Origin of the sequence: Candidatus Dedyshia acidiphila (genome assembly GCF_051025295.1) — a bacterium.
In the GTDB taxonomy this organism is placed as follows: Bacteria; Acidobacteriota; Terriglobia; order Terriglobales; family Acidobacteriaceae; genus KBS-83.
The window spans coordinates 57,672-115,342 of record NZ_JBMGJV010000006.1; the positions used below are offsets into that span (position 1 = coordinate 57,672).

Annotated in this window: 47 protein-coding genes (2 of these 47 cut by a window edge); 29 read left to right on the forward strand and 18 right to left on the reverse strand. The window is 65.7% G+C overall.

Annotated elements, in window-relative coordinates:
* Nucleotides 1-286 carry the 5' portion of an NHL domain-containing protein gene (locus tag AC5IJH_RS04195; RefSeq protein WP_491901547.1) on the reverse strand. 2,699 nt of this gene lie to the left of the window's left edge, so the window shows 286 of its 2,985 coding nt (coding positions 1-286); its start codon is at nucleotides 284-286; its stop codon lies beyond the left edge, outside the window.
* Between the two features lie 307 nt (nucleotides 287-593).
* Here AC5IJH_RS04195 and aceE point away from each other — a divergent pair, with 307 nt between their 5' ends.
* The 22 genes from aceE to AC5IJH_RS04305 all read left to right on the forward strand — a co-directional run bounded on the left by aceE (nucleotide 594) and on the right by AC5IJH_RS04305 (nucleotide 33,928).
* On the forward strand, nucleotides 594-3,263 hold the full coding sequence (gene aceE, locus AC5IJH_RS04200; protein ID WP_491901548.1) for a pyruvate dehydrogenase (acetyl-transferring), homodimeric type: 2,670 nt from the start codon (nucleotides 594-596) through the stop codon (nucleotides 3,261-3,263).
* A gap of 587 nt (nucleotides 3,264-3,850) precedes the next feature.
* Nucleotides 3,851-5,011: an HlyD family secretion protein gene (locus tag AC5IJH_RS04205; RefSeq protein WP_491901549.1), complete on the forward strand. Its 1,161-nt coding sequence runs from the start codon at nucleotides 3,851-3,853 to the stop codon at nucleotides 5,009-5,011.
* A 145-nt stretch (nucleotides 5,012-5,156) separates the two neighbouring features.
* The gene (locus tag AC5IJH_RS04210; protein ID WP_491901550.1) at nucleotides 5,157-5,882 is read left to right on the forward strand and encodes an ABC transporter ATP-binding protein; all 726 of its coding nucleotides are present in this window, start codon (nucleotides 5,157-5,159) and stop codon (nucleotides 5,880-5,882) included.
* 162 nt (nucleotides 5,883-6,044) lie between these two features.
* A complete protein-coding gene (locus AC5IJH_RS04215) occupies nucleotides 6,045-8,510 on the forward strand; it encodes an ABC transporter permease (RefSeq protein WP_491901551.1) in 2,466 nt (821 codons plus the stop codon).
* A 25-nt stretch (nucleotides 8,511-8,535) separates the two neighbouring features.
* A complete protein-coding gene (locus AC5IJH_RS04220; protein WP_491901552.1) occupies nucleotides 8,536-11,082 on the forward strand; it encodes an ABC transporter permease in 2,547 nt (848 codons plus the stop codon).
* Between the two features lie 4 nt (nucleotides 11,083-11,086).
* Entirely contained in the window at nucleotides 11,087-13,525 is a 2,439-nt protein-coding gene (locus AC5IJH_RS04225; protein ID WP_491901553.1) for an ADOP family duplicated permease, read from the forward strand.
* A 5-nt stretch (nucleotides 13,526-13,530) separates the two neighbouring features.
* Nucleotides 13,531-16,074 (forward strand): ABC transporter permease, encoded by a 2,544-nt coding sequence (locus tag AC5IJH_RS04230; protein WP_491901554.1) that lies wholly within the window; start codon nucleotides 13,531-13,533, stop codon nucleotides 16,072-16,074.
* Nucleotides 16,075-16,084: 10 nt separating this feature from the next.
* A complete protein-coding gene (locus AC5IJH_RS04235) occupies nucleotides 16,085-18,562 on the forward strand; it encodes an ADOP family duplicated permease (protein WP_491901555.1) in 2,478 nt (825 codons plus the stop codon).
* A 9-nt stretch (nucleotides 18,563-18,571) separates the two neighbouring features.
* Entirely contained in the window at nucleotides 18,572-19,282 is a 711-nt protein-coding gene (locus AC5IJH_RS04240) for an ABC transporter ATP-binding protein (protein WP_491901556.1), read from the forward strand.
* On the forward strand, nucleotides 19,279-21,201 hold the full coding sequence (locus tag AC5IJH_RS04245) for a TolC family protein (protein ID WP_491901557.1): 1,923 nt from the start codon (nucleotides 19,279-19,281) through the stop codon (nucleotides 21,199-21,201). The genes AC5IJH_RS04240 and AC5IJH_RS04245 overlap by 4 nt, the downstream gene beginning before the upstream one ends.
* 8 nt (nucleotides 21,202-21,209) lie before the next feature.
* Entirely contained in the window at nucleotides 21,210-22,631 is a 1,422-nt protein-coding gene (locus tag AC5IJH_RS04250) for a sigma-54-dependent transcriptional regulator (RefSeq protein ID WP_491901611.1), read from the forward strand.
* Nucleotides 22,632-22,810: 179 nt separating this feature from the next.
* Nucleotides 22,811-24,664 carry a PQQ-dependent dehydrogenase, methanol/ethanol family gene (locus AC5IJH_RS04255; RefSeq protein ID WP_491901558.1) on the forward strand — a complete coding sequence of 618 codons (1,854 nt, stop codon included), beginning with the start codon at nucleotides 22,811-22,813 and terminating at the stop codon, nucleotides 24,662-24,664.
* Complete coding sequence (locus AC5IJH_RS04260) at nucleotides 24,645-25,541, forward strand: quinoprotein dehydrogenase-associated putative ABC transporter substrate-binding protein (RefSeq protein WP_491901559.1); 897 nt, start codon at nucleotides 24,645-24,647, stop codon at nucleotides 25,539-25,541. The genes AC5IJH_RS04255 and AC5IJH_RS04260 overlap by 20 nt, the downstream gene beginning before the upstream one ends.
* A complete protein-coding gene (locus AC5IJH_RS04265; RefSeq protein ID WP_491901560.1) occupies nucleotides 25,538-26,101 on the forward strand; it encodes a c-type cytochrome in 564 nt (187 codons plus the stop codon). Before AC5IJH_RS04260 ends, AC5IJH_RS04265 begins: the two co-directional genes overlap by 4 nt.
* Nucleotides 26,102-26,124: 23 nt before the next feature.
* Nucleotides 26,125-27,159, forward strand: coding sequence for a cytochrome c oxidase subunit II (gene coxB, locus AC5IJH_RS04270; RefSeq protein WP_491901561.1), 1,035 nt, complete (start codon nucleotides 26,125-26,127; stop codon nucleotides 27,157-27,159).
* Complete coding sequence (ctaD, locus tag AC5IJH_RS04275; RefSeq protein WP_491901562.1) at nucleotides 27,156-29,096, forward strand: cytochrome c oxidase subunit I; 1,941 nt, start codon at nucleotides 27,156-27,158, stop codon at nucleotides 29,094-29,096. The genes coxB and ctaD overlap by 4 nt, the downstream gene beginning before the upstream one ends.
* Complete coding sequence (locus AC5IJH_RS04280) at nucleotides 29,084-29,728, forward strand: cytochrome c oxidase subunit 3 (protein ID WP_491901563.1); 645 nt, start codon at nucleotides 29,084-29,086, stop codon at nucleotides 29,726-29,728. The genes ctaD and AC5IJH_RS04280 overlap by 13 nt, the downstream gene beginning before the upstream one ends.
* Entirely contained in the window at nucleotides 29,721-30,110 is a 390-nt protein-coding gene (locus AC5IJH_RS04285; protein WP_491901564.1) for a hypothetical protein, read from the forward strand. The genes AC5IJH_RS04280 and AC5IJH_RS04285 overlap by 8 nt, the downstream gene beginning before the upstream one ends.
* A gap of 3 nt (nucleotides 30,111-30,113) precedes the next feature.
* Nucleotides 30,114-31,025 (forward strand): cytochrome c oxidase assembly protein, encoded by a 912-nt coding sequence (locus AC5IJH_RS04290; protein ID WP_491901565.1) that lies wholly within the window; start codon nucleotides 30,114-30,116, stop codon nucleotides 31,023-31,025.
* Complete coding sequence (locus AC5IJH_RS04295) at nucleotides 31,022-31,405, forward strand: c-type cytochrome (protein WP_491901566.1); 384 nt, start codon at nucleotides 31,022-31,024, stop codon at nucleotides 31,403-31,405. The genes AC5IJH_RS04290 and AC5IJH_RS04295 overlap by 4 nt, the downstream gene beginning before the upstream one ends.
* A 9-nt stretch (nucleotides 31,406-31,414) precedes the next feature.
* A complete protein-coding gene (locus tag AC5IJH_RS04300; protein ID WP_491901567.1) occupies nucleotides 31,415-32,290 on the forward strand; it encodes a hypothetical protein in 876 nt (291 codons plus the stop codon).
* 72 nt (nucleotides 32,291-32,362) lie between these two features.
* Complete coding sequence (locus AC5IJH_RS04305; protein WP_491901568.1) at nucleotides 32,363-33,928, forward strand: sensor histidine kinase; 1,566 nt, start codon at nucleotides 32,363-32,365, stop codon at nucleotides 33,926-33,928.
* A gap of 30 nt (nucleotides 33,929-33,958) precedes the next feature.
* Here the strand turns inward: AC5IJH_RS04305 and AC5IJH_RS04310 are convergent, their stop codons facing one another.
* From AC5IJH_RS04310 to AC5IJH_RS04325, 4 genes are read right to left on the reverse strand one after another with little or no spacing between them, the layout of a single operon-like run.
* On the reverse strand, nucleotides 33,959-35,029 hold the full coding sequence (locus tag AC5IJH_RS04310; protein ID WP_491901612.1) for an alpha/beta fold hydrolase: 1,071 nt from the start codon (nucleotides 35,027-35,029) through the stop codon (nucleotides 33,959-33,961).
* Nucleotides 35,030-35,056: 27 nt separating this feature from the next.
* The gene (locus AC5IJH_RS04315; RefSeq protein ID WP_491901569.1) at nucleotides 35,057-35,515 is read right to left on the reverse strand and encodes an NUDIX hydrolase; all 459 of its coding nucleotides are present in this window, start codon (nucleotides 35,513-35,515) and stop codon (nucleotides 35,057-35,059) included.
* Between the two features lie 5 nt (nucleotides 35,516-35,520).
* The gene (locus AC5IJH_RS04320; protein ID WP_491901570.1) at nucleotides 35,521-36,168 is read right to left on the reverse strand and encodes a nitroreductase family protein; all 648 of its coding nucleotides are present in this window, start codon (nucleotides 36,166-36,168) and stop codon (nucleotides 35,521-35,523) included.
* Nucleotides 36,169-36,225: 57 nt separating this feature from the next.
* On the reverse strand, nucleotides 36,226-37,230 hold the full coding sequence (locus tag AC5IJH_RS04325) for a hypothetical protein (RefSeq protein WP_491901571.1): 1,005 nt from the start codon (nucleotides 37,228-37,230) through the stop codon (nucleotides 36,226-36,228).
* Nucleotides 37,231-37,350: 120 nt separating this feature from the next.
* Here AC5IJH_RS04325 and AC5IJH_RS04330 point away from each other — a divergent pair, with 120 nt between their 5' ends.
* Nucleotides 37,351-38,151, forward strand: a complete 801-nt coding sequence (locus AC5IJH_RS04330) for a hypothetical protein (RefSeq protein WP_491901572.1) — start codon at nucleotides 37,351-37,353, stop codon at nucleotides 38,149-38,151.
* 71 nt (nucleotides 38,152-38,222) lie between these two features.
* Here AC5IJH_RS04330 and AC5IJH_RS04335 read toward each other — a convergent pair whose 3' ends face one another.
* Nucleotides 38,223-38,552: a hypothetical protein gene (locus tag AC5IJH_RS04335; protein WP_491901573.1), complete on the reverse strand. Its 330-nt coding sequence runs from the start codon at nucleotides 38,550-38,552 to the stop codon at nucleotides 38,223-38,225.
* Between the two features lie 170 nt (nucleotides 38,553-38,722).
* Here AC5IJH_RS04335 and uvrA point away from each other — a divergent pair, with 170 nt between their 5' ends.
* From uvrA to pyrE, 3 genes are all read left to right on the forward strand, one after another.
* Nucleotides 38,723-41,593 carry an excinuclease ABC subunit UvrA gene (gene uvrA / locus AC5IJH_RS04340; RefSeq protein ID WP_491901574.1) on the forward strand — a complete coding sequence of 957 codons (2,871 nt, stop codon included), beginning with the start codon at nucleotides 38,723-38,725 and terminating at the stop codon, nucleotides 41,591-41,593.
* Nucleotides 41,594-41,673: 80 nt separating this feature from the next.
* Complete coding sequence (locus AC5IJH_RS04345) at nucleotides 41,674-42,720, forward strand: CPBP family intramembrane glutamic endopeptidase (RefSeq protein ID WP_491901575.1); 1,047 nt, start codon at nucleotides 41,674-41,676, stop codon at nucleotides 42,718-42,720.
* Nucleotides 42,717-43,328 (forward strand): orotate phosphoribosyltransferase, encoded by a 612-nt coding sequence (gene pyrE / locus AC5IJH_RS04350; protein ID WP_491901576.1) that lies wholly within the window; start codon nucleotides 42,717-42,719, stop codon nucleotides 43,326-43,328. Before AC5IJH_RS04345 ends, pyrE begins: the two co-directional genes overlap by 4 nt.
* Nucleotides 43,329-43,402: 74 nt before the next feature.
* Here the strand turns inward: pyrE and AC5IJH_RS04355 are convergent, their stop codons facing one another.
* Both AC5IJH_RS04355 and purB read right to left on the reverse strand, forming a co-directional pair.
* Nucleotides 43,403-43,996, reverse strand: a complete 594-nt coding sequence (locus tag AC5IJH_RS04355; RefSeq protein WP_491901577.1) for a UbiX family flavin prenyltransferase — start codon at nucleotides 43,994-43,996, stop codon at nucleotides 43,403-43,405.
* Complete coding sequence (gene purB / locus AC5IJH_RS04360; RefSeq protein ID WP_491901578.1) at nucleotides 43,993-45,330, reverse strand: adenylosuccinate lyase; 1,338 nt, start codon at nucleotides 45,328-45,330, stop codon at nucleotides 43,993-43,995. Before purB ends, AC5IJH_RS04355 begins: the two co-directional genes overlap by 4 nt.
* Nucleotides 45,331-45,428: 98 nt before the next feature.
* Between purB and AC5IJH_RS04365 the strand changes: the two genes are divergently transcribed.
* Nucleotides 45,429-45,701, forward strand: coding sequence for a putative signal transducing protein (locus tag AC5IJH_RS04365; RefSeq protein WP_491901579.1), 273 nt, complete (start codon nucleotides 45,429-45,431; stop codon nucleotides 45,699-45,701).
* Between the two features lie 4 nt (nucleotides 45,702-45,705).
* On the opposite strand, the gene AC5IJH_RS04370 is transcribed toward AC5IJH_RS04365, so the two are convergent.
* The 5 genes from AC5IJH_RS04370 to AC5IJH_RS04390 form a co-directional block, all read right to left on the reverse strand.
* On the reverse strand, nucleotides 45,706-45,960 hold the full coding sequence (locus AC5IJH_RS04370; protein WP_491901580.1) for a glutaredoxin family protein: 255 nt from the start codon (nucleotides 45,958-45,960) through the stop codon (nucleotides 45,706-45,708).
* Nucleotides 45,961-45,968: 8 nt separating this feature from the next.
* Nucleotides 45,969-46,436, reverse strand: a complete 468-nt coding sequence (tadA, locus tag AC5IJH_RS04375) for a tRNA adenosine(34) deaminase TadA (RefSeq protein WP_491901581.1) — start codon at nucleotides 46,434-46,436, stop codon at nucleotides 45,969-45,971.
* A gap of 23 nt (nucleotides 46,437-46,459) precedes the next feature.
* A complete protein-coding gene (locus AC5IJH_RS04380; protein ID WP_491901613.1) occupies nucleotides 46,460-47,497 on the reverse strand; it encodes an agmatine deiminase family protein in 1,038 nt (345 codons plus the stop codon).
* A 50-nt stretch (nucleotides 47,498-47,547) separates the two neighbouring features.
* Complete coding sequence (locus AC5IJH_RS04385; RefSeq protein WP_491901582.1) at nucleotides 47,548-48,471, reverse strand: carbon-nitrogen hydrolase; 924 nt, start codon at nucleotides 48,469-48,471, stop codon at nucleotides 47,548-47,550.
* 85 nt (nucleotides 48,472-48,556) lie between these two features.
* Nucleotides 48,557-49,102, reverse strand: coding sequence for a pyruvoyl-dependent arginine decarboxylase (locus tag AC5IJH_RS04390; protein ID WP_491901614.1), 546 nt, complete (start codon nucleotides 49,100-49,102; stop codon nucleotides 48,557-48,559).
* A gap of 135 nt (nucleotides 49,103-49,237) precedes the next feature.
* Between AC5IJH_RS04390 and AC5IJH_RS04395 the strand changes: the two genes are divergently transcribed.
* The gene (locus tag AC5IJH_RS04395) at nucleotides 49,238-50,374 is read left to right on the forward strand and encodes a CgeB family protein (RefSeq protein WP_491901583.1); all 1,137 of its coding nucleotides are present in this window, start codon (nucleotides 49,238-49,240) and stop codon (nucleotides 50,372-50,374) included.
* Nucleotides 50,375-50,400: 26 nt separating this feature from the next.
* Here AC5IJH_RS04395 and AC5IJH_RS04400 read toward each other — a convergent pair whose 3' ends face one another.
* From AC5IJH_RS04400 to AC5IJH_RS04420, 5 genes are all read right to left on the reverse strand, one after another.
* On the reverse strand, nucleotides 50,401-51,267 hold the full coding sequence (locus tag AC5IJH_RS04400; protein ID WP_491901584.1) for an SCO family protein: 867 nt from the start codon (nucleotides 51,265-51,267) through the stop codon (nucleotides 50,401-50,403).
* Between the two features lie 70 nt (nucleotides 51,268-51,337).
* Nucleotides 51,338-52,501 carry an epoxide hydrolase family protein gene (locus AC5IJH_RS04405; protein ID WP_491901585.1) on the reverse strand — a complete coding sequence of 388 codons (1,164 nt, stop codon included), beginning with the start codon at nucleotides 52,499-52,501 and terminating at the stop codon, nucleotides 51,338-51,340.
* Nucleotides 52,502-52,577: 76 nt separating this feature from the next.
* Nucleotides 52,578-55,133, reverse strand: a complete 2,556-nt coding sequence (locus tag AC5IJH_RS04410) for an ABC transporter permease (RefSeq protein WP_491901586.1) — start codon at nucleotides 55,131-55,133, stop codon at nucleotides 52,578-52,580.
* An 81-nt stretch (nucleotides 55,134-55,214) separates the two neighbouring features.
* Nucleotides 55,215-56,336, reverse strand: coding sequence for a Gfo/Idh/MocA family protein (locus AC5IJH_RS04415; protein WP_491901587.1), 1,122 nt, complete (start codon nucleotides 56,334-56,336; stop codon nucleotides 55,215-55,217).
* Between the two features lie 68 nt (nucleotides 56,337-56,404).
* Complete coding sequence (locus AC5IJH_RS04420) at nucleotides 56,405-56,683, reverse strand: hypothetical protein (RefSeq protein WP_491901588.1); 279 nt, start codon at nucleotides 56,681-56,683, stop codon at nucleotides 56,405-56,407.
* A gap of 131 nt (nucleotides 56,684-56,814) precedes the next feature.
* Here AC5IJH_RS04420 and AC5IJH_RS04425 point away from each other — a divergent pair, with 131 nt between their 5' ends.
* Nucleotides 56,815-57,671: the 5' portion of an NADP-dependent isocitrate dehydrogenase gene (locus AC5IJH_RS04425; protein WP_491901589.1), read on the forward strand. Its footprint extends 538 nt past the window's final position; only the first 857 of its 1,395 coding nucleotides appear in the window; the start codon lies at nucleotides 56,815-56,817; the stop codon falls past the right edge of the window.

Sequence of the window (57,671 nt, forward strand, 5' to 3'; positions counted from 1 at the left end):
GTCCGGCGGCCATCGGTACCCCTGCGTACACGGACGCGTTGCCGGCAGGATCGATCCTCAACACCACGTTGAAGCCAATCGCGGTGGTGTACAGGTTCCCGGAAGCATCCATCACGACTGCGCCGCCGGCGCCGATCCCCACAGTTGTCGCATTTGCGGCGGACTGAAAGGGCACTGCGCCGGCAATGGTTTCGATGATGCCAGTCGGTTGCTGTGCGACAGCGTGAGAGAGGGTGAGTAGACAGGTGCAGACGAACAGGACGGACGTGTGGAGCAGTCGACGCATGGAGCGGGCCTCAGGAACTGAACAGCATCGGCCCCGGGGGTGGGCACGGTCAGAACAGACTAGCAACCAGAGATGCAGAAATCGCATCCCGCGCTCGTCAAAGTTCGGGATTGATCCACTTTTCGAGCACAAATTGGAACTGACGAAATGGAGCATGCGGGAACTCTGGCCACCTCCCGGGCGCCCAAAGCAGATGTGGCTCGCGAGAGCGGTGTCGCGCCATCGCGACGCTATACTGAGAGGTGGCGCGGGCAAGCAGGCGCACCCCAGAGCACCATCCAATTTCCGCAGGCGAGTGATTTCATCAATGAGCACACAGCAGGCAGTGCCGGCGCAGGCAGACCTTACCCAGGAAGTGGCCGAGTGGATTGAGGCGTTTGACGACGTCGTCGTCGCCGAGGGAGCCGAGCACGGCGCGGCTCTGCTGACCGCTCTGCGCCAGCGGGCGCGCGAGGCCGGCATCAACACCCCCGGCGAACTGGTCACCCCCTACCACAACACCATCCCCAAGCACGAGGAAGTGCCGTACCCCGGCGATCGCGACCTGGAGAAGCGCCTTGAAGCGCTCATCCGCTGGAACGCCATGGCGATGGTGCATCGCCAGAACAAGAAGGACGCCGGCATCGGCGGCCACATCTCGACCTACTCGTCGCTCGCGACGCTGCTTGAGGTCGGCTTCCACCACTTCTTCCACGCCTCCTACGGCGACCAGCCGGGCGACTTCATCTACTTCCAGGGCCACGCCTCCCCCGGCGTCTACGCGCGCGCCTATCTCGAAGGCCGATTCGACGACGAGACCCTGCTGAACTTCCGCCATGAGCTGCGCGACAAGCCCGGCCTCTCCTCCTATCCGCACCCGTGGCTGATGCCGAACTTCTGGCGCTTTCCGACCGTATCGATGGGCATCGGCCCGCTGAATGCGCTCTACCAGGCGCGCTTCATGCGCTATCTCGAAAACCGTTCACTCATCCAGCCGACCGACCGCAAGGTCTGGGCCTTCATCGGCGACGGCGAAACGGATGAGGTCGACACCCTCGGCGCCATCTCGATGGCCACCCGCGAGAAGCTCGACAACCTGATCTTCGTCGTCAACTGCAACCTGCAGCGGCTCGACGGCCCGGTGCGCGGCAACAAGCGCATCATCGATGAGCTCGAAGGCATCTTCCGCGGCGCCGGCTGGAACGTCATCAAGGTCGTCTGGGGCTCGGACTGGGACAAGCTCTTCGAGCGCGACCACACCGGCCTCTTGCTCAAGCGCATGGAAGAATGCGTCGACGGCGACTTCCAGGCCTTCAAGGCCAAGGGCGGCGCGTATCTGCGGCAGGAGTTCTTTGGCAAGTATCCGGAACTGTTGCAATTGGTCAGCGACATGTCGGACGACGAGCTGGGTGCGCTCCATCGCGGCGGACACGACCCGCTGAAGATCTACAACGCCTACAAGCGCGCGGTCGAGCACAAGGGTGGCCCCACCGTCATCCTCGCGAAGACGGTCAAGGGCTACGGCTTCGGCAGCACGCAGGCGCGCAACGCCAGCCACCAGGAGAAAAAGCTGACCGACGACGCGCTCGCCGCGTTCGTCAAGCACTTCGACATCCCGGTGCCCGAAGAGGCAGCCAAGGACGCAGTCCCGTACCGCCCCGGCAAGGACGCGCCGGAGATCGCTTACCTGCTCGAACGGCGGAACGCGCTGGGCGGCTTCTTGCCCAAGCGTGAGACGCCGAAGCTCGACTTCACCGCGCCCGGTCTCGACACCTTCGCGGAGTGGACGGCGGGCTCGAAAACCCGCGCTGTCTCGACCACCATGGGCTTCGTCAGCATCCTGCGCCACCTGATGAAGGACGATCGCATCGGCAAGCTGATCGTGCCGATCGTCCCCGACGAGGGCCGCACCTTCGGTCTCGAGTCAGCCATCCGTCAGGTCGGCATCTACGCGAGCGAGGGCCAGAAGTACAAGCCGCACGACGTCGACATGCTGCTCTACTACCGCGAGGAGAAGGACGGTCAGATCCTCGAAGAGGGCATCACGGAAGCGGGCTCGATGGCCTCGTTCACAGCCGCGGGTACGGCGTACTCGAACTACCGCGTCCCGACGATTCCGTTCTACATGTACTACTCGATGTTCGGCTTCCAGCGCGTCGGCGACATGGCTTGGGCCTTCGCGGACTCGCGCGGCAAGGGCTTCCTGATGGGCGGCACCGCCGGACGCACCACCATGCTCGGCGAGGGACTGCAGCACCAGGACGGGCACTCCATCGTGCTCGCCTCCACGGTCCCCACCTGCGCCACCTACGACCCGGCGTTCGTCTACGAGCTCGCCGTCATCCTGCAGGACGGCATGCGCCGCATGTACCAGGAGGGTGAAGACCTCTTCTACTACGTCACCATGTACAACGAGGACTACCCGATGCCGGAGATGCCGGCCGGCGTCGAGAAGGGCATCCTCCGCGGCATCTATCGCTTCCGCTCGGCGGAGACGGGCAAGCCTGTCGCGCAGCTCTTCGGCAGCGGTCCCATCCTCAACGAGGTGCTGCGCGCACAACAGATCCTCAGCGACAAGTACAGCGTCCCCGTCGACGTCTGGAGCGTGACCAGCTACAACGAACTGCGCCGCGATGCGCTCGCCGTTGAGCGCTGGAATCGCCTGCACCCCGCCCAGCCTGCCCGCACGCCCTACATCCTCGAAGCACTCGGGGACGCCAAGGGTCCGATCATCGCCGCGACCGACTACATGAAGGTCGTGCCCGATCAGCTCGCGCCCTGGTTGCTCGACCGGCTCCTCTCGCTCGGTACCGACGGCTTCGGCCGCAGCGACAATCGCGAGCACCTGCGCCGGCACTTCGAGGTCAGCGCGGAATCGATCGCAGCTGCAACGCTCTCCCGCCTCGCGCGCGAGGGCAAGTACGACGCTGCCCGCGCCGAGCAGGCCATCCGCGAACTCGGCATCGACCCCGAGCGCGGCGACCCTGCCCGCGCCTGACACTCGCGCAGTCAGCCACACGCACAAAGGCCGGAGCATCCGCTCCGGCCTTTGTCATTTCTTTGCTGACCTTATCTAGATCTACGTCCAGCACCTAAGCTCCGCAGGCGTCTGGACAGATTTGCTGGCGCCTAAGCTTCGCAGGCGTCCAGAATTGCAGCCAGCCGCGCATCCACCGGTACCATGCCCGTGGTTCTCTGCTTGCCCGTCTGGGCCGCAGTGATCTTGCGCCCGCTGCGCGGGGACAGGGGAGGGGCCGACATCCTCGGCAGGGTGGTGCGCATGTCTCTCGGGTATGGGGCCGGGCTGTTCATCTCTACCTCCTGGGTGGGCTCGTAACGATTGCGGGTGCGTCGCGCCCACGTCCGTTTGTGTCCAATGCGTTCGTATTGTGGGCCACACCGGAACCGTCGGCCATCACTCGTTGGTCGTAGCACCTCGTTTGCCAACACGCAGCCCCGGCTGGTGTCCGGAAGCGGACACTCGCGTCTCTGGCCGAACAACCATGTCCGCGCCCCCTCTTTCACATCTGCCGGTAACCTTTGCCGATGCTGTGACTTAGAGGAATGGCCGCAATGGATCACGGCATGCATACTATGTCTGCGATGGACATTGCCAGGCCAGATCTCAAAGCAAAGAAGAACCGACGCCGCATCGTCATCGGTGCGATCGCCCTTGTTGTCCTGCTCGCCGCCACCTTTGGCGTGCTCCGGCTCAAGCCGGCTGCGCCGTCGGTTGAGCGCAGCACCGTCTGGACCGACACGGTCAAGCGCGGCCCCATGGTGCGCCAGGTGCGTGGCAATGGCACGCTGGTCCCGCGCGAGGACACGATCCGCCAGATTCCCGCGCAGACCGATGCCACCGTCACCCGTATCCTCGAGCTGCCGGGCACCAAGGTGTCCGCCGACACCGTTCTCGTCGAGTTGAACGACCCGCTGCTGACCCAGCAGGCGCTCGACGCCCAGCTCCAGCTCAAGGAGGCCGAGGCCGACCTGAAGAACACCCACGTCAAGCTGCAGAGCGACCTTCTGGGCCAGCGCTCGACCGCCGCCAACGTGGGCGCCGATTACGCCACCGCCAAGCGCCAGGCCGACACGGACAAGTCGCTCTATCAACTCGGCGTCATCTCCGGCCTCGCCTACAAGGCGTCGCAAAGCAAGGCGGACGGTCTGACGACGCAGAACCAAATGCAGCAAAATGTCGTATCCATCAACGAGGAGGCGCTGACCACCCAGCTCTCGGTCGCACAGGCCAAGGTGGATCAGGCACGCGCGATGTACCAGCTCAAGGAGCAGCAGCTGGCGTCGCTTCGCGTGCGGGCCGGGATCAATGGCGTGCTCACGGACCTGCCGCTCGCAGTCGGCCAGCATGTCACCCCTGGGACGATGCTGGCGAAAGTGGTGGAGCCGAACCAGTTGAAGGCTGCCCTGAACATTCCGGAGACGCAGGCGCGCGACATCCAGATCGGTCAGCCGGCCTCGATCGATACGCATAACGGCGTAATCGAGGGCACGGTGAAGCGGATCGATCCCGGCGTCCACAATGGCACTGTGACCGTCGACGTCGCGCTGAACAACCACGTCGAGGGCGAGCGACCAGACCTGAGTGTGGACGGCACCATTGATCTCGAGCGGCTGGCCAATGTGCTCTACGTCGGCGCCCGGCATTCGGCAACGAAGATTCGACGATCAGCCTGTTCAAGCTGGGCCCGGATGGCAAGACCGCATCGCGCGTACCCGTCAAGGTAGGACGCGCGTCGGTCAACGCCATCCAGTTGCTGGGCGGGCTCAACGAGGGCGACAGCGTGATCCTGTCCGACATGTCCCGCTGGGACAACACGGACCGGATACGGCTTGAGTAAGGGAAGAGCAGGGAAGAGAGGCGAGGGCGATCATGGATGAAGCGACACAGTCACTGATACAGATCGAAGGCCTGACCAAGGTCTTCTACACGGACGAGATCGAGACGCACGCGCTCTCCGGCGTGCACCTCGCGATCAAGCGCGGCGACTACATTGCCATGTCCGGCCCGTCCGGCTGCGGCAAATCCACGCTGCTGTCGATCATCGGCCTGCTCGATACGCCGACCGGCGGTCGCTACCACCTCAACGGCAAGCCGGTCGAAAACCTGAGCTTCGCGGAGCGCTCGCGCATCCGCAACCAGGAGATCGGCTTCATCTTCCAGAGCTTCAACCTGATCGGCGACCTTACCGTGGCCGAGAACGTGGAGCTGCCGCTCACCTATCGCTCCGGCATGCCCGCGGCCGATCGCAAGCGCCGCGTGCAGGAGTCGCTCGAGCGCGTCGGCATGGCGCATCGCATGCGCCACTACCCGTCGCAGCTCTCCGGCGGTCAGCAGCAGCGTGTCGCCGTGGCTCGCGCGCTCGCTGGGTCGCCCTCCATCCTGCTCGCCGACGAGCCGACCGGCAACCTCGACTCGAAGAACGGCGAAGCCGTCATGGAACTGCTCGCCGAGCTGCACAAGGAAGGCGCGACGATCTGCATGGTGACGCACGATCCGCGCTTCGCGCGCCACGCCGCGCGCAATGTGCACCTCTTCGACGGCAAGGTGATCGCCGAAGGCGAGCTCTCACCCGAGCAGTTGCTGCAGGTGCAGTAGCCAGACCGGCATCGCGAATGGCGGCATGCATCACGCGTCTGCGTGACACGGGAGACGTGTGCCCCTCGCCCGGACATACGCCAACCGGACAAACGCCGACCAGGCAAACGGCACGCAGAGAGATGGCACGCACAGACGCGAGACGTGCGAAAGGGGTGGACGATGGGAAGCTTCCTCAGAGATCTGCAATATGCCGTGCGGCAGTTGCGCCGCAGCCCCGGCTTTGCGTTCACTGCCATGCTCACCCTCGCGCTCGGCATCGGCGCCACCACTGCTGTCTTCAGCGTGATCGATGCCGTGCTGCTGCGCCCACTCCCATTTCCCGATCCCGACCGCATCGTCGCCGTCGAGACGCATGCGACCAGCGGCTACACCCAGCCCGCCTCCTACGTTGGCTATCGCGATGAGCGGGCGCAGCTCAGCAGCTTCTCTGCCTTCGCCGCGTATGACACCGGCAGCATCAACTTCGAGTCGCCACGCGGCCCCGTGGCTCTGCACGCCGTCCGCGGCAGTGACAACTTCTTCGATGTCTTCGGCATGCGCCCGCTGCTCGGCCGCACGTACCGCTCTGGCGAAGAGCAGCCCGGCAACAACAATGTCGCTCTGCTCAGCCACGAGGTCTGGCAGCACGAGTTCTCCGGCGATCCCGCGGTGGTGGGCAAAGCCGCGCGCCTCGATGGTGTGCCCTACACCATCATCGGCGTCATGCCTGCTGACTTCGCCTTCCCGCTTGGCACACGCAACGCGATCTATACCCCGCTGCACGTGCCGCCCACCGAGGCCACGCAGCGCGGCTCGCACTGGCTGCCCACGCTCGGGCGCTTGCGGCCCGGCGTCACGCGGCAGCAGGCGCAGGCCGACTTCTCGCGCGTGCTGGCCACTCTCGGCAAGGCCTATCCCGATACCGACGGCGGCCGCACCGGCACGCTGCACTCGCTCGCGGCCAGCATCACCGGCGGGGTCAGCACCCCGCTTGAGGTCACACTCGGTGCGGTGCTCACGGTCCTCGCGCTCTGCTGTGTCAACATCGCCGGCCTGCTGCTCGCCCGCGGCGTCAGCCGGCAGCGTGAGATGGCGATGCGCGCCGCCGTTGGCGCGAGTCGCGCCACGCTGGTGCGCCAGGTGCTCACCGAGAGTCTGCTGCTCGCCGCGCTCGGCGGTGCTGCGGGTGTCGTGCTCGGTGCGCTCATCCTCAAGGCGATGAGCGTCTACCTCGTCCACGCGCTCGCTCGCGGCGGCGATGTTCACATGGACGGCCGTGTGCTGCTGGTCGCGCTCCTCGCCTCGAGCGTTGCCAGCATGGTGGCTGCTCTCACGCCGGCTCTGCGGCTGGCGCGCACGGATCCGAGTGACGCGCTGCGTACCGGCAGCGCCGGCACGGGCACATCGCGAGCGCAGCATCGCGCTCGCTCCGCATTCATCGTCACGCAGGTGGCGCTCGCCATCACGCTGCTGTTCACCGCCGGGCTGCTGGTTCGCGCCATTCACGACCGCCTGCACGTGCCGCTCGGCTTTGCGCCCGAGCACATCGTCTCGACCGAGATCGATCTCTCCCCCGGCCGCTATGAGAAGCGCGATCCGATGGACAATCTCTACACGCCACTCGTCACGCGGCTTCAGCACACGCCCGGCATCGAAGCTGCGGGGCTCATCAACATTGTGCCCATCCAGAACTGGGGTTCCAACTCCGACATCCATATCCAGGGCCAGCCCGCCACGCCTCCCAACCAGGAGGTGCTGGCCGAGAACCGCGTCGTCACGCCGGGGTACTTCCGCACCTTCGGCATCCACCTGGTGCGCGGCCGCATGCTCGACCCGAGCCTCGATGGACCAGTGATCCAGCGCAGCCAGGATCCCGGTAAGATCCTGGGCCAGCCCCTCCGCGTCGTCGTCAACGAGGCGTTCGTGCGCAAGTTCTTTGCTCACGGTGGCGATCCGATCGGCGCCAAGCTTGACCATTGGGACGCGACCATCATCGGCGTCGTCAGCGACGTGCGGCAGGATCTCGGACAGCCGCCGCTGGCCGAAATGGATCTGCTCGCCTCTACAGTGCCCGAAGAGTACAAGATGCCGACGCTGCGCAGCATGCAGCTCGTCGTGCGCACGACCGGCGACCCGCAAGCCGCGTACGGCGCGCTGCGCACTGTGCTCCACCAGGTCGATCCCACCGTGCCGTTCCGTACACCCGAGACGATGAGCGAGATCATCCTCGAGCAGCTTCAGTTCGAGCGCATGGAGTCGCTGCTCTTCGGTGGCTTCGCAGCCCTCGCGCTCATTCTCGCGGTCGTCGGTCTGTACGGGCTGCTCACTCACGAGGTCGAGCGCGGTCGTCGCGATATCGGCGTTCGCATGGCGCTTGGTGCCACGCGCGCCCATGTGCTGAACGGCATTGCGAAGCGTGCCGCTGTCATGGTCCTCGCCGGCCTGCTTGCCGGGGCTGTCCTCTCCGGACTCGCTCAACACGCCATCGCAGCCGTCTTGCCGCGTGGTGAGGCGGACGCGTCCGCCTCCCTTCTGACCAGCAGCGCGCCGGCGGCGTCTTCGTGGCGACATCCTTTGCATTGCTGCTCTGCGCCCTGCTGGCCGCGCTCATACCAGCGCGCCGCGCCGCCACCACCGAACCGATGAACGCACTCAGGATGGAGTAAGCGCGATGCAATGGATCCAGGACCTTCGCTACGCCATGCGGCAGTTTGGCCGCAACCCCGGGTTCACGGCCACCGCCGTCCTCACCCTCGCCCTCGGCATCGGCGCCACCACGGCGATCTTCACCCTCATCTACAACGCGCTGCTCAAGTCCATGCCGGTGCGCAACGCAAGCACGCTCTACATGATCGGCAAGGTCCCGACCTGTTGCAATTACAACAGTCTGCAGAGTGAAGGGTGGCGCATCTTCTCGCTCGATCTCTATCGCTACTTCCGCGATCACACACAGGGCTTCGAAAGCATCACCGCGTTTGGCTCGAGCAAGACTGCCTTGCTGACCCGGCGTCCCGGTGACCCGCGGGCCGCTGAAACGCTTCAGGGGCGCTGGGTGCTTGGCAACGAGTTCAGCACGCTCGGCGTTCCTGTCGCGCTCGGGCGCGCGATTCAGCCCTCCGACGACACCGAGGGCGCACCCCCCGTGGCCGTGCTCAGCGATCGCGCCTGGGACCGGCACTTCGGTCGCGACCCGCACATCATCGGCTCGACCCTGACCATGAACGGCGTCTCCGCGACCGTCATCGGCGTCACCGCGCCGGGCTACCAGGGAGAGATCGTGCAGGCAGATCCGCCGGAGCTCTGGCTGCCCGTCATGCAGGAGACGAAGTTCGTCGGTGAAGACGCGTCGCACCTGCATCGTCCGGACATGCACTGGCTCGACGTGGTGGGGCGTCTCGCGCCCGGGGCATCCGTCTCGCAGATCAATGCGCAGCTGAACATCGAACTCAAGCAGTGGCTGCACGAACGCGGCCCGGTGCTGAGCACGGAAGAGCGGGCGCAGATCGATCGCCAGCACACCGAACTCAGCTCCGTGCGCAGCGGCGTCAACACAATTGCCAGAAACTATGCACGATCGCTCGATCTGCTCATGGGGGCGGCGGCCTTCGTGCTGCTGATCGTCTGCGCGAACGTGGCGAACCTGCTGCTGGTGCGCGCCACCGCTCAGCGCCAGCAGCAGGCCGTGCGCATCGCCCTCGGTGCCAGCCGGCGCATGCTGGTGCGGCAGGCCCTGCTTCAGGGTGTGCTGCTCGCGCTCATGGGCAGCGTCGGCGCGATCCTGATCGCCTACGTCGCCGCGCATTCCATCCTCGCGCTCGCGTTTCGCGGCGCCAGCTATGTTCCCGTCAACGTCACGCCGTCCCTGCCGGTGCTCGCCTTCGCGGTCGGCGTCTCGCTCATCACCGCGCTGCTGTTCAGCCTCGCGCCCGCATGGCTCGCCACGCGCACGGATCCCGCGCAGGCCATGCGCAGCAGCACGCGCAGCACCACCGATGCCAGCAGCACACCCCAGCGCCTTCTTGTCATTCTGCAGGCTGCGCTCTCGGTCGTCCTGCTCTGCGCTGCCGGCCTGCTGCTCCGCAGCCTGGACAATCTGCAGAAGCAGGAGTTCGGATTCGTCACCAAGGATCGCTACATTATCGGCATCGATCCCTTTCTCGCCGGCTACAAACCGGAGCAGACGGACGATCTCTACCGCAAGCTCAACGCTCGCATGATGGCCATCCCCGGTGCCCAGGCCGTGGGCTTCGCGCTCTACTCGCCGATGTCCGGCAACAACTGGGGCTGGTCAGTCTTTATCCCCGGGCAGCCGGATCCGCAGCCGGACAGCGACTGGTACAACGTGTCCTACACGCGGGTCAGCCCCGGCTACTTCTCCGCCATCGGCGCACGTCTGCACGCCGGCCGCGTCATCACCGATGCGGATGACGAGCACACGCGCAAGGTCGCGGTCGTCAACCAGTCCTTCGCGGATCGCTACTTCCACGGCCACGCGATCGGCCAGCACTTCGGGGTTGAGAAGCAGGACCGCGCGCAGTTTGAGATCGTCGGCGTGGTCGAGAACACGAAGTATTTCGATCCCACTCTGCCCGCGGCTCCGATGTACTTCGCTCCCTTCTCGCAGCAGACGCACTGGAGTGACCCGGAGCACGACAAGGGAGACTCCACCAGTCACTACGCGGGGCAGGTTGTCTTCGCGGTGAACAGCAGCAGCACTGCAACCGTCGAAGCCGCCGTGCGCCGCGCCTTCTCCGAGGTCAACCCCAACCTCGTCCCGCAGAACTTCTCCACCTTCGCCGAGCAGGTCGCCACGCAATTCAACCAGGACCAATTGCTCGCCCGGCTCACCTCGCTCTTCGGCCTGGTCGCGCTGGTGCTCGCCTCGGTCGGCATCTACGGCGTCACCGCCTACTCCGTCGAGCGCCGCACCGGTGAGATCGGCATTCGCATGGCGCTCGGCGCGGATCGCCACCGCATCCTGCGCGATGTGCTCTCGCACGCGATGTCGCACTGCATCCTCGGCCTCGTCATCGGTATCCCGCTCGCGTACGGGGCAGGCCGCCTGCTCGCGCAGCATCTCTATGGCGTCGCTGCCTTCGACGTTCCAGTCAGCGGAGCCACACTGCTGGTGCTCGGGCTGGCCGGCCTTTTCGCCGCGCTCATCCCCGCGCGCCGCGCTGCTTCCATCGAGCCGATGACCGCGCTCCGGTCCGAGTAAACCCATGTCGCTTGCCAGCAATCTCGTCAGCAACATCGCGCAGGAGGTTCGCATCGCCGGACGGCAGCTTCGCCGCGCCCCCGACTTCGCCCTCACCGTCGTCCTCACGCTGGCGCTCGGCATGGGAGCGACGACCGCCGTCTTCAGCATCGTCGAGCAGACGCTGCTTGCCCGGCTGCCGTATCGCGACCCCGGCCGCATCGTCGCGCTGCATGCCGTGAACCACAAGGTCGGCAGGGAGATCCGGCGCGTCACCGGTGGCGACTATGAGGACCTCCGCCGCAGCGGCATCTTCGCTGCGACCGCGCAGTTCGAAGGTGGCGAGGCCGGCGTCCAACTGGTCGATCATGCCGCCTTCACCACAGCGCAGTGGGTCAGCCCGGGCTTTCTCTCCGTCGTCGGTGTGCGCCCGTGGCTCGGCGTCGATCTCGATCCCGTTCGCGCTCCCCATCAGGCGCTGGTGTCCGCTGCCTTCGCCGACGCGGAGATGGGCGGCGCCGCCATCGCAGTTGGCCGGCTGCTGCACGCGGAAGGGGAGAGCTACCAGGTCGTCGGCGTCATGCCGCGCGGCTTCGACTACCCCGAGGGCACCAGCATCTGGCTCGGCCGCCCCGAAGTGCCGGAAAACGTGAACCGCGACTCCTGGAACTACCAGGCCATCGCGCGCGCCCACACGACATCCGCCGGCCCGCAGGGAGACCTCACCGCCGCTCAGCAGCGGCTCGATGCCATCTCCTCGCGCCTCGCCCAACAGTTTCCCGTCAGTCATGACCAGGTGCAGCTGCGCGCCGTGCCGCTGCAGCAGGCGCTCACAGGCAACGTCAGGACGTCACTGTGGCTGTGGCTTGCCGCCGTTGGCGTTCTGCTGCTGATCGCCTGTGGCAACCTTGCTCACCTGCAGCTCGTCCGCTTCTCCGGCCGCCAGCAGGCCATGGCGGTGCGCCAGGCGCTGGGCGGCAGCCGCGTACGCATCGCGGCCGGCGTGCTGGTCGAGGCCGGCCTGCTCTCGGCCATCGGCGGCGCGCTCGGCCTGCTGCTCGCCATCCCCGCCACGGCGCTGCTCGGGCGCCTGCTCGCCGCGCAGCTGCCGCGCCCCATCGCCGCGGCTCCGGACCTGCGCATCCTCGGCTTCGCCCTCCTCGTCACCACATTGGTTACATTTATCAGCGCTGCCTGGCCAGCCTGGTGGGCGGCGCACCGGGATCCCGCCGCAGTGCTGCAACGCAGCACGCGGTCTGGCGGCACCGATCGTGGCACTGCCCTCGCCCGCCGCAGCCTGCTCGCTCTTGAGCTTGCGCTCAGCTTCCTGCTCGTCGTCACCGCCTCCCTGCTCGTCCGCACGCTCGAGCACCTGCGCACCGTCGACCTCGGCTTCGCCAGCGCCAACCGGCTTGTCGTTTACGCGCACGCACCGGCACGTGGCTGGGACGAGTCCATGCGCCGCATCGGCGAACTCGCCGCGCTCACAGAAAACCTCCGTGCGCTGCCCGGCGTTGTCTCCGCCGCGCAGACCGTGGGCTTGCCGCAGGGCACCTTCGGATCGAACGGCTACTACGCCGTGGTCAGCCGGAAGCAGGCCATGGGCGAGGGCCCGCAGGCCGTGTTCAGCCTCGCTGGCCCTGGCTACTTTCGCACCATGGACATCCCTCTCCTGCGCGGACGAGACATCAATGCCGCGGATACGATGCAGTCCACCGCCGTCGTCGTCCTCAGCGCCTCCGCGGCGCGCGATGCCTTCGGCGCCGCCGATCCGCTGGGCCAGCAGATCGTCTGCGGCCTCGACCAGCAAAGCATGGACCGCCCCATGACCGTCATCGGCATCGTCGGTGATGTGCGGCAGGACACCCCAGCCAGTCCTCAGGGCCCCGCGCTCTACCTGGCCCTCGCGCAGCATCCCTATCACGCCAACGAGGTCCAGATCGTGCTTGATACGGCGGTCGCGCCCGCCAGCCTGATCCCGGCGGTCGCCGCTCGCATCCACGCGGCAGACGCGACCATCGCCACGCGTTTCACCACCATGGACGATGCGCTCGCGCTCTCGACCGAGCCGCAGCGTCTGCGCAGTCAACTGGTGACCACCTTCGCCCTGCTCGCGCTGCTGCTCTCAGCCGTCGGCGTCTACAGCGTCACCAGCTACACCGTCGCCCAGCAGACGCGCGAGATCGGCATCCGCATGGCGCTCGGCGCGGATCGCCGCATGGTCGCGCGCCAGGTGCTGCGGGCCACCCTGCGCAGCGGCGCCGTTGGAATCGTGCTCGGGACGGTGGCCAGTCTCACCGTGGCGCGCCTGCTCGGCAGTTTTTTAGTGGGGGTGGAAAGCGCGGATATCGTCAGCTACGCCGCGGGTGCAAGCGTTCTCATGGCTGCGGTGGCGCTTGCGGCACTGGTACCGGCGCGTCGTGCTGCCTCTATCGAACCCGTGGTAGCGTTGCGAACGGAGTGAGAAAAATGCTCTTGGGCAACGACTTTCGTTACGCATTTCGTCAGCTTCGCCGTAGTCCGGGCTTCGCCCTCACGGCCGTGCTGACGCTCGCGCTGGGCATCGGCGCGACCACGGCCATCTTCAGCCTTATGTATGCCGCCTTGTTCAAGCCGCTCGAAGTGCAACAGCCACAGCAGCTTTATAAGGTGGGCCAGCGGATCACCTGCTGCGTCAAGCGCGAGCTCCAGGGCGACTGGAACCTGTTCTCCTGGGACACCTACGAGACCCTGCGCGACCACACGCCCGCGCTCCACGGGCAGCTCGCCGCCTTCGATGCCGGCCAGGCCTCCCTATTGATGCGTCGCGCAGGCGATGCCGCGGCCGCCGTCCCGCTCAATGGCAAGCGGGTCTCCGGCAACTACTTTGCGGTGCTCGGCGTCCCCCTCACCCTCGGCCGCGGCCTCACGCCCGCCGATGACCAGCCCGGGGCGCCCCCGGTCGTCGTCATCAGCCAGCGCATGTGGGACCGCCGCTTCGGCCGCGACCCCCACGTGCTCGGGTCCACCCTGCTGCTGAACGGCACCGCCGCCACCGTCGTTGGCGTCACCGCCCCCGGCTTCTTCGGCGAGACCGTCAACGACGAGGTGCCCGAGGTCTGGTTCTGCATGCGCCAGCAGACCAACTTCCTCCACGACGCGCCCTCGCTCGATCAGCCCAATCGCTATTGGCTCGACCTGATCGCGCGCGTGCCCCCAGGCACCGACCAGCGGCAGCTGGAAGCCCAGCTCACCACCGGCCTGCGGCAGTGGCTGCACGCGCACGCCTCCATGCTCTTGCCCGGCGAGCGCGATGCGATCGACCGCCAGCACACCTCGCTCGGCTCGGCAGAGGCGGGCATCAACATCGTCGCGATCTATTACAGGAAGCCGCTCGAGCTGCTGATGGGCGCCGCCGCCTTCCTCATGCTGATCGTCTGTGCCAACGTCGCCAACCTGCTCCTGGTGCGGGCGCTCGCGCAGACTCAGCAGACCTCCGTCCGCATGGCGCTCGGTGCCAGCCGCGAACAGCTGCTCCAGCAGGCATTGATCTCGAGCCTGGTGCTCGCGCTGGTCGGCTGCGTCGCGGCGATCGGCCTGTCCTATCTCTTGTCGAACTCCATCGTGGCGCTCGCCTTCCCCGGTTCTGGCTACCGCCCGGTGGACGCGGGCCTCTCGCTGCCCATGCTGGCGTTTGCCATCGGGCTGGCCGCGGTGACCTCGGTCGTCTTTGGCGTCGGGCCGGCGTGGGTGTCCACGCGCAACAATCTCGCAAGCGTGCTGCGCGCCGGTTCGCGGACGACCCGGTCGAGTGGCACCGGTCCCCAGCGCGCCCTCGTCGTCGCGCAGGCTGCGCTGTCCGTCGTGCTGCTCTGTTCCGCAGGCCTGCTCATGCGCAGCCTCAGCAACCTCCAGAACCAGGACCTCGGCTTCCACACGCAGGACCGCTACGTCATCACAATCGATCCGCAGCTCGCCGGCTACACGTCGCCCCAGACCGACGCCCTGAACCGCAAGATCGAAGAGCGCATGCTCGCCATCCCCGGCGCGCAGAGCGTCGGGCTCGCCATCTACGCTCCCATGTCGGGCGACTACCGTTCGGCCACGGCGTACTTTCCCGGCAAGGCGGACCCGCCACCCAACAGCGCCTGGGCACAGCCGGACTGGAATCGTGTCTCGCCCGAGTGGTTCACCGCCATCGGCACACGCCTGCGAGAAGGGCGATTCTTCACCGAGGCCGACGACAACAAAAGCCGCCACGTCGCCGTTGTGAGTGAGGCTTTCGTGAAGCGCTACCTCAAGGGCGACGCGCTGGGCCAGCACTTCGGGCTGGAGCCCGGCCTCCGTGATCAGTTCGAGATCGTCGGCGTCACACGCGACACCAAGTACAGCTTCCCCGAACAACCAGCCACCCCCATGTTCTTTCTGCCCTTCCGGCAGACCATGCAGACCGTGCGCCCGGACGAGGCCGACTGGGAGAGCGGGACACACTATGCGAACAACGTCGTGCTCGAGCTGCACGGCAGCGATGGGCCGCGTGCGGAAGCGGCCATGCGCCAGGCCATGCGCGACGTCGATGCCAACCTGCCCATCACCGCCTTCTACACCTTCCCCGAGCTCGCCAACTACGGCTTCATCCGCAACAAACTGCTCTCGCGACTCTCCGCTCTATTTGCCGGCGTAGCGTTACTGCTTGCGGCCATCGGCATCTACGGCGTCACGGCCTACTCGGTCGAGCGGCGTACCGGTGAAATCGGGATCCGCATGGCGCTCGGCGCCAGCCGCCTCCGCATCCTTCGCGAGGTGCTGCTGCAGTCGCTCACCTTCTGCCTGTTTGGCCTCGCCGTTGGTGTGCCACTCTCCTACGTCGCCGGCAAGCTGCTCTCCGCTCGGCTGTTCGGCGTCAGCGCCTTCGATATCGTCTCCGTCACAGTTGCCGTTGTGCTGATGACCCTGAGCGCCGCGGCGGCCGCCTTGCTTCCCGCGCGGCGTGCCGCCTCCATCGAGCCCATGCAGGCTCTACGCACCGACTGAGGAAGGAACCATGGACCTGGGCAGCGATCTCCGCTATGCATGGCACCAGTTGCGGCACCATCCGCGATTTGCGCTCGCCGCGCTGCTCACGCTGGGCCTCGGCATCGGCGCCACGGCCACCATGTTTTCCGTCCTCGACCAGGTGGTGTTGCGTCCGCTGCCCTATGCACACCCGGCGCAACTGGTCACGATCGCGGAATCCGAATACAGTCAGCCAGCCAGCGGCGATGGCGGCGGCACCTCCTTGCCGAACGCCGAAGAGTGGCAGACCCGCGCACACACGCTCTCTTCTGTCGGGTACTACACGTATGCCGTGCCCGTCGTGACCGGCGTCGCGCATCCGCAGTCCGTGCCGGAACTTCTGTTCAGCACCAACGTCTTCGACCTGTTCGGAGTCACACCCGCACTGGGCCGCGGCTTCACGCCATCGGACGCGTCCCCCGGTGCGCCGCCCGTCGTTGTGCTCGGCGCATCGCAGTGGCGCACCCTGTTCAACAGCGATCCGCATGTGCTGGGTCGCGTCATCTCGCTGAACGGAGCACCCAGCACCATCATCGGCGTCATGCCGGAGCGCTTCCCCTTTCAGGGTGGCGACGACTTCCTCCTCGCGCCCCTCAACATCCACGCCAAGGAGCTGCAGGATCGTTCCTCCGGCGTGCTCAACGTGATCGCGCGCCTGCGCTCCGGCAGCACGGTAGAGGATGCACGCCGCGAACTGGCCGGCATCAAGCAGCAGGACCTGAAGACCTATCCCGGCAAAGAGCGCGATGTGCGCATCGATGTCGAGAGGTACCAGCACGCGCTCACCCGCAAGGTCGCCCCCGGTCTCCTGTTGCTGCACTGGCTCGTCGTTGCCGTCTGGCTGCTCGCCACGGTAAACGTGGCCGGGCTGCTGCTGACCCGCACCGAAGGCCGCCGTCGTGAGATCGCCGTCCGTGCCGCGCTCGGCGCCGGCAGTGGCCGCCTGCTGCGGCAGTTCCTCATCGAGAGCCTGCTGCTCAGCCTGCTCGGCGGCGCAGCCGGGCTCGCCTTCACCGCGATCTCGCTCCACGTCTCGCGCGCCTACCTCGCCACCAGCTTCCTCAACGGCGACCTCATCCACATCGACGGCACGGTGCTCATCTATGTGCTCGTCGCATCCTGCCTCTCGGCGCTGCTCTTTGGCATGGCGCCGGCGCTCCAGGCGGCACGCCTCCCCATTCAGGATGGCCTGCGCGAAGGCACCGCCGGCGGAGGCTCCACCCGCCGCCGCATGCGGATGCGCGACGCAATCGTCACCGTCGAAGTGGCTCTTTCACTCCTTCTCCTTGTCGCTGCCGGCGTCATGGCGCGCACCCTCTACGATCTCGAGCGCACCCCGCTCGGCTTCGAGCCCGACCACCTGGTCACCGCCGAGCTGATGCTCCCCCAGAAGGGCTTCTGGTTCCTCGCCAGCGGCCGCACGCAGGGCGCCAACATCGTCACCACCCTGGTCGACCCCATGCTCACGCGTCTGCGCGCGCTGCCGGGCGTCAGTGCGGTCGGCGTCACGACGGTGCGGCCGCTCCATCCCAACTGGTCCTTCCGCAACCAGGTCCGCTTCGCCGGCCGGCCGAGGAGCGATGAGCAACACGCACAGAGCGCGGACGTGCGCGCCGCCAGCCCCGACTACTTCCGCGCCATGGGCGTCTCGCTCGTCGCTGGGCGGCTCTTCAATGCCACCGACACACCCACCGCGCCCATCGCCGTCATCGTGAATCAGGCATTCACCCGGCAGATCGCCGGTGCGCGCTCGCCCCTCGGCATGCGCCTCCTGGTCGGCGAGGCTGGTCCACGCGAATACGCCACCATCGTGGGCGTGGTCGACGATGCAGTGCAAAGCATCGGCGACCCGGTCAAGCCCGAGATGCTGATCGACTTCGATCAGATGTCGCCCGAGGACGATCTCTACCCCATCCTGGTCGCGTTCCGTCTCGATCTCGCGGTGCGCTCAGCCGCGGACCCATCCTCGCTCATCCCCGCCATCACGCGCATCGTTCAGGAAGCCAACCCGAACATCGCCGTCAACCACGCTGAACTCATGCGCACGTCGGTTACGAATACCATAGGCAGCCAGACCCTGGCCGCGCGCCTGCTCGGCATCTTCGCCATCGTCGCGCTGCTCATCGCCGCTGCCGGCCTGTACAGCCTGCTCGCCTACCAGGTGGTGCAGCAGCAGCGCGACCTCGGCCTCCGCCTCGCCCTTGGCGCGCAACGCAAGGACGTCCTCTGGCTGGTCCTGCGGCGCGCGGTCGTCCTGCTCACCTTCGGCGGGCTGCTTGGCATCGCCGCCTCCTACACCTTCAGCCATCTTGCGCGCCACCAGTTGGCCACGGTGGACCTGCACGACCTCACGCTGGTCGTCGAGCTGGTCACGCTTCTGCTCGCAGCCGCATGCCTGGCCGCCAGCTATCTTCCGGCGCGGCGCGCCGCTCACATCGATCCCATGCAGGCCCTGCGCCACGAATAGGAGTTGTCCATGATCGACATACGCAGTCTCGAACGAAGCTACAAAACCGGTGCCGGCCAGACCTGGGTTCTCCGCCGTATCGACCTGCACATCGAGCGCGGTGAATTCATCACGCTCATGGGACCCTCCGGGGCAGGGAAGTCGTCGCTGCTGAACGCCATCGCGCTGCTCGACGATCAGTGGCAGGGCGAGTACTTCTTCGACAGCGAGCCCGTCCACTCCATGAGCCGCAAGCAGCGCGCCGAGCTGGCCAAGGCACGCATGGGCATGGTCTTCCAGAGCTATCACCTGCTCGACGAGCTCACCGTGGCGGAGAACATAGAGCTCCCGCTCAGTTACAAAAACCTGCCTCGCGCCGAACGCCAGGCCATGGTCGCCGACACGCTCGACCGCTTCAACATCGTCGGCAAAAAAGATCTCTTCCCCTCGCAGCTCTCCGGCGGCCAGCAGCAACTGGTCGGCATCGCGCGTGCTGTCATCCACAATCCGTCGCTCCTGCTCGCCGACGAGCCCACTGGCAACCTGCACTCCGAGCAGGCACGCGAAATCATGGAACTCTTTCGCGATCTCAACCAGCAGGGCACGACCATCGTGCAGGTCACGCATTCAGAATCAAACGCCGCTTACGGCAATCGGCTGCTCGAGGTGCGCGATGGCTGGCTCGTGAAAGACAGCGGCAACCCGCGCCTCAGCGCAGTCCAGGAGTCCACCGCACGATGACCCTTCGATCCGCATCCACGACGGCGGCCGCCCTCGCGTCCCTGCTCGTTTCGCAGTCCACACTCGTTCTGCCCGCGTCCGCGCAATCGCAGGAGCAGGGCTTCCACGTCGCCCTGCCGCACTCGCGCGACCCGTTCTCGATCTACATGCCGGTACATATTCCGGAGCCCAACTTCGCGAACTCCGTGCGGCTCGACAAACTCATCCACGACGGCAAGCTCTACGTCTCACTCGATGACGCCATCGACCTCGCGCTTGAGAACAACCTCGATCTCGTCATCTCGCGCTACAACCTGCCCATCGCCGATGCAGACGTGCTCCGCACCAGCGCTGGCGGTCAGAGCTTCGGTGTGCCCACCGGCGTCGTGCAGAACACGCTCGGCGGCTCCGGCGCGCCCAGCGCCACCGGCACATCGAGCGGCCTCGGCAGCGCGGGCGGCGGCGCCGGCGGCCTCGTGCAGAACACCTTCGGCCTCGGCACCCTTGTGCCCAGCTTCGATCCGCGCATCCTGGCAAACGCCAGCGTGGAGCACGCCACGTCGCCACAGGTCAACCAGGTCACCAGCGGCACCTCGTCGCTCAAGACCAACACTGCCATCGTGAACGCGAGCTACGTGCAGTCCTTTCCCACCGGCACCTCCATCCAGTTCGACTTCGACAACTCGCGCCAGACGCTCAACAGCGTCTTCTCCACACTCAACCCATCGCTCAGCGCCAACTACCGCTTCCTCATCGAGCAGCCTCTGCTCGCCGGCTTCGGCTTCGCGCCCAACCTGCGCTACCTGCGGCTGGCCCGCGACAATCGCAAGGTGTCCGAGATCTCGTTCAAGTCGCAGGTCATCGCGACCACCACGCAGATCGAGAACATCTACTGGGACCTGGTCAACGCCTACCAGGACGAGCAGGTCAAGGAGCGCTCGCTCGCATTCGCAGAAAAATCGCTCGACGATGAACGCAAGCAGTTACAGCTCGAGGCAGTGCCCGCGCTCGACGTCATGAAGGCTGAGGCGGAGGTCGCCACGCGCCAGCAGGACCTCACCGTCGCGAAGACCTCGCTTGAACTGCAGGAATCGTTCATGAAGAACGCGCTCACCCGCAGGCTCGATCAAACGCTCGAAGAGATGCCCGTCGTCCCCACCGCATCGCTCGATGCCTTCCAGCCCGAGGTCGTCCCGCAGGTTCAGGAACTGATCGCGCAGGCAATCAAAAACCGCCCCGACATCAACACGCTCCAGATCAATCAGGACGAGTACCAGATCTCCCGCCGCGCCGTGCGCAACGCGCTGCTGCCCACCGTCAATCTCATCGGCTACTACGCCGGTTCCGGCGTCGGCGGTCAGCCCAACACAAACTTCTCCGGCGGCCCGCCGACCGTGAGCGCCCCCAACGGCTACGGCGGCACGCTGCAGAATGCCTTCAACAACAGCTCCCCCGACTACCTCGCCGAAGTGCAGATCAGCATCCCGCTTCGCAATCGCCAGGCGCGCGCTGACCAGTTCCGCTCGGAGCTTGAGTACCATCAGGCCGAGGTCCAGGTCGAGGAGTTCAAGAAGAACGTCCGCATCGAAGTCCGCAACGCCGCCTATGCGCTTGAGCAGGGTGGCGCGCGTGTCGCAGCAGCGCGCAAGGCACGCGATCTCGCCCAGCGCACCTTCGACATCAAGAAGCAGGAGCAGCAGCTCGGCTCCGGCTCCAACTTCGAGACGCTCACCGCCGAGCACGATCTCGCCATCGCCAGCTCCGCGCTCGCCTCTGCCGAGACGACCTACGAGAAGAGCCGCATCGAGCTCTACCGCGTCACTGGTCAGACCGTCGAGCGGCTCGGCATCTCGCTTCAGGAGGCACGTACAGGCGTCGTCACGCGGCCCGTCTCTGACGCCTCGCAACACCCTGCTGCCGCTGGTGAAGGAGTAAAGTGACCACCAGCATGACCACACCACGACGCGCGCGCGATGTCGCCACATCCGCCAGCACACCGGCTGAGGAGGCGGCACGTCCGCGTCTGCTCATCGCGGACGATCAACCGGCCATCCTCGACGCGCTCGAGATCCTGCTCCGTCCCGAGGGCTACCGCATCGATCGCGCACTCTCGCCCCGCCAGCTCATCGAGTGCCTCGCGAGCGAGACCTACGAAGCCGTCCTGATGGACATGAACTACACGCGCGACACCACGTCTGGCGCGGAGGGCATCGACCTGCTCGCCGAAATCCAGAGCTACGGGTTGCGCCTGCCCATCATCGTCATGACTGCGTGGAGCAGCGTCGAGCTCGCCGTCGAAGCAATGCGCCGCGGCGCAGCCGACTTCATCCAGAAGCCCTGGGACAATGCGCGCCTGCTCACCGTCCTGCGCACCCAGCTCGACCTGCATCGCGTGCAGCGCCAGGCCGACATGCTGGAAGCAGAGAATCGCTTCCTGCGCGCGGACGGGCTGCCCACCCTCATCGCCGAATCGCGCGCCATGCAGCCAGTGCTTGAGATGATTGCGCGCATCGGCCCCTCCGACGCCAACGTGCTCATCACCGGCGAACACGGCACCGGCAAGGAAGTCATCGCGCAGACCCTGCACGCGCTCTCCCCGCGCGCACCGCGCACGCTCGTTGCCGTCAACACCGGCGCGCTGCCCGAGGGCACCTTCGAAAGCGAGATCTTCGGCCACGTCAAGGGCGCCTTCACCGACGCGCGCGCCGATCGCATCGGGCGCTTCGAACTCGCCGATCACGGCACGCTCTTCCTCGACGAGATCGCGAACGTGCCGCTGCGTCAGCAGGCCAAGCTCCTCCGCGTGCTCGAAACCGGCGAGCTCGAACGTGTCGGTTCCTCGAAGACACGCAAGGTCGACGTCCGGCTGCTCTCCGCCACCAACGCCGACCTGCACAAGGAGAGCGAGGAAGGCCGCTTCCGCGCGGACCTCCTCTTCCGCCTCAACACGGTTGAGATTCACATCCCGCCACTGCGCGACCGCCGCGAGGATGTCCCGCTCCTCGCCGGGCACTTCCTCGCGCGCTGGAGCAAGCGCTATCGTCGGCTGCTCGCCGGCTTCGCGCCCCGCGCGCTCGAGATGATGATGCAGTACAGCTGGCCGGGCAACGTCCGCGAACTCGACCACTGCGTCGAACGCGCAGTCCTCATGGCGCGCACCGACAAGGTCGACATCGGCGACCTCAACCTCACCCCGCCACGCGCCGTCGGCAGCAGCGCTCACCTCGACGACATGAGCCTCGAGGCCGTCGAGAGCATCCTCATCCGCAAGGCGCTCGCGCGCGCCCAGGGCAACGTCAGCCAGGCAGCCGAGGCTCTCGGCCTCAGCCGCGGCGCCCTCTACCGCCGCATGGAAAAGTACTCCATCTAAGCCGCCCGCGGCCCCGCTTCACAAACGTAACCTGGCATCGCACGTAGCCCAAGCGCTCGCGAGCAAGGGAAAGTCATAGGTTTGCCCTCGGCACTGCTGCGCATTCAGCACACAGAACAACTCCGGCCATCTTTCGACAGGGTGGAAAGCGTCCCAACGAAGAACCGGAGTAGATGAACGTGAGTCCTAGTTTCGTTCGCCGGCAGGGCCGCCTTTCGTTGCTGCTGGCTCCCTGCGCTGCAGTTGTTCTCGCCACCCTCGGCTGCCATCCGCCTGCTCAGCCCGTCGTGAACAACACCGGCACCGGCGGCCAGGTGCGCGCCTACGCGGGTCCCATGGAGCCAGACGACGGCCAGTGGACTCGCGCGACCAAGGACTACGCCAACACCCGTTACAGCACGCTCGACCAGATCAATCGCTCCAACGTCGCGAGCCTCAAGGTCGCCTGGACCTTCGACACCGGCGTGCCGCGCGGGCAGGAGGCAGCGCCTCTCGTCGTGAACAACACGATGTACGTGGTCACGCCCTGGCCGAACAAGCTCTACGCGCTCGACCTCACCAAGCCCGGCGCTCCGCCGAAGTGGACCTTCGAGCCGAACCCGTCGCCCAACGCCAAGGGCGAAGCTTGCTGCGACTGGGTCAATCGCGGCGCCGTGTTCGACAACAACAAGGTCATCTACAACACTCTCGACGGCTACACCGTCGCGGTCGCCGCCGCTGACGGACACCTGCTCTGGCGCACGCATCTCGCCGACATCCAGAAAGGCGAGACCATCACCATGGCGCCGATGGTCGTCCATAACAAGGTCTACGTCGGCAACAGTGGCGGCGAGTTCGGCGTACGCGGATGGCTCGACGCGCTCGACACCAACACGGGCAAACTCCTCTGGCAGGCGTACAGCACAGGCCCCGATAAAGATGTGCTGATCGGCTCCCGCTTTCACCCCTTCTACAACACGGACAAGGGGCAGGACCTCGGCGTCAAGACATGGCCGCCCGACGCATGGAAGGTCGGCGGCGGCAGCGTCTGGGGCTTCCTCTCCTACGACCCCGCGTCGAACCTCATCTTCTACGGCACCGCCAACCCAGGCCCCTGGAACGCTGACGTGCGCCCCGGCGACAACAAGTGGACCTCCGGCGTCTTCGCGCGCGATGCAGACAGCGGCGAAGCCGTGTGGTTCTACCAGATGTCGCCGCATGACATCTTCGATTGGGACGGCATCAACGAAGACATCCTGCTCGAACTTCCCCTCAACGGGCAGACCCACAAGGTCCTCTTCCGCCCGGACCGTAACGGTTTCATTTACCTCATCGACCGCGGCAACGGCCAGGTGCTCTCCGCCACGTCCTACGTCTACACCACGACTACAACAGGCGTTGATCTCAAGTCCGGCGCGCTGCTTCACGTCGCCGCGAAGGCGCCGCACACCGGGCAGGAGACGCGCGGCATCTGTCCCATGGCGCCCGGCTCGAAGGACTGGCAGCCCTCCTCCTTCTCGCCGCGCACCGGCCTCGTCTACGTGCCCCACGAAAACATGTGCATGGACGAGGAATACACCGCCGTCAGTTACATAGCCGGCACGCCGTACGTCGGCGCGGATGTGCGCTACTACCCGGGCCCCGGCGGCAACATGGGCGAGCTCATGGCCTGGGACCCGATCGCCGGCAAAAAAGTCTGGGCCATCCAGGACAAGTACCCCGTGTGGAGCGGCACCGTCACCACCGCCGGCGACCTCGTCTTCTTCGGCACCATGGACGGCTGGTTCAAGGCCGCCGACGCACGCACCGGCAAACTGCTGTGGCAGTTCAAGACCGGCTCCGGCATCATCGGCCAGCCCATCTCCTACAAGGGCCCGGACGGCAAGCAGTACATCGCCATCCTCTCCGGCGTCGGCGGGTGGCCCGGCGCGATCGTCTCCGCTGATCTCGACACCCGCGACGACACCGCTGCGAACGGCTGGGGATCCGCCATGGCCGGCCTCAAAAAAGCTGTCACCCCGGGAGGGACGCTCTATGTCTTCGCTCTCCCTTAGCGTCGCGCCGTCGTCGCTCTCCCGTGTTGCGGCGTCTTCGCTCTCCCGTAGTGTTGCTGCGTGCGTGGCGCTCGCGGCAGCATGCCTCTTCGCAACCGTCGCCAGCGCTGCACCTCTGCGCATCTGCGCCGACCCCGACGACCTGCCGTTTTCAAATCAGAGCGGCCGCGGCTTCGACAATCACATCGCCATGCTCGTCGCGCAACGGCTGCATCGCGAGCCGGTGTTCGTCTGGGCGCGCAGCCGGCGCGGCTTCCTGCGTGAGCAGTTCAACCGCGGCGCCTGCGACATCCTCTTCGGCGTTCCCGTCGGCGCCAAGGGCCTGGCCACATCCACGCCCTACTACCGCTCCTCCTACGTGTTCGTCACGCCCGTACGCGAGCAGCTCGACATCAGCAGCTTCCGCGACCCGCGCCTCAACGGCCGTCGCATCGGCCTGCAGATCCTCGAGGAAGACATGGCGCCTCCGTCGCTGCCTCTCATCCGCTACGGGCACGCAGCGCAACTCGTCGGCTTCCACTCCTTCGGCAGCGGCCCGGAGCAGCTCCTCCGCGCCGTCGCCACGCGCAATCTCGGCGCCGCCGTCGTCTGGGGACCCATCGCCGGCTACTTCGCGGACCGCGATCGCCTGCCTCTGCGCCTGACTGCGGTCTCACCGGCAGTCGATCCCGCGACGCACATTCCGTTCGCGTTTGACATGGCCGCCGGTCTCCATAAGAAGGACGCCGCACTGCTCGCCGCCGTCAACGCCGCTCTACACACGATTGAGCCGCAGGTCCGGCACACACTCGCCGCATATCACGTCCCGCTTGAGCCGCCCGCGCCATCTGCGAGCGCGGCCGCATCGCTTTCCGCTCGCGCCGGAGGAGAGCTATGACGAAAACGATCATTGCCGGTTACGTTTCGCTCTCCGCTTTGGTGCTGCTCGCCGCCGCTTGCAAGCGAGAGCAGCGCGTCTTCGACCCCGGCGCAGCGGGCAGCCAACTGCCGAGCGGCGTCGCACTCAACAGCGTGCACGCCGGCGGCAGCGTCGCGCCGCCCTCCGGCACCAAATACGCCGACAGCGCCTACGCCGTCAGCGAAGGCAAGCGCCTCTACTCGGCCTACAACTGCGTCGGCTGCCATGCGCACGGCGGCGGCGCCATCGGCCCCGCGCTCATGGATTCGAAGTGGATCTACGGCAGCCGGCCGGAACAGATCTACTCCGACATCGTGCAGGGCCGCCCCAACGGTATGCCCTCGTTCGCCGGCAAGATTCCCGACTACCAGGTGTGGGAGCTCGTCGCGTACGTCCGCTCCATGAGCGGCCAGCTCCCGTCCGACGTCGCGCCCTCGCGCTCCGACGAGATGCCCGTCGTCAGAGCCGAACAGGCCGAGCCCACCGAGCATCCGGAGGACGAGTTCGCCAAGCCCATCCAGCGGAAGGGGCAGCCATGATTGCCTTGGCAGCCCCAATCGTTTTGGCAGCCCCGTTTGCTTCGGCAACCACGGCCCCGCTCACCGCCGTGTGGCTCGTCCTTGTGCGTGGCTTTGAAAACAATCAGACCGCGCTCAGCCCCGTCGGCCCTGGCGCTCTGCACATCGAGCATCAATTCGCGCTGCTCTTCTGGATCACCGCCACCGTCTACTGCCTCGTCCTGATCGCGCTCGTCATCGCGGTTGCGAAGCAGCACAACACGCTCGACACCATGCCCGAGCCGATGCCGACCACCCCGGCCTCCGACCGTCGCGCCACCCGCGGCGTCGCCGCGGCCATGCTCGCCACCGTCATCCTGCTCTTCGTCATGGTCATCGGCTCCTTCCGCACCAGCCGCGCGCTCGGCAGCATGGGCGAGCAGAAGGCGCTCACCATCGAAGTCTACGGACACCAGTGGTGGTGGGAGGTCGTCTACCCCAACGCAGAGGCCGACAAGATCATCCAGACCGCGAACGAAATCCACGTGCCCACCGGCCTGCCCATTCGCATCCACGGCACATCGCGCGATGTCATCCACTCCTTCTGGGTGCCGAACGCGCAAGGCAAGCGCGACCTCATCCCCGGCTATCAGAACGACCTCATGCTGCAGGTCGATCAGCCCGGCCGCTGGCGCGGTCAGTGCGCAGAGTTCTGCGGCGAGCAGCACGCGCACATGTCCTTCTATGTCGTCGCCGAATCGCCTGCAAAGTTCGGCACCTGGCTCAACGCGCAACAGCAGGACGCGCCCACGCCCACTACACCGCAGGCCATGCACGGGCAGCAGGTCTTTCTCACGCACGCATGCGTCATGTGCCACGCCATCCAGGGCACCACGGCCAACGCACGCATGGGCCCGGACCTCACGCACCTCGCCAGCCGCTCCACCATCGCCGCCGGCACGCTGCCCAACACCGTCGGCAATCTCGGTGGCTGGATCCTCAACGCACAAGGCATCAAGCCCGGCGTGCGCATGCCGCCCAACCAGATGTCCGGCTCCGATCTGCAGGACCTGCTCGCCTACCTGGAGACCCTTCGATGACACCGACTGCGGTTTCCACGCAGCAGCGCGAACTCACGCTGGCAGAGCGGCAGCAGGCCGCGCAGCTTGAACACATCTGGCATGAGCCGCGCGGCTTCCTCGGCTGGTTCAAGGCCGTCCACCACACCACCATCGGCCGCCGTTACGCGGTCACCGCGTTCGCGTTCTTCCTCGTCGCCGGCCTGCTCGCCGGCGTCATGCGTCTGCAGCTCGCCTTTCCCGAAGCGCACATCCTGTCGAACGACAAATACAACCAGTTCTTCACCATGCACGGCACGACCATGATGTTTCTGTTCGCCGTGCCCATGATGTTCGAAGCGTTGAGCGTCTATCTCGTGCCGCTCATGGTCGGCACGCGCAACATCGCCTTCCCGCGCCTCAACGCCTACAGCTACTACCTCTACGTCATGGGCGGCATCATGTTCTACGTCGCCTTCCTCTGCAACACGGGTGCGGATCGCGGATGGTTCGCCTACGTGCCGCTCTCCGGGCCCGATTTCGGCCCCGGCAAGCGCCCCGACTTCTGGGCTCAGCTCATCACGTTCACCGAGGTCTCCGCGCTCGCCGTCGCCGTCGAAGTCATCGTCACGGTCTTTCGCCTCCGCGCACCCGGCATGAGCCTCAACCGCATCCCCATCTTCGTCTGGGGGCAGGTCGTCGTCGCCTTCATGGTCATCTTCGCGCTGCCCGGCGTCGTGCTCTCTTCGACCATGCTGCTGCTCGATCGCACCTGCGGCACGCAGTTCTTCAACCCCGCGGCCGGCGGCGATGTCCTCCTCTACCAGCACCTCTTCTGGTGGTTCGGCCACCCGGAGGTCTACCTCATCTTCCTGCCCGGCACCGCCATCGTCTCCACCGTCATCGCGGCCTTCGCGCGGCGTCATATCTTCGGCTATCTCGTGCTCGTGCTCTCGCTGGTCGGCACCGGCTTCCTGGCCTTCGGACTCTGGGTCCACCACATGTTCGCCACCGGTATCCCGCAGATCGCGGAGAACTACTTCACCGCCGCCAGCATGGCCATCGCTATCCCCTCCGGCGCGCAGGTCTTCTGCTGGATCGCCACACTCGCCACCGGCCGCCCTGTGCTCAAGACGCCGCTCTGGTGGGTCATCGGCTTCTTCTTCACCTTCATCATGGGCGGCATGACAGGCATGTTCACCGCCTCGGTTCCCGTCGATCTTCAGGTTCACGACACGTACTTCGTCGTGGCACATTTTCATTACGTGCTCATCGGTGGCGCAGTCTTTCCTCTCTTCGCCGCCTTCACCTACTGGTTCCCCAAGGTCACCGGCCGCATGCTCAGCGACAAGCTGGGCCAGGTCTCCTTCTGGCTCTTCTTCATCGGCTTCCAGATCACCTTCTTCCCCATGCACCTGGTCGGTTTGCGCGGCATGCCGCGCCGCGTCTACACCTACCCGACCGGCAGGGGCTGGACCACCCTCAACCAGGTCGAGTCCTTCGGCTACATCTTCCTCTTCCTCTCTGTCCTCATCTTCCTCGTGAATGTGTATCGGTCACTGCGCGCTGGAGCGATCGCCGGCCCCAACCCCTGGAACGCCGGCACACTCGAGTGGGCCACCACCTCACCCCCGCCCAGTTACAACTTCCTCCACCTGCCCACCGTCAACGGCCGCGAGCCGATCTGGGATGCCGATCCCAATCAGCCCATCGTCGTCGGCCTCGCCACCGATGCTCGGGAAGTCCTCTGCACCCGCACACTCGACGCCGAGCCCGACTCGAAGACCGAGCTGCCCGGCCCCACCGTCTGGCCCTTCCTCGCCGCGCTCGCCACCACCGCCGCGTTCATCGGCTCCATCTTCACGCCCTGGGGCATCACCATCGGCGCCGTGCCCATCGCCATCACGCTCACCGGCTGGTTCTGGCCCACCCGGCAGGAAGCCGAGCGCCGCCGCGCGAGGGACCTATGGCCGAGTTAGCCGCCGAGTTAGTCACCGACCGCCCGGACCGTCCCGTCCTCAACGTCTCGGCGCTCCCGAACGTCGTCTTCGGCACGCGCAGCATCACCTGGCTCGGCATCATCGGCATGATGGCCATCGAGGGCATGGTCTTCGTCCTCACCATCGCGTCCTACTTCTACCTCCACTCGCGCTCGATCGAGTGGCCCCTCCACACCAACCCGCCGGACCTCTTCTGGGGCACGCTCAACCTGGTCGTTTTCCTCGTCAGCGCCCTGCCTAACGAGTGGTATCGCCGCCGCGCGCGCAAAGGCGATCTCCGTGCCGTGCGCATCGGCCTCGCCACGCTCAGCCTCTTCGGCATCGCCAACGTCGTCATTCGCTACTTCGAACTCCGTCACCTCAACACCGACTGGAGCATCGACGCCTACGGCTCCATCGTCTGGATGCTGATGGGCCTGCACATCACGCACCTGCTCACCGACCTGTTCGACACCTTCGTCCTCACCACGCTCTTCTTCCGCAATCCGCTGCTCGAAGGCAAGCGCTTCATGGACGCCAGCGAGAACGCCGACTACTGGTACTTCGTCGTCGTCTCCTGGATCCCGATCTACCTGGTCATCTACTGGGCGCCGAGGTGGCTCCATGCCTGACGCTGCTGCTCCCTCGTCCATCGTCAAACCCGCGGATCCGCCCACTGACCGTAATGATCACGTGCTCTGGCTCGGCCTTCTGCTTGGCCCGCTCGCCGCCTTCATCAACACCGTCTGCGGCTACACCATCGCGCACTGGGTCAATCAGGTTGGCGCCAAGCGCACCGACTACCTGCTCGACGTGTTCGACATCCTGCTCTGCGTCGCGTCGTTCGCCATCGGCTACGCCGCCCACCGCCGCTACTCCGGCGCGCGACAGGACGAGCCACTCGACGGCCGCCGCTCCTTCATGGCCAACGTCGCCATGCTGCTCGCCGTGCTCTGCCTGATCACCATCCTCTTCCAGGCACTCAACATCGTCATCCTGCACCCCTCCGACTAGTTCATGTCACCGCTCGCACAAATCGCACCGCACACCTGGCTCTCCGGCCTCACCACCGAGCCGTGGTCGTGGGAGCCCACCATCTGGATCCCCCTCGCCCTGCTGCTCGTCGTCTACAGCACTGGCGCGCTGCGCCGCGGCTCGCTCGGCCGTCTGCGCTGGCGGCATGCGGCCTTCTTCAGCGGCTGGCTCACATTGCTCCTCGCGCTCGACTCGCCCATCCACGAACTCGGCGAGCAGCTCTTCTCCGCCCACATGCTGCAGCACGAGGTCCTCATCCTCGTCTCCGCGCCGCTCATCGCCGCCTCGCACCCGGGCGCGACCTGCCTCTGGGCCTTCGCGCCCGCACACCGCGCGTCCATGGGCCGCACCCTTCGCGACATCGAACACAACCGCGTCATCGCCTGGTTCACTCAGCCGCTCACCGCGTGGGTGCTCGAAGCCGCCGCACTGTGGCTGTGGCATATTCCCGCGCTGTACCAGGCCACCTTCACATCCGACTGGGTCCACGCCGCGCAGCACCTCAGCTTCTTCCTCACCGCGCTCATCTTCTGGTCCGCGCTCTACGGCGTCGGCCGCTCCGCCATGGGCTACGGCGCCGCCACCCTCTACACCTTCGGCACCGCCGTCCATTGCAGCGCACTCGGCGCCCTGCTCACCTTCTCGCAGGTGCTCTGGTACCCGGCCTACACCCGCACCACCGCGCGCTGGGGGCTCACCCCGCTTGAAGATCAGCAGCTCGGCGGCGTCATCATGTGGGTGCCTTCCGCTGTTACGTTTCTCGTGATCGCGCTGCTGCTCGTCGCGAAATGGCTCGAGGAATCGGACCGCCGCCTGCGATTCGGCTCCGTCGTCGGAGCCCTCAGCCAGCAGCATGGCTCCCTCAGCCCCTATCGTCCCGAGGAGCACTCATGAGACCCGCATCCTCGCTCAGCCTCCTTGCGCTCGCGAGCCTCGCCGCTGTCGGCTGCAGCCGTACCGCGATCACGCCTCCGCCCGACGCCGGGGCCTCCGCCGCCGTGCGCACCTCCGCCTCCGCGCACATGATCCAGTACGGCTGCCCCACCTGCCACGTCATCCCCGGCGTCCCCGGTGCCGTCGGCAAGGTCGGGCCCTCGCTGGACGGCCTCGCGCAGCGCTCCTATCTCGCCGGCGTGCTGCCCAACACGCCCAACGATCTGCAGCGCTGGATCATGCACCCGCAGCAGTATCGTCCCGGCTCCGCCATGCCGGAGATGCATGTCTCCGCCCAGGACGCAGCCGAGTTCTCCAACTACCTCGAGCCGAGCCAATAGCGCCCCGTTATGCAATCGCACCTGTTGCTTGAAGCCGCCGGAGCGCTCCTCGTGCTCTACGGCCTCACCCAGGTCTATCGCGACATCTTCCACCCCACCCAGTCCGGCACGCTCAGCGACTCGATCGGCGCCCTCTACTCCGCGCTGCTGCGTCACACCCGGCTGCGCTCCTCCATCGGCCCGCTCGCGCTCGTCAGCGTCATCATCGCGTGGGCCTTTCTGCTCACGCTCGGCTTTGCGCTCATCTACACCGGCCTGCTCACCACGCACTTCTCGGATACGGACCGGCACATTCCGGCCGGATCGTTCTTCCATCTCCTGCTGCGCGGCATCTACATCTCGCTCGGCTCCTTCGACACCTTCCAAACCTTCGACCTCGCGCCCACATCCGACTGGCTTCGCCTCACGGTCGCCGTTGAAGGGCTGATCGGGATCTCCATGATCACCGCCAGCGTCTCCTGGACCGTGCTCCTCTATCCCGCGCTCGCCCGGACCCGCTGGTTCGCGCGCTGCGTCTCCACCCTCCTCGAAGCAGAGCGCCGCACCGGCCTCTCGCCCGTCCAGCTCGGGAGCAGCGTCGCCCTCTTCGGGCTCGTCGAGCAGGTGCTCAACTACCGCATCGACATGGTGCTCTTTCCCATCCTGCTCAACTTCCATGCGGAGGAAGAGGCGGCGACCCCGTCGAAGATCCTCCCGGAGCTGCTTCGCTACGCCAGGGCGGCGGCCGCGGATCCGCGCCCGGAGACGCGCTTCGCCGGTGTCGAGCTCTGCATCGCGCTCCAGACCCTCTCCGAAACCATCGGCTCCCGGATCCTCGGCGCGCCATCCGGAGATGAGGCACACGCCGACCCTGCCGTGATCTTCGACGACTTTCAGGAGAAGTAGAACTTTCAGGAGAAGTAGACCTCTTCGCGGCCCCACCGCCGGTACGCTCGCGCAACTCCGCCGGGAGATATCATGGACTCGCTTCCACGCGGAAACGAGGTCGGCAGAGCTATGGCATCGAGCCCGCACAAGAGCGCGCCGGACGACTCGACCTCCGCCACGCCTCCTGTCGATCCTCCTGCCGCGCCGGCGGAAGCTCCACGCCGCAGTCGCATCCCCGGCATTCGCATTCACGGCTCGGCGCGCTCCGGTCCGCTCGCCCCCACGGTTCGCGTGCGGCGCGGCATGCGCTTCGAGGCCAGGCTCCAGCTCATCGCGGCGCTGCTCGCGCTCCCCGGCCTGCTCGTCACCATCGGGCTGCTCTGGTCGCGCCACGCGTCCAGCACGCTCTGGATCACGCTGCTCGCCGTCATCCTCTTCGCCACGCTGCTGCTGTTCAGCATGCTGCTGGAGCACGTCATCCGCCCGCTGCAGACGCTCACCAACGTCGTCAGCGCGCTCCGCGAGGATGACTACGCCTTCCGTGCGCGCGGCTCCGCCACCGGCGACGTGCTCGGCGAGATGGCGCTCGAAGTTAACGCACTTGCGGACATGCTGCAGGCGCAGCGCTCGGGCGCGCTCGAGGCCTCCGCGCTGCTCGGCCGCGTCGTCGGCTCCATCGACGCACCCGTGCTCGCCTTCGATGTGGAAGGCATGCTGCGCCTCCTCAATCCCGCGGCGGAGCGCGTCTTCTCGCTCACCACGCTCGACAGCCTCGGCCAGCCTGCGGACGTGCTCGGCCTCGCCGACGTGCTCGCGCAGCCCGACGAAGGCATCTTCGACTTCGATGACGAAGGCCGCGGCACGCGCTGGGTCGTCCACCGCAGCAGCTTCCGCCAGCGTGGCGTGCCGCACGCCTTGCTGCTGCTCACCGACGTCAGCGCCGCGCTCCGGGAAGAGGAGCGGCAGGCCTGGCGGCGGCTCATCCGCGTGCTCGGGCATGAGATCAACAACTCGCTCGCGCCCATCAAGTCCATCGCCGGCACTCTGCGCGCGCAACTGCTCTCAGGCACCGCCACCGATGAAGATCTCGAGCGCGGGCTCAGCATCATCGAGAGCCGCGCCGACGCGCTGCAACGATTTGTGCAGGCCTACCGGCAGCTCGCGCAATTGCCACCGCCAAGGTTGCAAATGGTGCCCCTGCGCCCGCTCGTCGAGCGCACGCTCGCTCTCGAACAGCGCCTCCGCCCCGAACTCCGCGGCGGCCCCGACCTCACCCTCAGCATCGACCCCGACCAGATCGAGCAGCTCCTCATCAACCTCGTCCGCAACGCCGTCGAAGCCGCGCTCTCCCGCTCCACCAGCCGCCCGCGCGTCGAGGTCGCCTGGCAGCTCGAGTCGGGCGACGTCGTCCTCTCCATCGACGACAACGGCCCCGGCATCGCCAACGACTCGAACCTGTTCGTGCCCTTCTACACCACCAAGAGCGGCGGCACCGGCGTCGGGCTCGCGCTCGCCCGGCAGATCGTCGAAGCGCACGCAGGGTCGGTGCGCCTCATCAACCGCCCAGCCGGCGGCGCACGCGCCCTGGTCACCCTGCCTGTCGTGAAACAGCGCGCGGCCGATCTCGAGCCGCAGGAACTCCCGGCCCGCGTCTAGCGCTCGCGCCTGCACCCCGCCCTTAGTTCTCTAGTGAGCTGGAATCTCTGCCGACTGGTGCTGCTGTGGCACGCGGCCACTCAGGAAATCGATCATCCGTGGCCCGATGCGATTCGCGCACTGCCCCGGCGCCAGGTGTCCGCAGCCGTCGTAGATCTCGAGCACCGAGTCCGGAATCTGGGAGTGCATCGCAATCCCCGCGGACAGCGGGATCAGGTGATCCTGCTTGCCCCACACGATCAGCGTCGGCACCGTCAGCGAGCGGAGCTTTCCGTCCAGCAGGTCGTCGCCCTTGAACATTGATCGCGCGCTGCGATCCACCACCCAGTTCAGCGACTGGAACTTGCGGATCATGTCCTCCGCCAGGAAGTCCGGCGGATCGCCCCCCTGCGGCATCAGCATGCGATACAGCCGCCGCACGGCAGGGATCGTCGTCGGCTCGAAGTCGAACACCGTGAATGTCGGCGCAAAGCGAATGCCCGCCGCATCGCACAGCACCAGCCGGCCGATGCGATCCGGCTCGTCGAGCGCAACACGCGCCGCCACCCATCCGCCCATCGACCAGCCCACCAGGTCCACCTTCTGGATCTGCTTCTGCTTCAGAAACGCTTCGACGATCCCGGCTTCCTGCGGGATCGAGTACGACGCATTCGTCGGCCGCGCCGACCTCCCATACCCGAGCAGGTCGATCGCATACACATGGAAGCCGCTCTGCTTCAACTGCGGCATCAGGTTGGACCAGTCCTCCGCCCGGCTGCCCAGCCCATGGACCAGCAGCACCGGGGTGCCGCTGCTGCTACCACCTTCGTAGTAGTGAATGCTCTCGCCGTCGATCGTCGTGAACTCGTTATGGAAGCCGGCATATGCCAATCGCCCCCGGGTAATCATTTCAATTACCTCAAGCGGGTTCCGCCACACAAAAAGCGCCCCCAGGAGGAACAAAAAGGCCATGATTGCGACCGAAATACCGTACGTACGCCATTGCAATTCGCCACGTTTCGGCAGGGAAGAGTGGGTGCGCTGGCTCTGCGAAGGCTGCGAAACGCGGCCAGAACGGGCGTTATTGCGCCGCTTGCGGCCCATCCCCGGCCGGGGTGCCATGGTGCTCAAGAGAACCAGTCCTCCTTGTTACTTACGCAGCCCGCGCGCCTGCTCGATCGCTTTGCGGATCACGCTGAGCGTAAACGGGCGTACCGGAATCGCACCATGCCCCGTCAGTTCTCCCCACGCCGCCCATCGCACCTCGGTCGCGTCGCTGGCCGAGGCAAGAGTGCCCCCCAGCACGCGGCAGCGATAGTCGATCAAAACGTAATGAAAACGCACTCGCGCGGGTGCTTCGTCACTCTGTGAGATGTGATCGAACACGGCGACGATCTCGAGCGGCTCCACCTCGAGTCCCGTCTCCTCGAAAACCTCGCGGCGCACGCCGTCCTCGAGCCGCTCGCCCAACTCCAGCGCACCGCCCGGCAGCGACCACTCGCCCAGCAGCGGCTCCTGCCCGCGCCGCACCAGCAGCACACGCAACTCGTCATCGAGAACAATTGCGCCCACCCCGGCGATCGGGGCAGCAGGGAACTCACGCTGCATCGGGCTCAGCTCTCGCTCAGCGGGCGGCCGTGCTCTTCGCCGAAGACGGTCCGCGACGACGAGAAACGCCCACCGGAGAACTTCTCCGCCCCACTTCCATGCCCGATTCCGAGCAGCGCTACCGTCACGTAGCTGAGCGGCAACTTCAACGCATCATGGATCTTGTCGGGCTCAAAGCCTTCCATCGGCGCGGTGTCATAGCCCAGCACCTCGGCCATCAGCATCATGTGGGTGAAGGCGATCATCACCTGCCGATTCAGCCACATGGCGATGTTGGGGTGCTCGGACAGGTAGGGCGGAATGTTGGTCCGCGCCTGCTCGGCGTAGTTTTCCGGCATGCCGTTCTCACGGCCCATGCGCAGCATTTCGTCCAGATCGCCATTGCGCCAGCCATCTGCATCACCGCAGGCCACGATCACCGCGCTGGCCTCGCCTACCTTTGGCTGATTGAAGCAGGCACTGCGCAGTCTGCGCTTCTGCTCCGCGGAGCGCACCACGACGAACCGCCACGGCTGCAGATTGTAGGCACTGGGCGCCTGCAGACCGGCATTCAGGATGCGGCGCAGATCATCCATCGGCATCGGCCGGCCATCAAAGGTCGGCGTCGCGCGGCGGTCCTCAATGGCCTTCGAGAGCGGCTTCTCCGTACTCATGCGATCTTGATGCAGAACTCTTTCTGCCGTTTGAACGGCGATACCTCGCGTTCTACCTTAGCTCTTCGGGATGGCGCTCATCGGCTGCTCAAGCGAGAACGGCGCACCGCCAGCAGCCGGGTCGGCAAACACCCAGAGTCCGTGGAAGGCGTCCCGCAGCTCCGGATGGAGCGCCAGCAGACCGCGCATCACAGCGATCGTCTGCGTGCGCGCGGCGACCGGATCAGTCGTTCCGGTCGCCGCGTAGTGCGCCACTAGGTCGAGCCCGCCCAACTGGTCGTCCGTCCGCAGGCTGGTCACGCGGTAGATCGCGCCATCCACGTTCACCGGCAGCGGCTCCGCTCCGGGCAGGTCCTTGGGCCGGGCTGCCTGCTGCTCGTCATTCAGTTTCTCGAGATTTGTGCTCGAAAAGAAGCCCGCCGGCTGCAGCAGGTAGCTCGCCGTCGCGTAGTAGAACCAGGCATTCCAGCCCTGCTTCTGCTGCGCGTACGTGCGCGCCTGGCGCCAGTACCAGAGCCCGTCATGGCCGGCTACAGCGAGCGGCTTGGGGAAGAACCCGGCGAGCTGCCACGGCCCGTTTGCCGCTCCCTGCTGCAGGAGTAAAGAGAGTTGCTGCGGCTTGGCCACACCGGTCGCATGGAGCAGGGCGAACGCAAACTGCCCCGGAGGCAGATGCTGGATCGAGAACGTCGTGTGCGTGATGTTGTCGGGCGAATCGCAGAAGAACTGCGTCTGCTCATCCCCGGGTTTGGCATCGCCCGCGTCCAGGCGGTAGACGGCATCCACGGTCAAGGTGGCCCCCGTCATCAGCGGCGTCAGGGCGGAAGAGGCGTTGGCGATGGCGTCGAAATGAGCTGCAACGTCGGGCACCGTCGCGGCCCTCAGGTCGGCCGTACGGCCCGACTGGACATCGCGCCCGATCTGCTGCGCCGCCTGCACAATCGCCGAGCGTTCCGCCTCGTTCATCGCCGCCTGCGTCTTGCACGACACGCCAAGCGCGGGCAGTGCCAGGGAGAGCAGGGAAGTCGCAGCCAGAACACGGGTTGCCCGGGGCACAATCATGATCGGATCACCACTCGTCACAAGCCTTACTTCACCACACCGGCCTATTCCCGCGCAAAGCGGCAGGGTGCGAGCGCTTCGGCGGCTTGTGTAGTCTATTGAGTGACGAAGGAGACTGCGATGCTGTCTGGCCAACCCCGTCTCTTATTCATCCCGGCGCGCACATTGCCCCGGCTCGCCATCAGCCTTGCCGCGGTTGCGGTGTTTGGCGCCGGCGCTGTCGCCCAAGTGGCCACGCAGCCCGCCGGCCCCGTCGCTCCTTCCGTCAACGCCCCTGCCGCTCCGGCGGGGAATCCCGCGAAGACTGCGCATCACGCGGGCCGCAAAAAGTCTGCCGCCAAGGTCGAAGCTCCTGTTGAGCCCCCACCTCCGGCCGCACCGCTGCCACCTCCCAATGAATTGCAGCAGCCAGCCGTTCCGGCCGTGGTCACTGTTGGCAAAGACGAGCTGGCGGTGAGGGCAGACAATGCGAGCCTGTCACAGGTCCTGCATCAGATTTCGTCGCAGACAGGGATGAAGCTGGATGGCGGCGTGAACGGGGACGATCGCGTCTTCGGCAGCTTCGGCCCAGGGGCACCCAAAGAGGTGCTGACCTCGCTACTGAACGGAGCGGGCTACAACCTGGTGATGGTGGGCGATCTGCCCAACGGAGCCCCGCGTGAGCTGCTTCTGTCGCGCAGGACTGCCGAAGGCAGCGCACCTCCGTCTGCCAATCCGCAGCCGCAGAGCAACGACAACGAAGAGGACAACAGCAATGATTTCGAGGAGGCGCCCTCGCCGCCCTCGATCATGCCCGCCGAGCCGCCGCCCCAGGGTCCGGGTGCCGGTGTTCCGCCCCAGGGGCGCACACCGCAGCAGATCTTCCTCGAGCAGCGGCAGCAGCAGCAACAACAGCAGCAGAATCCGCAACCACCGCAGTAGCGATTGCTCAGCAGCCCCGGCCAGCAGCCCCGTTTAGATCGGAACGGTAGAGAGTGGGACGGGCGTCGTTGCTACGACGCCTGGACCTGCACCTGCACCGAGTCCACTACCTTGCTGGACGCAACCGGATGCAGCGAGCGGGAATGCATGCGCAGCAGGGCGAAGATCCCCTGGCAGCAGGAATAGGCGAGAAGAACGCCAAACGCAAGAGCGGCAAGTACGGCACAAGTCAAACCAACGAAGTTCATCGCGTCCATAGTTCGATTCCCATTTTTCTGGCTGCGCCGCGGATCGAGCCGGGTCAGCCGTCGAGTCAACTGCCAACTGCTAAGGTGTTCATCGTCACGAATGAGGAAGCGCTTGAGTCGCTTCTCATCTGTTCTTGTCAAACGTGCCGGCACTTCTGTTGGAGGCAGCCAACGCCATTGTTACGGTGCGTTGACCCTCGTTTCTATTGCCGACTAAGATACGTAGAGCGGCAGCCTTCGTCGCCGCCTTTCCTGCGCGGTCCCATTACTTCGGCGTCTTCGATTCCTGGCAACCCGCAAGCGAGTTGACTGCAATATCACGCATGCCGATTACCCACATCACGGTTCGCGGCGCCCGCCAGCACAATCTGCGCGATATCAGCGTGCAGATCCCGCGCAACACCCTCACCGTCATCACCGGACTATCCGGCTCCGGCAAATCCTCGCTTGCCTTCGACACCATCTACGCCGAAGGGCAGCGCCGTTACGTCGAAACGCTCTCTGCCTACGCCCGGCAGTTCCTCGATCAGATCGAGCGGCCCGATGTCGACTCCATCGAGGGCCTGAGCCCTGCGATCTCGATCGAGCAGAAGACCACCAGTCGCAGTCCGCGCTCCACCGTCGGCACTATCACGGAGATCTACGACTACCTCCGCCTGCTCTACGCCTCGGTCGGCACGCCTCACTGCCCCAACTGCGGCCGTCCTATCTCTCGCCAGTCCGCCGAGCAGATCGTCGAGCGTGTGCTCGCGCTGCCAGCCGGCGAACGGCTGATCGTCTACGCGCCTATCGTCCGCGGTCGCAAGGGCGAGTTCAAAGATCTGCTCGACATGCTCGACCAGCAGGGATTCAAGGCCCGGGTGGATGGCGAGGTCCGTGACCTGGCCGACCCCATCTCGCTCGAAAAGCGCAAGAACCACACCATCGAAGCCATCATTGACCGCGTCATCCTGAAGCCCGGCGTCGAGAAACGTCTCGAAGCAGCGATCGCGAAGTCATTGCAGCTTGCAAATGGTCTGGTCCTGATCGGAACCGCGAATGGAGAGACGCTTTACTCCTCTTCCATGGCGTGTCCCGATTGCGGACTCGATGTCCCTAAGTTGGAGCCGCGCAGTTTTTCCTTCAATAGCACGTACGGGGCATGCCCGGAATGTCACGGCCTCGGCAGCATTTACGACTTCGACGCGGCCAAGGTTGTTGTTGACTGGTCGAAGCCGCTGCTCGAGGGCGCGCTCGGCCCCGGCTCCGGCTCGCAGTACTTGGCGCGGCTGGTCAAACTTGCCGCACAGAAGTACAAAATCCCGATTCAGAAGCCGTTCGAGGAACTCACCGAAAAGCAACAGGAGATGTTGCTCTATGGTCCCGGCGCAGAGGCTCCGCGCACCGGTTTCCATGGCGTCTTTCAGTGGCTGCGGGATTCGCTCGAAGAATCGAAGTCCGACAGCTACCGCGAGTGGCTGCTCGGCTACATGTCGGCTGCGACCTGCCCGGCCTGCCACGGCAAGCGCCTGCGTCCCGCTTCGCTCGCCGTGAAGGTGCAGGAGCTCTCGATTGCAGACTTCACCAGCCTGCCGCTCAACCGCGCGCTCACCGCGGCGCGCGCGCTCTCGTTCAGCGATCGCGAGGCGCTCATCGCGGAGCGCCTGCGTCGCGAGGTCATCGAGCGGCTCGAATTCCTGAACGCGGTGGGGCTCTCGTACCTCTCGCTCGATCGGAATGCTGCCACGCTCTCCGGCGGCGAAGGCCAGCGCATCCGGCTTGCGACGCAGATCGGCTCGCGCCTGCGTGGCGTGCTCTACGTGCTCGACGAGCCGTCGATCGGACTGCACCAGCGCGACAACCAACGCCTGATCACTGCTCTCGAATCGCTGCGCGACCTCGGCAACACAGTGCTCGTCGTCGAGCATGACGAGGACACGATCCGCAGCGCCGACTATGTCCTCGACCTCGGCCCGGGGGCAGGCAAGCTCGGCGGCTATGTCGTCGCGGAGGGCACGCCGCAGCACATCATGGAGACACCGGAGTCGCTGACGGGGCGTTACCTGTCGGGCGAGACTGGCATCCTGCACCGACTGGCGCCGCGACCCGTGGGCAATGGCTGGATCACGGTCGAGGGCGCGAAGAGCCACAACCTGCGCAACGTGACCGCGCGCTTTCCGCTCAACGTCATGACGGTCGTGACTGGCGTCTCTGGTTCGGGCAAGAGCACGCTTGTCAACGACATCCTCTACCGCTCACTAGCGCAGACGCTCTACGACTCGCGTGAGGCTCCGGGTGAGCACAAGGCCATCAAGGGTGTTGAGCAGATCGACAAGGTCATCCGCATCGACCAGTCGCCGATCGGCCGCACGCCGCGCTCGAACCCGGCGACCTACACCGGCGTGCTCTCGGCCATCCGCGACATCTTCGCGATGCTGCCCGAGTCGCGCGAACGCGGCTACAAGCCGGGGCGCTTCTCCTTCAACGTGACGGGTGGTCGCTGCGAGGCCTGTCAGGGCGATGGGCAGAAGCGTATCGAGATGAACTTCCTGCCCGACGTCTACGTCATCTGCGATGTCTGCAACGGGCGGCGTTTCAACCAGGAGACGCTCGCGGTCAAGTTCAACGGCTACTCCATCGCGGACATTCTCGACCTCGCCATCGAAGATGCTCTGCCCGTCCTCAAGGACATCCCGCAGGTGCGGCAGAAGCTGCAGACGCTGGTCGATGTGGGGCTCGGCTACGTGCACCTCGGGCAGGCCGCGACGACGCTTTCCGGCGGCGAGGCGCAGCGGATGAAGCTGGCCCGGGAGCTCTCGAAGCGGCAGACCGGCAAGACGCTCTACGTGCTGGACGAGCCCACCACCGGGCTGCACTTCGACGACGTGCGCAAGCTGCTCGAGGTGCTGCACCGGCTGACCGACCTGGGCAACACGGTGCTGATCATCGAGCACAACCTCGACGTGATCCGTAATGCCGACTGGATCCTCGATCTTGGACCGGAGGGCGGTGAGGACGGCGGCAGCATCGTCGCCGAGGGCACCCCTGCGCAGGTCGCGCAGGTCTCCGGCTCGCACACGGCCGAGTTCCTGCGCCGCTACTACCCGCTTACGGAGAGCAGCGCTGCCGCCCCCTCCAGCAACGGCGGTGAGGGCCAGTCAGGGGCTCCCGCTGTAAAGAAGAGCACCCGTCGGCGTTCTGTTACAGTCCAATAGAAATCCGGCCGGATTCGCTGCAGATCGGCTGGCTACTGCTCGACTCTGCACCCGCCGGAGTCGCCTGCGAGAGACGCGCGATGCCGATTGATCCCAGTCATCTGCCCCCTTCCGACTCCGGACCCGCTACCTACGACGTGTTCCCCTCCGGCGGGCAGGATCATGCTCCGCTGCCCGTTGTCACGATCGAGACCGCGCCCCTGCCTGCGGCGGTGCCGAACCTCGGTCACTCCGCACTCTTTGCCGTTTTCGTTTTGCTTTCCGGCGTACTGGCGGCGGTCCCGTCCGGGCTCAGCCTGCACTACGCGACACGCCTGCTGCATGAAAGCGGCGACAAGCTGACCACCGATCCGCGCTTCCTGCTGCCGGTGGAGGCGCTGATCTACGGCATCGCGGTCGCTGCCAGCATCCTCATCTTCCCGCGCATCTGGGGCCGCTCCTTCGGCCAGGGCGTGCACTGGCGCGCGGTTCACACCAGCAAGCGGTGGTGGCTGCTGGTGGGCATCGGCGTGGTCACGAGCGCGGTGGTGCAGGTACTGTCGAACTTCCTGCCCATTCCAAAAGAGCTGCCGATCGACAAGCTGTTCACGCAGTCCCTCGGTGTGTGGCTGATCGCCATCTTCGGAGTGACCATCGCACCAGCGTTTGAAGAACTCGCCTTCCGCGGCTTTCTGTTGCCCTCGCTGGCGACCGCATGGGACTGGGTCGCGCAGCGCGGCAGCCGTGCCCGCGCCAAGGCCACCGCAGTGAGCGAATGGGAGCAGCAGGCTGCCACCTACGCCACACTGCCGCCTGTGGGCGCCAGCGTCTTCCATCGCTACGCTCACGGCGATGGCGACCGGGAGAGCGCTCTCTCGAGCGATCCCGCGTGGAGCATGCCCGCGATCGTCTTTTCGACGGTCATCACCAGCATCGGCTTTGCTCTGCTGCATGGCGCGCAACTCGCGCACTCCCTCGCGCCGCTCGGCGTGCTGTTCGTCGTCAGTTGCGTGCTCTGCATCACGCGGCTGCGCTTCCACTCGCTGGCCGCCAGCACCGTGGTTCATTCGATGTACAACCTGACCATCTTCGCCATGTTGTTCATCGGCACAGATGGCTTCCGTCACTTGGATAAGGTGGGGAAGTGAGCGCCTCCAACCCGTCGCACCGTCAGCAACTGCTCACCCTGCTGGCTCGGCAGTCGTTCAAGCTGGGTGATTTCAAGCTCGCCTCGGGCGCACGCAGCGACTACTACATCGACTGCCGCACCACCACGCTTGACGCCGAAGGCGCGCGCCTGACCGGCCTTGCCATCCTCGACCTGCTGGCCGAACACCGGCTGCATCCGCACGCAGTCGGCGGGCTCACAATGGGGGCGGATCCGATCGTCTCCGCTGTATCGATCGCCAGCGCGCAACGGCGTGTCGAGGGCGAGAGCCAGCGGCTGGTTCATGGTTTCCTGGTGCGCAAGGCAGAGAAGCAGCACGGCACCGGGCGTCGGGTCGAAGGCTTCGTGGAGGAGCAGGCACCGGTGCTCATCGTCGATGACGTGTGCACGACGGGTGGCTCAACCATCACCGCGATTGAGGCCGCACACGCGGCGAACATGCGCGTGGTCGCGGTGGTCTGCCTGGTCGAACGCACGGAAGCGGGCGGACGTCCCGCGGTCGAGGCAGCCGCACCGGGAGCGCCGTTTCTGCGCCTGTTCACTGCCGACGATGTTCGCGCCGAGCACGTGAAGCACATGCCGATGTAAAGCTGCAAGTCAGCCAGTTGGCAGACTCAGCAGAGTGTCATCCTCAGCGCAGCGATGGACCTGGATGGCAGTCGCTACTCCGCGCCCGGCGACCACACGTAAGCGCCTGGCTGCGGCAACCCGAAGTGCGCGAGCACACGCTGCACGAACGAACGCACCATCTCCTCGGTTGTCCGCGGCTCGTTGTAGAACGACGGGATTACCGGGAAGATGGTCGCGCCAGCGTCCGCCGCAAGCTGCATGTTCCGCAGATGGATTTTGTTGAGCGGCGTCTCGCGCACGCACAGGACTAGCGGCCGCCGTTCCTTCAGGCACACATCCGCCGCGCGTTCGATCAGGTTGCCGGCCATGCCGTTCGCAATGCCAGCCAGCGTGCCCATGGAACAGGGAAGCACGATCATGCCCGCGCACGGATAGCTGCCACTCGCAATCGAAGCGCCGATGTCATTCTCGACGTGCTGCTTTGTCTTACGCGCCGGTGTGCCCAGCAGCTTGGTGATGAGGTCGTTGCGACCAGAGAGGTGCAGCTCCTCCGCGATCACGCGCAACGCGCTTTCGCTGGCAACGAAGTCGACTCCTGTCACACGCTCATCGACTTCGAGGGCGCGGAGCATCTCGCGTCCCAGGGCCGCGCCGCTCGCTCCTGTTACCGCGACGGTGACATTCATGCGTGGACAGCATCGGTCTTCGCTGCCGACGCCGTGCTCTCGTTTTGCAGCACGCGCGCAAAGATCGCATCCACATTGCTGAGTTGGCGGTTCAGGTCGAAGGCTCGCGCCAGCTTCTCTGGCGAGAGGCGCTTCGTGATCTCCGGCTCCTCCGTGACCAGGTCGCGAAAGACCAGTTCCTCGCGCCACGCACGCATGGCATGGGACTGCACCAGCCGATACGCATCCTCGCGAGACATGCCGGCCTCCGCCAGGTCGAGCAGCAGCTGGCCGGAGAAGATCAGCCCGCCCGTGCTCTCAAGATTGCGCAGCATGCGCTTCGGGTACACCAGCAGCTTGTCGATCAGCGAGGTCGTCTTCGCCAGCAGGTAGTCCGCGAGGATAGTCGAGTCGGGGAAGATCACCCGCTCCACCGACGAGTGCGAGATATCCCGTTCGTGCCAGAGCGCTACGTTCTCGAACGCTGCCTGGGCATTCGAGCGAACCACGCGCGCCAGCCCGCTGATCTGCTCACTCGTGATCGGGTTGCGCTTGTGTGGCATCGCGCTAGAGCCCTTCTGCTTCTCGGAGAAGAACTCCTCGGCCTCGCGCACCTCGGTGCGCTGCAGATGGCGGATCTCCGTCGCGATCTTGTCGAGCGTCGCTGTCAGCACTGCGAGCGTTGCGATGTAGTGCGCGTGCCGGTCACGCTGGATGACCTGTGTCGCCACCGGTGCGGGCGTCAGGCCCAGTCGCTCGCAGATGCGCACCTCGTGCTCGGGCTTCAGATGGCCGAACGTGCCCACTGCGCCGGACAGCTTGCCGACGCGCATGTCCTCTGCGGCAGCATCGAAGCGAGCCAGGTCGCGGCCGATCTCCGCATACCAGTTCAGCAGCTTCAGTCCGAACGTGGTCGGCTCGGCATGGATGCCGTGTGTGCGGCCGATCGTCGGGGTGTGCTGGAACTCGAGCGCGCGCCGCTTCAGCACCTCGCGGAGTGCCACAATCCCCTCACGCAGCAGCGCCGACGCGGCCTTCACCTGCAGAGCCTGCGCCGTGTCGACCACATCGTTTGAGGTCAGGCCGTAGTGCAGCCAGCGCGCTTCGGGGCCGATCCTCTCTCCCACGGCCGTGGTGAACGCGATGACATCATGCTTCACCTCAGCCTCGATGTCCTGGATGCGGGCGACGTCGAAGTCGCCGCGATCGCGAATCGCCGCGGCCGCCTCGCGCGGCACGAGGCCGAACTCGGCCAGTGTCTCGGAGGCAGCCACCTCCACCTTCAGCCACATGCGATACTTCGACTCGTCGGTCCAGAGCGCTCCCATGGCGGGGCGCGTGTAACGTGCGATCAAGGCTCGTCTCTCCCGGGTGAACCCACCATTCTACTGGTCGCGCATCCTACCCATCGACCTCACGCAAAATCGCGCCGCGGGCGCACAAGGAGACAGGCATGGCAGACCAAGGCAGCATGGCAGACCAGCAGAGTGGCGAGACGATGGTGACGATTGAGCGCTATACAGACATGCTTCAGGCCGAGTTGGCCAAAGGGCGGCTCGAGGCCTCCGGCATTGACTGTTTTCTCTCCGGTGAAAATGCCGGCCTGCTCTACGGCAACGGACTCGACGCCGTGCAGTTACAAGTAGCTTCCGCGGACGAAGAAGACGCGCGCGCGATCCTGAACGATCCCGGCCCGGCCGACGGCGATGTGACCAGCGTGGCCTGAGCGGCTACGCGGCCACGCCGAAGAGCTCACTCATCTCGCGATAGAGAAAGCCCTGCCCCGGGCGGTAGGGCTGCACCCAACGGCCGTCGATCACAAACTGCGGAATGGCCCGTTTGCCCACATTGCGGACGACCTCTTCCGCCGCGCCGGGCACGGCTTCGATATCGATCTCGGTGAAGGCGATCCGGTGTTCGGCGAGGAAGCGCTTCGCTTCGCGGCAGTCACGGCACCAAGAGGCGGAGTAGACGAGGATCTGCATGGGGCGCATCATACGCCGCCGATTGCGCGATTGTGAATGCCAGGTGACGAACGACGCCGCTCGAAAAACTCCCGTAACAGCCGCGCACACTCTTCGGACATTACCCCTGGCACCACAATCATCGTGTGGTTCAGCAGGGGATGATTCAGGACGTCCAGCACCGACCCGGCCGCGCCAGCCTTAGGGTCGTGTGCGCCATAGATAAGCTGATCCACGCGCGCATGGATCAAGGCCCCCGCGCACATGGCGCATGGCTCAAGGGTGGCTGCCACTGTGCATCCGTTTAACCGATAGTTGCCGAGGACTGCTGCCGCTGCGCGTAGCGCAACGACCTCGGCATGAGCGGTGGGATCGTTGTCCCGCAGCACTCGATTCTGACCGCGTGCGATGATCGCGCCCTCATGCAGCACAACGGCGCCGATGGGCACCTCACCCGCAGCCTCTGCTGCACGGGCCTCACCGAGCGCAGCTGCCATCGCGTCCGTTGAGGAGAGCGCCATCACTCTGCAGCCGGCTGCTGCTGCGTCATGCAGTGCAGTGCACCCAGACCCCAGATGAAGTCGAGGCAGTGGATGCCGACCACGCGCCGGTGCGGAAACAGCTCCGCCAGCGTGTTCAGCGCATGCCGGTCGTTCGCGTCATTGAAGGTTGGCACCAGCACCAGCTCGTTCGCGATGTAGAAGTTGGCGTAGCTCGCCGGCAGCCGTTGCCCTTCGAAGACAACAGGTGAGGGAAGTGGCAGCTCGACGATGCGGAATGGCTCGCCATGGCGTGTGCGCGCAATGCGCAGCCGATCCAAATTTTCGAGCAGCGGCAGGTGATTCTCATCCGCCGGATTCGACTCAACCACGGTGACGATTGTGTTGTGATCGACGAAGCGCGTGATGTCGTCCACGTGCCCGTGCGTGTCATCGCCGGCAATCCCGCGGTTCAGCCACAGCACCTGATCGATGCCGAGATAGGCGTGGAAGGCCTGCTCCAGCTGCTCGCGGCTGACACCGGGGTTTCGCTGCTGCACCGGGCTGAGCAGGCACTCTTCCGTGGTCAGCAACACACCATCGCCATTTGTGTCGATGCTGCCGCCCTCGAGCACCAGCCGGTGCTCGGTGCCGTCTGCGAGTTGCACCACGGGTTGGAACGCGGGCAGCTTCAGCAGCTCCGCGGCGCGATCTGGGAGAGCATTGTCCAGCTCCCAGTCCGGATACTTCGCCCACGCGTTGAATTTCCAGTCCGTGATGGCGACGCCTCCGCGCTTGCGCACGAAGATCGGCCCGGAGTCGCGCGTCCACACCCGGTTGGTGGGCCACTGCTGAAAGTGAACGGTCGTGGTGCTCACACCAGCACGTTTGAGAACACTACGAGCGCGCCTCTCTGCGTCTGCACTCTGGACCAGGATGCGGACCTCTTCGACTGCCGCGAGCTGGCGCACAATCTCTGCATACACCCATGGGATGGGCTGAAAACGTCCCGGCCAGTCGCTGGCATTGTGCGGCCAGGCCATCCACGTTGCGGTGTGCCGCTCCCACTCGGCGGGCATCCGATAGCCCAGTGCGTGCGGCGTCACCTTTGAATCTGCAACTGTAGTGGTCACTTTTCGACCTGCGGCAGATCGATAAAGCGGTGGACGATCGAGCCGTAAGCATCGATGCGGCGATCACGCAGGAATGGCCAGTGGCGGCGCTGGTGTTCGAGCGCCACGGGGTCGACCTCTGCGATCAGGATGTCTTCGCGGTCATGCGGCGCCTGCGCGATCACGCGCCCGAACGGATCGGCGATGAACGACCCGCCCCAGAACTCGAGCCCCGGACCCTCCACGCGATTGCCGCGGATGTCCCCATTCTCCCAGCCCACGCGGTTGGGAGCCGCCACGTACACACCGTTTGCGATCGCGTGCGCACGCTGGATCGTCTGCCAGGCGTCGTATTGTGACGCGCCGAACTCTTCCTTCTCGGACGGGTGCCATCCGATGGCTGTCGGGTAGAAAAGGACATTCGCGCCTTGCAACGCGGTGATGCGCGCGCCCTCCGGGTACCACTGGTCCCAGCACACCAGCGTGCCCACACGACCAACGGACGTATCCTGCGCGCGGAACCCGAGGTCGCCCGGCGTGAAGTAGAACTTCTCGTAGTAGAGCGGGTCGTCGGGGATGTGCATCTTGCGATAGAGCCCGGCGATCGAGCCGTCTGTCTCGAGCGTCACGGCGGTGTTGTGGTAGAGCCCCGCCGCGCGCCGCTCGAACACCGAGGCGATCACCACGACGCGCTCCTCGCGCGCAACCGCGCTCAGCCGCTCCGTGCTTGGCCCCGGAATCGGCTCTGCCAGGTCGAACAATGCTGTGTCCTCGCGCTGGCAGAAGTACTGCGCGCGAAATAGCTCGGGCAGGCAGATGAGTCGTGCACCTGCGCGTGCGGCCTCGCGCACGCGGTCGGCCGCCTTATCCAGATTCGCATCCGGGTCTGGCGAGCAGGACATCTGCACCAACCCAATTCTGTACTTCAATGCCGTGGGCATTGTGGACACCTCACCTTTCCATGTTGCACGCAAGCAGAAGGCGCGAGCCGCTGGCCCGCGCCTTCCTGTGTCTGCCGTGCTCGGGCTATTCGAAGATCAGGATTGCGGCCGCAATCGTGGTCGTCCACAGCCCGCGCTTGTCGCCGATCGCGGACTGCGTCACATTCGCCGTACGCACGATCTTGTTCGAGATGCGGTAGATCTCCTTCTTTTCGTCCCAGCTCTTGTCCGGATCGAACTCCACGTCAAGGGTGGTGGCCAGCATCTCGGCCGCCAGCTCCTCGGCGTACTCGCCGGCCTGCTCTTCGGTCTCGCCGAAGCTGTGATGCTCGCTCAGGTAACCGTAAGTGTTACGGTCGCTTGGGATCGCCACGCCGATGCTCGAGGCCACGAGCCTGTGCGGCTCGCGGGTTGAGTTCTCGGCCACCACGGCGAACACGACCTCGCCTGGCGACAGGTACTCAACACCCTCTTTGCGCGTGATCAGCTTGGCGTTGGGTGGGAAGATGGACGAGACGCGAACCAGGTTCTGCGCGGCGATGCCGGCATCACGCAGGGCCAACTCGAACGAGGTCAGTCGCTCCTTGTGCCTGCCCGCACCCTTGGTGAAAAAAAGGCGCTTCGGCACCATGCTCTTGGGCAATGTGTGTTCCTCCGGGTCGGGTTGCGGCTGAGCCGTTTTCCCATCGAAAAGTATGACAGCAGCGGCGTCAGCCGAACCGACTGGTCCTCTGAATTTATGCTGTTTTCACAGAATACGATAGAAATGTTGGTGGTGCGCGCCGCGGGGTGCGTGCCCGTCGTGCGCGTCGCTCGCGCCGAGAAAGGCCCGGCTGTGACGGATGACGCGCTCGATCACCTGCGGGTGCTCTATTGCTCCAATCTCGACCCGGACTACTACGGCGAGTATCGCCTACGCGCGCTCAAGCGCCTTCCGCTGGAGCATGTCGCGACGCTTGATGCTGGAGCGTTTGCTGGCAGAGGACTCGCGGCGAAGCTGCAGTTCCGGCTGCAGGCTGGCCCGGGTGTGCAGCGGCTGAATCACGCTATTCTCGAAGCGGCCCAGCGCGAGCGCGCGAACGTTCTGCTGGCTGACAAGGTGCTCGGGCTGTGGCCTGCCACGCTGCGGCAACTGAATCGGCGCGGAGTCGTCAGCATCGACTACATGAATGACAACCCGTTCGGGCCGCGCCACGATCCAGGCTGGCGCATGTTCCGCCGGGCGATTCCACGTTACGATCTGCACGCCGTGCCCCGACAATCGAGCGTGGCTGACTTCCTCCAGCATGGCGCGCGTGAGGCGGTCGAGATCCGCTTCACCTACGAGCCCTCTGTTCACTTCGCGCCGCCCGTGACCTGGAGCGACCGCGACCGCGACCGGAACGCCTCGTTCATCGGCACTCCGTATGACGAGCGCGGCCCCTTCCTCGCGCGGCTCTGGCGGGCCGGCATCCCGCTCGACATCTCCGGCTCGCGGCCGCACTGGGAGGCAGCGCTCCCCGAGGATGCATTTGCAGCGAACTTCCGCATGGGCGAGTTGAAGGGCGCAGCGTATCGTGACGCTATCTGGCGATCGCGGATCAACCTGGCCTTTGTCACGCATAGCAATTGTGACCAGGTGGCGCACAAATCTTTTGAGATCACAGCCTGCGGAGGATTTCTGCTCGCGGAGCGCACTCCCGAGCATCAGGCGTGCTTCGAGGAGGATGTCGAAGCCGTCTTCTTCTCCGGTTGGGACGAGTGCCGCGCCAAGATCGAGCGTTATCTGTACGATGAGCCGGCGCGCGCGGCCATCGCTCACGCCGGCCATCAACGGGCACTTCACTCTGGCTACGACAATGACACCATGCTGCGTCGCCTGCTCACGCGCGCTGCAGAGATTCGCGCTTCGCGCGTCCCCTGAGCTGTGCTGCGTCCTGAGTTGCGCGCCTAGACGGCCACGCGCGTCTTCGGCTTGCGCGTCAGCAGGTAGAGCATGCCGGCGAGCCCGAACACCGAGCCCATCGCCGCCAGTCCCAGCACGCGCAGAACGGAGACGGTGTAGCGCCCCTCGCCCGGCGAGTAGTTGCAGCAGTAGAGCAGGATCAGGTCCGTCGGCGTGCCGATGCGGTGTGTGCTTGCCTCGAGCAAGGCCAGCCGGAGATCACGCGGCTGATACGTAACCCCGGTCAGATACTTGGAAAGCCGGCCATCAGGGGTCGCGATCATGATCACGCTGGAGTGCGCAAACTGCGTCATCTTGCCGTCCGGGCCGGGCACCTGCACGTAGTGGAAGCCGACCGCGTTCGCCAGCGTCGTAATCGCGGCCTGTTCACCGGTGAGGAAATGCACACTGCTGGCCGGCGCATTGCCACCGAGCTGCGCCAGAAACTTCGCCTTCGACTGCGCTGCATCGGCCGGCGTGTCTGTCGGGTCGATGCTCGCCACGACGACGTCGTAGTCGCGTCCCGGAGCGTAGCCGGTCTGGGTCAGCGCTTCGCCCATGCCATGCAGCACCTGCGGGCACAGCATGGCGCATTTGAAATACACCAGTGCAAGCGCCACGGGTCGATGCGCAAAGACACTGCGCAGCGGCTCGACCGTGCCGGTGCTGTCGCGAAACGTGAGCTCGAGGGGTATCTGGCTGCCCAGCCGCTGGTCGATGCCGGCGTTCTTCAGGTAGGCAGGAGTCGACTGCGCCGACACGCCCACCGGCTTCTCCGCCGAGTACTGCGCCCCTGCAGAGGGAGCGAGCAGTGCACCAGCCAGCAGAGCAGACAAGACCACGGAACCGAAGCGCGGGAGGCGAAGTTGCATCACCCTCTAGGGTAAACCCTCTGGCTCCGCGCTGCGCCCCGCCTCCGTGGCAGCTCGCACGGCGTGAAACTCACCCGCGCAGCGGACGAAAGAAGCTGCGGATATCTTCGGCCAGCAGTTGCGGCTGCTCTGCCGCGGCGAAGTGCCCACCGCGCGGCATCGCTGTCCAGCGCTGCACGTTGTACCCGCGGTCCACCCACTCCCGCGGCGGCCACAGGATCTCGCGCGGAAACACCGCAAACCCGCATGGCGGCTGCACTCGTTCGCCCTCTGCAAGCTGCAGTGGCGCACGCCGGTTCTCGTAGTACATGCGGAAAGAAGAGCCTGCGCTCTGGGTCATCCAGTACAGCGTCACCTGGGTGAGCAGTTCATCGCGATCGAAGGCTCCGTACAGATCGCCGCCACTGTCCGACCACTCCCGATACTTCTCAAGCAGCCACGCCGCCAGTCCGGCCGGCGAGTCGTTGACGCCATAAGCCAGGGTTTGCGGACGTGTGCCTTGGATGTGTGCGTATGCGCCGTTCTCGTCGCGCCAGCGCGCACCGGCGTCGAGAAACGCCTGCTCTGCACTGCTGAGTGCCGCGCCGGGTGCGAGCCACGGACGATAGGACCCGGGCACATAGTTCAGGTGAATGCCCACGACATGCTCACGATGTCGCAGCCCCAACGCGGTGCTGACCATCGAGCCGATGTCGCCACCCTGCGCGCCGAAACGTTCGTAGCCGAGGGCACGCATCAGCTCGACCCAGATGCCCGCGACACGATACCCATTCATCCCCGGCCGGCTGGGCTTGTCTGAATAGCCGAAGCCCGGCAGCGACGGCACCACCACATCGAACGCATCTTTTGCATCGCCACCGTGCGCGGCGGGGTCGGTAAGCGGCGGAAGAATCTGCAGCATCTCAAGAAAGGAGCCTGGCCAACCATGCGTCAGGATCAACGGCAGCGGTGCCGGACCCTTGCCGCGGGCATGCATGAAATGAATCGCAAGCTCGTCTGCCTGGAAGCGAAAGTGCGGAAAGGCCGATGCATGCGCCAGCCGCGCCTGCCAGTCGAAACCGTCCTGCCAGTAGGCGCAGAGCTCGCGCAACGTCTCGCGCGGGAAGCCCTGGCTCCAGCCCGCATCCGCAATCTCATCCGGCCATCGTGTGCGGCTGAGGCGATGCCGCAGATCATCGACATCGGTTTGCGAATACGGCAGCGAGAAGGGAACGACGCGCGGATCTGTACTCATCGCACCAGCCTACTCATCCGTCATGAGACGTGCACGACATGACGTGCACGGACGGGACGTGCACTCGCGAGCGTCATCACTCTGCGCGCAGAGCCCGCACCGGGTTGATCGACGCCGCGCGCTGTGCGGGCACAATGCTCGCCACCAGCGCGCACACGCTCAGTGCGAGGATGGCGCTGCCGAGCACAAGCGGGTCCCAGCTTTTCACCTGGTAGAGCTTGGCCGCGATCAGCCGTGATGTCAGCAGTGAGACAGGAATGCCGATAGCCAGCCCGGCGAGTACTTGCGTGAATGCACCGCGCAGCACCAGCCGGATTACGTTCTGCCGATTTGCGCCCAGTGCCATCCGCACACCGATCTCGCTGGTGCGCCGCTCGACCGTGTACGCCGTGACGCCGTACAGCCCGACCGCGGCCAGCACCAGTGCGAGCACGCCGAACAGGCCCGTCATGCGCGCCACCGCTCGCTGCTGGTCGAAGTTCTGATCCACCTGCTCCTGCAGGGTCTGCATGTCCAGCAGCGTCAGATTTGGATCGACATCGCTGAATGCGCGGCGTACCGCTGCCTCGAGTCCCTCCGTGCTGCCGTGCGTTTCAAGCACCGCGCCCTCAATGTAGTGCGTGCTTGTCTCGATCGATTGCATGATGTCGACGTCGTACTTGATGCGCTGGGTCAGCGGGACGTAAAAGATGGGGCGCGGCTCTTCGGTGTTTGCCAGGTCCATGTACTTGGCGCGCCGCACCACACCCACAATCTCGTAGGTGCTGTTGTACTGCGGCACATCCAGCCCGAAGTGCGCGCCGATCGGGTCCTCGCCTGGCTTGAAGAAGCGTTGTACAAAGTTCTCATCCACCACCGCCACGGGACGCGTTGTTGCCGTGTCCTGATCGGTCAGCGAGCGGCCACGCACGATCTGTTGCCCCATCGTCTCGAGATACCCCGGCCACACGTGATCCCACGATGAGCCGGCCTTCTCGTTCATGCCTGGGACGCCATGTCCCTGCCGGATCACCATCTCGCCCCAGTTGTCCTGCGTCGGCGTGTACTGCGCAAGCGACGCGCGCACCACACCCGGTAGGTGATTGAGCCGCTCCTCCAGCTCGCGATTCATCGTGTCAACCTGCGCTGGTGTGTACGACGCGAATGGGGCCGTCAGACTGATGGTCGTGCGATTGTCTGTCCGGTAGCCGAAGTCCTGGTGCTGCAGCTTTTCAAGGCTGTGCGTCAGCAGGCCGGCCCCGGCCAGCAGCACCACAGAGAGCGCCGCCTGCAGGATGATCAGCACCTTCTGCGAAAGCGATGCGCGATCTCCGGCGCTGCGATTTGCTCCGCGCAGCGCCTCTGCCGGATGCGCATGCGAGGCCAGCCACGCGGGAGCGGTGCCGAAGAGCAGCCCAGTCACCAGAGAGAGCGCGAACGCAAAGCCCAGCACCGGCAGCGAAGGCGTGGCCGCGATCGGCACATAATGCGCACCGCGGAACGCGAGCGCGACCACGGCCTTGACGCCGGCGTATGCGAACAGCAGGCCGGCAATTCCCCCGAACACAGACAGCACGACACTCTCGGTCAGCGCCTGGCGAATGAGCCGCTTTCGTGACGCGCCCAGCGCCAGTCGAACCGCCGTTGGCGTACGCCGCGATGCGCCGCGTGCCAGCAGCAGATTCGCGATGTTTGCGCAGGCGATCAGCAACACCAGACAGCACACGGCCAGCAGGATCCGCAGGCTGTCCGCGTACTCCGACTTCATCACCATCACGCCGCTGCCCGCCGGCACGACGTGAACGACCTGCTTCGGCAGCGTGGCCTTGATGCCGCTCATCCACGCTGCCGGCATGCCGCTCTCGTCCACGAGCCACGCGCGCAGCAGGCTGGTCATACGTGCGGGTAGCGTTGCCGTGGTCGCCCCCGGCTTCAATCGGCCGATCACGCGCAGCCACGCCTGGAAATGGGGCAGCAGGGAATTGCTGCCGCGCAGCGTCGGCTCCTGCTGAATGGGCAGCCAGACGTCTGGCGGATCGCTGCGGAGCGTCTCGCCGAAGTAGCCGGGCGGCGTGATGCCGACAATGGTGAACGGATGTCCGTCGAGTACCAGCGTGGACCCTAGAATGTTGCGATCGGCGCCGTACTTCTGCTGCCATGTGCGATGGGTCAGCATCGCGGCGGGTGGTGCGCCCCGCTTGTCGTCGCTTGGCGTGATCGTGCGGCCGGCGAAGGCGCTGAGTCCAAATGTCGAAAAGTAGTTCCCGGAGATAAACTCGGCGCGGAGCGGCTTCGCGATGCGGTCGGAGTCGCCGCGCCGCACACTCACCATTTTGCCGCCCGCCTGGAACGCAGCCAACTCGCTGAACTCTGGCGTGGCCGCCTTCATCCGCAGATAGAACGGGTACGAGAACATGCCCCAGTTCTCCTGCGGGCCGCCCTCGACACAGCAGTCGCTGCCTTCGCCGATGCGATAGAGGCTCGCCGGATCGACGACGGGCAGGGACTTCAACATCACCGTGTGGATCAGCGAGAAGATCGCTGTGGTCGCGCCGATGCCGAGCGCCAGCGTCAACATGGCGGTCAGCGTAAACATCGGCGACTGGCGCATCTGGCGCAGCGCGTAAGAGACATCCTGCCGCAACGTTTCCATGGAGGCGAGCCCCTCTCGAGTGGTCTCGCCTGGTAGTACGCAGGATGATGTGCGGCTGTTCCGCGGAAAAGATGCAGCGAACTATTGGAGTGGCAGCGGAGCCAGCTTCACGGTGCGACCGCTGTGCGCCGATGTGCGCGCCGCGTCCAGGATCTGCACGACGACCATGTTCGTATCGAGCGCCGTAAGATCGCCCTTCGGTTGCAGCTTGTTGTTCAGCACCGCGGCCAGGTAGTGCAGGGAATCATCCTCGGGCGCGGGGAGCGGCGTTGCTGCGCGCTCTTCGGCCGCAGCCTGCCCGGCCAGCCGCTCGCGCACCCGATCGGTCTTCACCGTCATCAGGGAACCGGTCGCGCCGTACACCTCCATGTCCTTCCGGTCGAACGGCCAGTTCCATGAAGCCTGGATGATCACCTGCGCATGCGGGTAGGTCAGGATGATCGTGCCCTCGTCGTCCACCTTCGGGTAGACCTCGGGCTTCAACTGCTGTGCCACTGCCGTGACCGTCGTCGGCGTCTCGCCGTGCATCAGCCATGTCGCCAGGTCCGCGCCATAGCAGCCGAAGTCGAACAGCGCGCCCGCGCCGTTCTTCGCCGGATCGGTCAGCCACTTCAGAAACTCCGGCTGCACGCCGATCTCCTGCGGCCCCTTGTGCCCGTCGTGCACCACCAGCTTGCGCAGCGGCCCCAGCTTTCCGGCTTCGAGCTCGTCATGCGCCGCGCGGTTCGAGGCGTACCAGGTCGTCTCGAAATTCACCAGCACCGGCACCTTCTGCTCACGCGCGATCTTGCGGATCGCCAGCGCATCCTCAACCGTCGTGGCCAGCGGCTTCTCCACCATGGATGCGACGTGATGCCGCGCTGCCTCCTCGATGGCGGCGCGATGATCCGCGATCGACGTGTAGACCAGCACCGCCTGCGGATGCGTCGCGTCGAGCATCGCCGCCTCGGTCGGGAAGAACAGCTTGGGATCGAGGTGGTACTGCGCCGCGTACTTCTGGCGCAGCGAGGCATCCGGATCCGAGATGCCGACCAGCTGCACGTCTCTGTGGCTCGGCAGGTGATCGAGCAGCCCGGACACGTGGCCATGCACCAGGCCGACGATCGCGACGCGTACCGAGGCAGACGATTGCGCAGACGCACCTGGAGCGAACGTTCCCAGGGCACAGAGCAGGAGAGAGACAAGGACACGGGGCTTCAGCACGCCCACCACTCTAGCAATACTTTGGTCTGAGGAATGTAGCATGATTACGAATCGTATATACGCCTAAGTCAAGGACCGAAGAAACCCTTCGCAAGGAGCTCTTCGACTGCGTCTCGTATCGCCACCTCCGTGAGCAGCGGGAGTACGATGAGGTTTTGCTCCGCGAAGAATCTCCTACCAGATGCGAAATGTTCCTTCAGTTCTTGGGCTAAGCGAACGGAATCCCAGAAGCTGAGGGGCTTGAGCGTTCCGTCGTCCAACCGCAACTGGGCTTGCTCATACCAGCCCTTATTCTGGATTTCGAAAGCGGTGGCGTCATCCCACTCTAATCCGATCAGGTTTGGCATCGGTCCTCCTATTGGAATCTACATCGCGCGCCGCGGCCCGGCTGCGTTGCCACAGGCGGAATCCGGATGGTAGCGTGGACGGTTGTCAGGCACTTATCAACGGACTTCCATCCACGGAGCACCCGGACTTCATGCAGACCACTTATAACGGCGTCGCCCTGCCCCAGGGCGGCCAGCCGATCGAGTATGTCAACGGCGCGTACCAGGTTCCCGATCACCCCATCGTTCCTTACATCGAAGGTGATGGCACCGGACGCGATATCTGGCGCGCCTCGCAGCGCGTCTTCGATGCAGCGGTGGAGAAGGCCTATGGCGGCAAGCGCAGCATCGCCTGGTATGAGATCTACGCCGGCGAAAAAGCCTACCGGCAGTTCCAGAACTGGCTGCCCGACGACAGCGTGAACGCCGCGCGCGATCTGCGCGTGTCCATCAAGGGGCCGCTCACCACGCCTGTCGGCGGCGGCATCCGCTCGCTTAACGTTACGCTGCGCCAGGTGCTCGATCTGTACGCGTGCATCCGGCCCGTGAAGTACTACAGCGGCGTGCCCAGCCCGGTAAAGCATCCGGAGAAGCTCGACGTGGTGATCTTCCGCGAGAACACGGAAGACGTGTACAGCGGCATCGAGTTCCGCCAGGGAACCCCCGAGGCGAAGAAGCTGATCGACTTCCTGAACAATGACATGGGCGGCAAGAAGAAGGTGCGCGCCGACTCGGGCGTCGGCATCAAGCCCATCTCCATATTCGGCACCAAGCGCCTGGTGCGCGCCGCGATCCAGTACGCGATCGACAATAAGCGCAGGACGGTCACGCTGGTCCACAAGGGCAACATTCAGAAGTTCACAGAAGGCGCGTTCCGCGAATGGGGCTATGAGGTCGCGACGCAGGAGTTTCGCAACGACACCGTCACCGAGCGCGAGAGCTGGATCCTCGGCAACCTCGAAACCAATCCCGGCCTCACCATCGAGCAGAACGCCGCATTGATCGAGCC

Excerpts from the sequence above, each read along its gene's own strand:
- aceE (WP_491901548.1), top strand. The coding sequence starts at position 594 with ATGAGCACACAGCAGGCAGTGCCGGCGCAGGCAGACCTTACCCAGGAA.
- AC5IJH_RS04205 (WP_491901549.1), top strand. The coding sequence starts at position 3,851 with ATGCATACTATGTCTGCGATGGACATTGCCAGGCCAGATCTCAAAGCA.
- AC5IJH_RS04210 (WP_491901550.1), top strand. The coding sequence starts at position 5,157 with ATGGATGAAGCGACACAGTCACTGATACAGATCGAAGGCCTGACCAAG.
- AC5IJH_RS04215 (WP_491901551.1), top strand. The coding sequence starts at position 6,045 with ATGGGAAGCTTCCTCAGAGATCTGCAATATGCCGTGCGGCAGTTGCGC.
- AC5IJH_RS04220 (WP_491901552.1), top strand. The coding sequence starts at position 8,536 with ATGCAATGGATCCAGGACCTTCGCTACGCCATGCGGCAGTTTGGCCGC.
- AC5IJH_RS04225 (WP_491901553.1), top strand. The coding sequence starts at position 11,087 with ATGTCGCTTGCCAGCAATCTCGTCAGCAACATCGCGCAGGAGGTTCGC.
- AC5IJH_RS04230 (WP_491901554.1), top strand. The coding sequence starts at position 13,531 with ATGCTCTTGGGCAACGACTTTCGTTACGCATTTCGTCAGCTTCGCCGT.
- AC5IJH_RS04235 (WP_491901555.1), top strand. The coding sequence starts at position 16,085 with ATGGACCTGGGCAGCGATCTCCGCTATGCATGGCACCAGTTGCGGCAC.
- AC5IJH_RS04240 (WP_491901556.1), top strand. The coding sequence starts at position 18,572 with ATGATCGACATACGCAGTCTCGAACGAAGCTACAAAACCGGTGCCGGC.
- AC5IJH_RS04245 (WP_491901557.1), top strand. The coding sequence starts at position 19,279 with ATGACCCTTCGATCCGCATCCACGACGGCGGCCGCCCTCGCGTCCCTG.
- AC5IJH_RS04250 (WP_491901611.1), top strand. The coding sequence starts at position 21,210 with ATGACCACACCACGACGCGCGCGCGATGTCGCCACATCCGCCAGCACA.
- AC5IJH_RS04260 (WP_491901559.1), top strand. The coding sequence starts at position 24,645 with ATGTCTTCGCTCTCCCTTAGCGTCGCGCCGTCGTCGCTCTCCCGTGTT.
- AC5IJH_RS04265 (WP_491901560.1), top strand. The coding sequence starts at position 25,538 with ATGACGAAAACGATCATTGCCGGTTACGTTTCGCTCTCCGCTTTGGTG.
- ctaD (WP_491901562.1), top strand. The coding sequence starts at position 27,156 with ATGACACCGACTGCGGTTTCCACGCAGCAGCGCGAACTCACGCTGGCA.
- AC5IJH_RS04280 (WP_491901563.1), top strand. The coding sequence starts at position 29,084 with ATGGCCGAGTTAGCCGCCGAGTTAGTCACCGACCGCCCGGACCGTCCC.
- AC5IJH_RS04285 (WP_491901564.1), top strand. The coding sequence starts at position 29,721 with ATGCCTGACGCTGCTGCTCCCTCGTCCATCGTCAAACCCGCGGATCCG.
- AC5IJH_RS04290 (WP_491901565.1), top strand. The coding sequence starts at position 30,114 with ATGTCACCGCTCGCACAAATCGCACCGCACACCTGGCTCTCCGGCCTC.
- AC5IJH_RS04295 (WP_491901566.1), top strand. The coding sequence starts at position 31,022 with ATGAGACCCGCATCCTCGCTCAGCCTCCTTGCGCTCGCGAGCCTCGCC.
- AC5IJH_RS04300 (WP_491901567.1), top strand. The coding sequence starts at position 31,415 with ATGCAATCGCACCTGTTGCTTGAAGCCGCCGGAGCGCTCCTCGTGCTC.
- AC5IJH_RS04305 (WP_491901568.1), top strand. The coding sequence starts at position 32,363 with ATGGACTCGCTTCCACGCGGAAACGAGGTCGGCAGAGCTATGGCATCG.
- AC5IJH_RS04310 (WP_491901612.1), bottom strand. The coding sequence starts at position 35,029 with ATGGCACCCCGGCCGGGGATGGGCCGCAAGCGGCGCAATAACGCCCGT.
- AC5IJH_RS04315 (WP_491901569.1), bottom strand. The coding sequence starts at position 35,515 with ATGCAGCGTGAGTTCCCTGCTGCCCCGATCGCCGGGGTGGGCGCAATT.
- AC5IJH_RS04320 (WP_491901570.1), bottom strand. The coding sequence starts at position 36,168 with ATGAGTACGGAGAAGCCGCTCTCGAAGGCCATTGAGGACCGCCGCGCG.
- AC5IJH_RS04325 (WP_491901571.1), bottom strand. The coding sequence starts at position 37,230 with ATGATTGTGCCCCGGGCAACCCGTGTTCTGGCTGCGACTTCCCTGCTC.
- AC5IJH_RS04330 (WP_491901572.1), top strand. The coding sequence starts at position 37,351 with ATGCTGTCTGGCCAACCCCGTCTCTTATTCATCCCGGCGCGCACATTG.
- uvrA (WP_491901574.1), top strand. The coding sequence starts at position 38,723 with ATGCCGATTACCCACATCACGGTTCGCGGCGCCCGCCAGCACAATCTG.
- AC5IJH_RS04345 (WP_491901575.1), top strand. The coding sequence starts at position 41,674 with ATGCCGATTGATCCCAGTCATCTGCCCCCTTCCGACTCCGGACCCGCT.
- AC5IJH_RS04355 (WP_491901577.1), bottom strand. The coding sequence starts at position 43,996 with ATGAATGTCACCGTCGCGGTAACAGGAGCGAGCGGCGCGGCCCTGGGA.
- AC5IJH_RS04365 (WP_491901579.1), top strand. The coding sequence starts at position 45,429 with ATGGCAGACCAAGGCAGCATGGCAGACCAGCAGAGTGGCGAGACGATG.
- AC5IJH_RS04370 (WP_491901580.1), bottom strand. The coding sequence starts at position 45,960 with ATGCAGATCCTCGTCTACTCCGCCTCTTGGTGCCGTGACTGCCGCGAA.
- tadA (WP_491901581.1), bottom strand. The coding sequence starts at position 46,436 with ATGGCAGCTGCGCTCGGTGAGGCCCGTGCAGCAGAGGCTGCGGGTGAG.
- AC5IJH_RS04380 (WP_491901613.1), bottom strand. The coding sequence starts at position 47,497 with ATGCCCGCCGAGTGGGAGCGGCACACCGCAACGTGGATGGCCTGGCCG.
- AC5IJH_RS04385 (WP_491901582.1), bottom strand. The coding sequence starts at position 48,471 with ATGCCCACGGCATTGAAGTACAGAATTGGGTTGGTGCAGATGTCCTGC.
- AC5IJH_RS04390 (WP_491901614.1), bottom strand. The coding sequence starts at position 49,102 with ATGGTGCCGAAGCGCCTTTTTTTCACCAAGGGTGCGGGCAGGCACAAG.
- AC5IJH_RS04395 (WP_491901583.1), top strand. The coding sequence starts at position 49,238 with ATGTTGGTGGTGCGCGCCGCGGGGTGCGTGCCCGTCGTGCGCGTCGCT.
- AC5IJH_RS04400 (WP_491901584.1), bottom strand. The coding sequence starts at position 51,267 with ATGCAACTTCGCCTCCCGCGCTTCGGTTCCGTGGTCTTGTCTGCTCTG.
- AC5IJH_RS04405 (WP_491901585.1), bottom strand. The coding sequence starts at position 52,501 with ATGAGTACAGATCCGCGCGTCGTTCCCTTCTCGCTGCCGTATTCGCAA.
- AC5IJH_RS04410 (WP_491901586.1), bottom strand. The coding sequence starts at position 55,133 with ATGGAAACGTTGCGGCAGGATGTCTCTTACGCGCTGCGCCAGATGCGC.
- AC5IJH_RS04420 (WP_491901588.1), bottom strand. The coding sequence starts at position 56,683 with ATGCCAAACCTGATCGGATTAGAGTGGGATGACGCCACCGCTTTCGAA.